The following is a 54,517-nucleotide window of genomic DNA, read 5'->3' on the forward strand; positions in this document are numbered from 1 at the left end:
GGCGACTCTCGCCCGTCTTGTCGGTGAGCACTTGGATCCTGAAGCCGTTGCCGTGATCGAGGGCGGAGCCGACGCGACGACGGAGCTGCTCGAACAGCGGTTCGACCACATCTTCTTCACCGGGGGCGAGCGCGTCGGGCGGATCGTCGCCAGGGCCGCGGCCGAGAAGCTGACACCGGTCACGCTCGAACTCGGGGGCAAGTCGCCGGTGTGGATCGACGACACGGTCGACCTGCACATCGCCGCGAAACGCATCGCCTGGGGCAAGTTCATGAACGCGGGGCAGACCTGCGTCGCGCCCGACTACATCCTGACGACTCCCGCGCTCGCGCCCCGGCTCATCGAGGCTGTCGCGCAGGCGATCCACGGTTTCTACGGCGACGATCCGGCCGTCAGCCACAGCTACGGTCGCATCGTCTCGGACGCCCAGTTCGACAGGCTCGTCGCGCTGCTCCCGGAGAGCGGCCCCGCCGGAGAGCCGACAGGCGGTGCGGTGCTCGGCGGCCGGCACCATCGCGCGACCCGGTACCTCGAGCCGACCATCCTCTCGGGCGTGAGTCTTGACGACGCGATCATGCAGAACGAGATCTTCGGGCCGATCCTGCCGATCGTCGAGGTGCGTGACCTCGACGAGGCGATCCGCGTCATCCGGTCGCGTCCGAAGCCGCTGGCCCTCTACGCGTTCACCGAGTCGGAGGAGGCGAGGCGCAGGATCCTGGAAGACACGTCGTCAGGAGCCGTCTCGTTCGGCGCTCCCTCGGCGCACCTGTCGGTTGCCGGTCTGCCGTTCGGCGGCGTCGGCACCAGCGGCATGGGCGCCTATCACGGCGAGCGCGGACTGCTGACGTTCAGCCACGAGAAAGCCGTGCTGTCGAAGCCGCTGCACCCCGACACTCTGCGCATCGCGTACCCGCCGTTCACGCGGGGCAAGGACGCGTTCGTGCGCGGCGTGCTGGGGCGGCTGCGCTGAGTCATCCTCAAACCCGAGAACGGAAAGATTTCAGAAGCGTGTGATCAGACACGTTGACAATCGCCGCTTGAACGGCTCCCTGAAACCCAAGACTTCCCGCCAAGACGATGACCGCTGAGTGAAGGAGGACTGGGACTGCGTCTTCCCACATCAGTTGTCTCGTTTGCCAGAGAGCCAGAGGGGCGATGGCTAGCGCCGCCGGCACGACAACAGCAAAAGATTCCATAAATGTGATTGCCGAGAGATCGGTGGCTCGGACACCGAGGTGTCTTGCAGATGCCAAAGACAAACGTCTGAGGCCGATTGCGACGGCACCAAGAATTGCACCGACGGTGAGGGCCATGACGGGCGCAAACCGCGACGGTCTGCTCCTATATTCTTCAAGCCCGATGAAGTCGGACCCCAGCGACGAATTTAGTTGGCCAAACACAGGTGCTTCCTTCTCCTGCTCACCGATGGACGACGTCAGGGCGAGATTCGTAAGACGAGCCACAGCAGGATCGAACGGCCATGTTGTCACCCAACATTGATCGAATTGCCGATTTGCCCGTTCGGGAACGACTATCGAGTACTCGAATCCAGTGCGGCGCCCATCGTTTGGATACGCATAAGTACCGGCGATGCGAACTCGACCCGCATTGGTATGAAGAGCAGCACCTACGGGCCGGGCCTGCTCAGCTAGAAGTTCGGCCGACGCCAAAATGCCCGAATCTAGGGCATTTTGACCGGTCAGCATCCGTGTGAATCCGGGTGAACCGTCATACGTTGGAACGCTGGTTGCCGGAAGGGAGCTGAGACGCACTGGACTCATCGCCTGACTGACAGCACCTGCGGCGACAATGCCTGGCGTTCGATCAAGACCGTCGCAAACGTCACCGCGGATCTGTCCCGTCGCCTCCAGCACAAACGTCGCCGCCCCACTATCCAAAAACGAGTGAGTGCGGATAACCACACCACGCTGGGACTCTCCATCGAAGAACACGAGGGCACCGAGCATCCCCGAGAGAAAGAACATGAACCACAGCTGACGGCTGGAACCCGAGTACACATTGCGGAAGGCCTCGCGCAAGATTTCGCGAAATCTCACGACGACGCACCCGCAAACGTGAACGACAATAGGTCAATTTCTTCCTGGCACGACTCGAGGACCTGGGGGTCATGAGTGGCCACGACAACAATTGCCCCCCGTCCGGCTAATTCGCTGAGAGCCTGCGTGACTCTCATCGCGGCAAGCGCGTCGAGCTGCGAAGTAGGTTCATCGACCAAGAGAAGTTCGGGCCGGCAGGCCAGAGCGCGAGCCAGCATGAGCCGATGTGCTTGACCCCCCGAAAGCTCGGAGTACAGATGAGTGGCGACGGCATCGAGTCCAAACGTCGCTAATAACTCACCGGCCTGCGTCTCGGCCTCGGATCTCGACAGGCCACGAGCGATGAAAGGAAGCGTCACATGGTCAAGGGCAACTCTGGATGGGTCCCCAAAGGGGTTCTGAAACACCCACTGGACCTCACTCGGACGCCCTGATAAGGAGCCCTCGGTCACCCTGAGATGTCCCGCCAGCAGTCCGAGGAGGCTGGACTTGCCAGACCCGGATGGACCGGTGAGCGCATAAGTGCGGTCTGCCTGCAACTGTGTCGAAAGACCACGAAAGAGCCACGGACCGTCGACGTGTCGGAATCCGACGTTCATCAATTTGAGGGGCATTTTGCATCGTCAGGGGGGATGAGGTCGACGGCTGTGAGTGTCGGACTGTTCAGTTCTTTGATGAAAGTCTTACCAAGCTCCGACCCGACGATGGTCACGGGATTAGCGACTCCGGCATTGAAAACGCACGACGAATCGCCCACAGTCACCAGCGAGCTGGGTGGCACGACAAGAACCTGAATCGATTTCTCCAACCGAAGTGTTCCCTGAAGGTTGACAGTCCCCCCGGACTCGACATTCTCGGCAGAATCATTCGAATCGGGTAACTCGACAACGGTGCGGCCCGGTTCTGGCAAAGAACCGTCCGACGACACTGCGAACGAGTCACCAGAGAGTTCCACGACGACGGCACCGAGGGCCGCTCGACCCTCCATTCCTTCCGCGATACTTGCTCGACTCACGCTCGGGGCGACACCGGCCAGGGCATCGTCGGCAAGGACAGAAGCACCCAAGGACATCGGACAGTGCGACACCCTCGAGGCTGACGATTTAAGCCAAACGAGCGAACTGCGATCAATCGAGCCAGGGACCTCTCTCTCCGCGGCTGCACGCAGCCGCTCATTAAAAGCATCAACCATCGAGGAGTCCACGGGACCTGATGCGGCTATGTTGTCGCCCGCCTCACGAAGCGACCGCCGGAGATCGTCAACGTCGCCGCCCACGTCTCCCAGATGAAGATCGCGCCACAACGGGCTCGCCGAAACGACAGTCATCAGAGGCACTCCATCGATGGCGAAGTGCGATTGGTAAGACGCCAACGGAGCACCGACGGAACATGAAACGGCCGTCAGAGTTCCGCTCCGAGGCGATGTGATCTGGCCGCCGGGTTCAAGGTCGACTTTCACATCGACAGCTTTGCGCCCATCGAAGGTTTGCCTGGAAACCGGAACACTCCGGCCAGTCTCTGATTTTTCCAGTACAGCCGGAGGGCGGTCAGTCGCGAGCAAGATCCCGATGCTGAAGGCTCCTGCAGCGACCGCAAGCAAGGCTGTGGGCCAAATTCTCCTGGTGACACCCAGGACACGAAACCTAGTTTTCAAGGTGGGACGCCGAACCCTTCGAACCCGCACCAGTGGGGTCTAGATTGCATTGACGAAAGCTCTCGTCAGTCTCATCGAAACGGAATGCATCGGCTTCGAACTCCCGCTTGTAGTCTGCGGCTGAGTAGCCGCGCTCGACTACACCCGCCCCCTCCAAACACTTCGCCATGAGCTCGAAGATGTCCTGGTTCTCAGGATTGCTACGGACCTCGTAGTAGAGCCAGCTGATGGGACCGGTGCTCTCTCGTTCGCACTTCGAAACCGGCTCATTTGCCTCTTCGGGATCCATCGAGGACCCCAGAGGAGCAAGAGAAAATCCCCCGCCCTCACTCCAAGACACCTTGACTTGGGATGCGGCCATGCATTCCACAAAGGAGTCCTGCACCTCGGAGTTTTCCCGCGCTGTGATTTCTCCATCGGCCAGTATCTTGCGTTGCAAGGTGGTTGTCGCCTCTGCCCACGCCGACTCGAACTGTGGCGCGAAGGGCCCCTCGAAGGTGGCATGACCCTCTCCGGAGAGCCGTTCATCAGGCACCCCCGTGCTGTCGACACAACCGGCCAGGGCTCCGAGGATCAATGTCGTTCCGAGAAGCACCGGAACCCAACCGACCCCGATGAGTGCCCTCACCGTTGCCTAGAACCGGTATCCGGTGGAGCCGTTTGACCCTGCGTGCTGAAAGGCCGTCTGATCGCAGTGGGCGTAGCAGACCGGTGCAGAGGAGGTCCTCCCCTTACCCACATAGGCGTGGTACTTCCAGCCGTCACCGTTTACGTAATTGATGTGACGGGTCGACTTCGAACAGGAGACGTTCTTTGCTGACCAATTGGAGAGTGTGATTTTGCCGCACGGGGGCGTGTAATTCGTGGCGGCTGACGCCGGCAGCGCCAGCAATGCGCTGCCGGCTACCAACATTCCAGTGGTGACGACTGCGGCTGAGAGAGCATGAATTCGCATCTGAAATCCTTTCTAGAAACACTGCCAATCAGATCAAAGCATTAACATTCTGAATGTGCAACTAATGGCCGGAATTCGCCAACGGTCCGGAGTCAACCAACTCCGTCGCCTACCGGGAGCCGAGCGACGTAACGTCCTGCCGACTCGTGGTAACTATTAGGGGTGACGACCCGACGCCTCCGAAGGAATCTGCCATGACCGTATTCGAAGGCGCCCGACGCGGCGACGGCCACAGCCGCGAAGACGTGCGGGGCGCGGTCGATGCGTCTCTGCGCGAAGACGTCAGCTACCTCGGCAACCTGCTCGGCCGTGTGCTGACCGAGTCCGGCGGCGCCGATCTGCTCGCCGACGTCGAGCGCGTCCGCCGCTCCGTGATCGCCGCCTACGAGGGCGACGCCGATGCTTCGGTCGAGGCCGCGCAGCAGCACATCGACAGCCTCGATCAGGAGCGCGCCGAAGAGGTCGCTCGCGCGTTCACCTGTTACTTCCACCTGTCGAACCTCGCCGAGGAGCACCACCGCGTGCGCGTTCTGCGCCGCCGCGGGTCGACCGCCGGGTCGGCCTCCGACTCGCTCACCGCGACCCTCGACCTGCTGACCGACGAGGTCGGAGCCGAGCAGGCCGCCGAGCGCCTGCAGAACCTCCGCTTCCAGCCCGTGCTGACCGCCCACCCGACCGAGGCCCGCCGCCGCGCCGTCGCCTCGGGCATCCGCCGCATCAGCGACCTGCTCGAGGCTCGCGACCGCAGCGAGAACGAGGTCGAGACCGCTGCTGTCGAGCGCCGACTGCTCGAAGAGATCGACACGCTGTGGCGCACCTCGCCGATCCGGACGACCCGGCCGACCCCGCTCGACGAGGTCCGCACGGCGATGAACATCTTCGACCAGACCCTGTTCGAGGTCGTGCCGCGCGTCTACCGTCTGCTCGACGATCGTCTGCAGGGGCCCGACGCCGGGGCCAAGCCGCCCGTCGCCCCCGCGTTCCTCCGCCTCTCGAGCTGGATCGGCGGTGACCGCGACGGCAACCCGCACGTGACCGCCGACGTGACGCGCCAGGCCGCCGAGATCGCTGCCGAGCACGTGCTCCTCGGCCTCTACCGCGCCGCGTCGCGCATCGGCGGCACTCTCACGCTCGACGAGGACGACACCCCGCCCAGCGCAGGGCTCACGGCTCTCTCCGACGCGCAGTACGCCCTCGACCCCGATCTCGCCGGACGCATCGGGCTCCGCTCTCCGCAAGAGACCCACCGCCGCGTGCTCCTCTTCATCTCGGCGCGCATCGAGGCCACCCGCCGCGGCGACGCCCTCGGCTACTCCTCCCCCGACGTGCTGCTCGACGAGCTGCGCACCATCCAGTTATCCCTCCGCGACGCCGGGGCCCACCGCGCTGCCTACGGCGAGCTGCAAGGGCTCATCTGGCAGGTCGAGACGTTCGGCTTCCACCTCGCCGAACTCGAGGTGCGCCAGCACTCGCAGGTGCACCGCAACGCCCTCGACGAGGTGCGGGCGGGCGGCGAGCTCAGCCCGATGACCGTCGAGGTGCTCGAGGTCTTCCGCACGATCGCCTCGCTGCAGAAGCGCTACGGCCATCGTGCGGCCGCCCGGTACATCGTGTCGTTCACGCAGTCGTCCGCCGACATCGAGAACGTGTTCGCGCTGGCGGAGATCGCCTCAGGATCCGGCGAAGCCGCACCCGTGCTCGACGTGATCCCGCTGTTCGAGACGTTCGCCGACCTGTCGGCGAGCACTCGGATCCTGAGCGAGGCTCTCGCGAGCGAGCCCTACCAGGCACGCCTCGAAGCCACGGGCCGCAAGGTCGAGGTCATGCTCGGCTACTCCGACTCGTCGAAAGACGTCGGGCCCGTGTCGGCGACCTTCGCCCTTTACGACGCGCAGGCGCGGATCGCCGACTGGGCCGAGTCGAACGACATCCAACTGACGCTGTTCCACGGACGCGGCGGTGCAATGGGCCGAGGCGGCGGGCCGGCGAACGAGGCCGTCATGGCTCAGCCCCCCGGATCGGTCGACGGTCGCTTCAAGATCACCGAGCAGGGCGAGGTCATCTTCGCCCAGTACGGCGACAAGACGATCGCCGCACGCCACATCGAGCAGATGGCCGCCGCGACGCTGATGGCGTCGAGCCCGTCGAACGAGAAGCTCAACGCCGACGCGGCCGCCCGCTACGGGTCGCTCGCGGAGCAAATGGACGCGGCATCGCGCGAGCGCTTCTTCGCCCTCATCAAGGCCGACGGATTCGCGAAGTGGTTCGCCGCCGTCACCCCGATGGAAGAGATCGGCCTGCTCGCGCTCGGCTCCCGCCCGGCCCGCCGCGGCCTGTCTGTCGAGTCGCTCGAAGACCTCCGGGCGATCCCGTGGGTGTTCTCGTGGTCGCAGGCCCGGATCAACCTGGCCGGCTGGTACGGCCTCGGGTCAGCGCTCGAGTCCATCGGCGACGTCGATGTGCTCCGCGACGCGTTCGCCAACTGGCCGCTGTTCGCCGCCATGATTAAGAACGTCGAGATGTCACTCGCGAAGACCGACGAGACGATCGCGCGGCAGTACCTGGCTCTCGCAGACCGCGCCGACCTCACGGACGCCGTGATGGACGAGATGACACTGACCCGCGACTGGGTCATCAAGATCAGTGGATCGACGGATGTGCTCGGCGGTCGACCTGTGCTCAGTCGCGCTGTCCGCCTCCGCAGCCCCTACGTCGATGCCCTGTCGCTGTTGCAGCTTCGTGCGTTGCGCGGCATCCGTCGATCGGTGGAGAAGGATCCGGCTGACGCCGACCACCGCCTGCTGCTGCTGACGGTCAATGGCATCGCGGCCGGCCTCCAGAACACCGGCTGAATTTCTTGGGTGCGACGCGGCCCTCGGGCCGCCCCGCGCTTAGATAAATCGGTGCGGTGCAGCCGCACCCCCGGACGACCGAGGCTTGCCCGAGGTCCGGGGCTGCGGCCGCCCCGCGCTTAAACAAACACAGCGCAGAATCCAGGCCGTCCGGCTTGGATCCTGCGCTGTGTGTCGTTCTAGCGGCGGCCGAGGCGACGCTCGCCGCCGGAACCCGTCTGGTACGGCACCTCGTAGTACGTGTAGATCGCGGGCTCGTCGGCTGCCTGCAGCTCGCCGTCGGTCGCGATGAACGGTGCGTCTTTGATCTTCTTCTTGCCGTATTCCACTTTGAGGTGCTTCGGCGCGACGGTGGCGCCCTGAAGCGGGACAAAGACGAGCTTCTTGCCGCCGAGCACACCAGTTTCGACCGTGGCGAATGCCGGCTGGTCGGTGGAGGTGTCGAAGTACAGGCTCTCGAGCGTGCCGACTTTGTCGCCGCTCTGGTCGACGACTGGCAGGCCGATCCAATCGCGCAGGTTCTCCGGTTCGAACACAGGTGCCTCCTTGTGGCGGGTCGGTGCCTCCGACCTCTGAGACAACGGTAGTCGGCTAGACCATGGCCTGTTCCCGCGCCGGAGTGGCGTGGCGCTGGGCCGCGCGCGGCGAGATGGCCCGAACTACGTTGAACAGGGCTCGCAGCCGGAGATTCGGCCATCTCGCGCCGCGCGAGAGCGAAAGCGAGCGCCGAGATCGCAATTGCGGTCGGTTCAGGACGACCACAAGTGCGATCTCGTCGCGACCATCAGGCGCAGGCCCCCAGATCAGTTACGAGTGACGCGGTAGATGCCGTAGATGACGCCGGGCACGTGACCGAGAAGCTGCAGCAGGAACGCCCAGAGCACCTTGATGCTGGGGCCGTCGACCAGGAGCACCGCGATGAACGGGAAGAAGAAGCAAAGGACGATGAGGAGAATCTTGCGCATGGAGTGCCTGCTTTCTGAAAAGGGATCGGCTAATTGTTGCCGGTGAACTGACCGATGAGCTGCTGGATGAACGGAATGACATCCTGCGCCTGGTCGACGCTGGCGAAGGCCGTAGCGACCAGGGGCCAGAGCGAACCGACGAGAGTCGCGATGATGGCTGCGACGGCGGTGATCCAGGCCAGCGCCCCGATGCGGGCGACGAAAGTCAGCACGAGGAACCCGAGCCCGACGAGGTAGCTGATCACGATCGCAGCGGTGATCCCCCCGACGGGAACGCGAAGGGCTCCGAACGTGGTGGCGTCAGCGGCGCCGATCAGACCGAGAACGGGAAGAAGGATCCCGGCCACGATCACCACAGACACGATCACGCCGGTGATCAGCGCTGCCCAGACCGCGCGGGGCCGGCGTCGCTGCCCCGCGCTGAACGAGCGGGTCTTCACGCCCGCGTCTCGTCACTGGCGGGAGTCGCCTTCGCGTCGAGCTGCACTCGGGGCGCGTCGGCCTGAGCATCGATCTCGGCGAGCTTCTCGTCAGCCTTGGCGTCGAGCTCGTCGAGCTTCTCGTCGGCTTTCTCGTCGAGTTCGTCGAGCTTCTCGTCCGCCTTGGCGTCGAGTTCGTCGAGGGTCGAAACGGCATCGGTACCCGAGCGGTCGTCCGCAGCCGCTGCCACCTCGTCGGCCGTGGCTTCCGCCTTGGCCTGGAAGTCGGCTACACGCTCGTCGGCCTTCGCCGAGAAGTCGGCGACCTTGTCGTCAGCCTGCGCCTTGAGCTCGCTAGCTTTCGCGCCGGCCTGCTCGACGAGGTCGGCGGCTCCGTTCCGCAGCTCGCCGATCTTCGTGTCGGCCTGCGCCCGGAGGTCGCCGACCTTGGCGTTGGCATCGGCCTTGAGGTCGCCGGCCTGCGCCTGCAGCTCGCCGGCCTTGTCTTTCAGCTCGCCCGCCTTGTCGCCAGCCTGCTCGGCGAGATCGCCGGCCTTGTCTTTCAACTCGCCCGCCTTCTCACCGGCACGGTCGATGGCGTCCAGAACCGCAGGATCCTTGTCGTACGGCCCGTGAATGTCGGTCACCGTGATGTTGATGACGACGCTGCCAGACACGAGCTGCGTCGCCGCCCGGCTCACCTGGTCGCGCGTGGTCTCGACGACCTTGTCGACGGGGTGGGGGTATTCGACGACGATGTCGAGGTCGACCGTGGTGACGCCGTCCTCTTCGGAGACGGTCACGCCCGGTGCGCTCGATGTGCCGCGGATCTGCCGGCTGGCTCGGTCGAGCGTTCGGGCTGCGAGGCCTCCGAGGTGGTGCACGCCGGTCACTCCGGAGGCGGTCTCGGCCACCGTCGTGCTGAGCAGCTGGGCCGGGCTCTCGTCGGCACCGTGGGTGGCGTCGATTCCAGTGAGGTCGACTGGGGAGGGCTGAGGACGGGTGGCGTCTCCCGTTACGGTGTCGGACATTCGGTTCTCCTTCGGTGAAGCGGAATAGCAGGATGGGACTCGGCGGGTGAGGGCCTAGTCGGTGAGGGCCAGGGCGCGGGTTCGCGACAGCTGGCGGTGGAGGATCCCGGCGATCGCGGCGCCGACGAGCGGAGCGACGAGGAAGGCCCAGAGCTGCGAGAGCGCGGTGGGCCCGCCGTACAGTGCGGCGGCGATGGAACGGGCCGGGTTCACGGACGTGTTGCTGATGGGAATGCTGATCAGGTGGATGAGGGTGAGCGTCAGGCCGATTCCGAGTGGGGCGACAGCCTTGTATTCGGGCTTGGCGGTGATCGAGAGGATCAGTGCCACGAAGACGCCCGTGAGGATGACCTCGGTGAGGAAGACCGCTCCGAGTCCGAAGCCTCCGGGTGAGGCGTCTCCGAACCCGTTCGACGCGAATCCACTGTCGCGGGCCGCGGCGAAGTAGTCTCCGGTCCCACCCGCGGCGATGAGGGCGAGCGCGCTGGAAGCCACCGCACCACCGATGATCTGGGCGACGACGTATCCGGGTACGTGACGCCATTCGGTACGACCGGCGATGGCCAGACCGACCGTGACCGCCGGGTTGAAGTGCCCGCCCGAGATGTGACCGACGGCGTAGATGCCGGCCATCACGGTCAGCCCGAATGCCAGGGCGACGCCGACGAAACCCACACCGAGCGTGTTGGCGCTGGTGGGGAACGCGGAGGCGTAGAGGGCCGTGCCGACGCCGCCGAAGACCAGCAGGAATGTGCCGAAGACCTCGGCGAGAAGCCGGGAGGTGGCGGGGTAAGTCTGTGCCCTCTGACCGCGCTGTTCGGCGGTAGACCGACTGACAGGACGCTTGCCTGTGCTCATAACAAACCTTTGGTGACGTGGTGAGTAGAGAAAGGGGCCCGGAGTACCCGAGCCCCTCTCGACAGAGACCCGAGATCAGACGACGCGAGCGGTTCCGCTCATCTGGGCACGGAGACCGCCGACGATCTGCACGACGATCGGCGTCTGGGTGCCGAGGAGGGCATCCCATTCGGCAACCGCTTTGTCGACCGTGGCTCGGATGTCGACGGGCGAGACGCCGCGGCGGGTCTGCACGGTGACGCGAAGCACACTCTGCTTCTTGACCTCGAACGCCGTGACGTCGACCGAGATGATTCCGGAATCGCGGGTGAGACTCTCTTCGAGAACCTGCTCGGCCACCTTGGCGTCGACGCTCAGGCTGCCGCCGGTCGTCTTATCGCGACCCTCGCCGCTTTCGACGGTGAGGAGCGTGTTCGTGCGGCCGTGCCCCTGACGGAAGATGAACCAGAGGAGCAGCACGATCAGCACGAGGGCTGCGGCCGCCACAACCCAGAGGATCCAGGGCTGGTCACCCGAGAGGGCATCGGACGTGGGCCCCATGGCGTCGTCGGCGCCCTGCGACACCGTCTTCTGCACGGCGGGCAGGAGGGCACCGACGGCGACTGCGCCGCCGGCGAGGAGGAGGACGAGCCCGGTCACGAAGACGAGGGCGCGGTTGAGGAAGCGATTCGTGTTGGTCATCAGCTCAGGGTTCCTTTCTCGGAGACGCGAACCCGAGAGCGGAGGCTCGGGCTGTAGTCGTACGACTTCAGCTCGTAGTTGACGGCCTCCTCGATGCTGTGGACGTCCGCAGTACGGCCCGACGTCGGTGTGACGTCGACGTCGACGGTGCGCTTGCCGACGGTGACCTTCACCTGGTCGGGATCGATGTCTCCGGCGTAGGCACCGGTCTGGGCCACGCTCTGCGCGATGACCCGATCGTCGACCACCGATGCAGTGCGCTCGGAGACCGAACCTCGACGCCCTTTTCGCCCGGGGGCGAGCGAGACGACGATGAGAACGAGACCGATCACGGCGACGACGGCGCCTCCGGCGGTGAGGAGGCCGACCGGGCCGCTCACAGCGCCGAGCACAGCGACCGCAGCATCTTTCGGCGAGACGAGGAGTGCCGGCTGGCCGATAGCGGCCAACACGGATTCCACGCCGAACCAGGCGAAAACTACGATTAGAAGGACGGCCAGTGTGATGGCGATGCCCGATCGGGAGGAATGGGTCTCACGGCGAACAACTCGCCGGTAGATCGCCGGGCTGGTCATGAGACCCTCTTTCGTTCTCGGAGTTCGACACCCGTGATTCGGAGGTCGACCCGCCCGACTGAGGAGCCGGTGAGCTCCAGGCATCGGTTGCGGATGGTGGTCTGGGCCGCGGTCAGACGCTCGAGCAGGGTTCCGTTCGAGCGACGCCCGACGACGCCGAGGTGGCTGATGTGGATGGGTGTCTTGGCGATCACGGTGAGCGAGCCGTTGTCGTCGGTGAGTTCCACCGAGACGTCGGACGCACTGACGCTGAGGGCGTCCGCGGTGACGGCCGACACGACCCGACGCACAGCGCGCGACGTGATCTTCGTACGACCGTGGAGGCCGGAGGTGGCCGGCACAGCGTCGGCCATCACCGCCGCGGTCACGAGGACCGCCGCCCGCGGAGCGTGTCGGAAAGAGACTTCACGTCGAGCTTGCCCTCGACGACCCGTCCGACACCCCAGCCGATCACGATGGCGACAGCCACCAGGATCATCGCCCAGAAGCCGAACGCGACTGCTGCCAGTGCCAGGACGGCACCGATCAGCATTCCTTTGGTGGTGGGGGTCACTTGACTCGGCTCTCGGTCTCGTCGTTGTTGTCGTCGTCGTCGGACGGGATGTAGACGTCGGAGACGGTCACGTTGACCTCGGTGACCTCCATGCCGACGACCGTCGAGATGGCCTCGGTCACGCTGGCGCGGACGCTGTCGGCGAGCTTCTGCAGCTCGACGGGGTACTCGGCGACGACGATGATGTCGGCGGCAACCTGCTTCTCGCCGACCTCGACCTTGATGCCCTGGCCGCGGTCCTGCTGGTTGATGGCGCTGCGGATGGCGCCGATGGCACGGGCTGCGCCGTTGCCGAGGTCGTGCACGCCGGGAACCTCGCGGGCAGCGATGCCGGCGACCTTCTCGACGACGCCCTCGGCGATGGTGTTCTTGCCGGTGGCGGCGTGGGCTCCGGCCGAGTTCTTGGCGACGGTCGAGCTGGAAGTGGGGGTGACGTTCGTCATTTTCTCTCCATTAGCTGGCGGTGGCGCTCCACGGGGTCCCGGTGAGCGAGGCCCGAAGTGATCAGGCACATCATTCAGACGCATGCACCCGGACTCGCGTCATGCTCGTCCAGAAAATCATCAGATTTCGTTCAATTGGTGGCGCTTTCCGGCTAGCGATCGGGGCTCGATGTACCCCTAACGCCGGAGCGTTTCGTTCGGTTTTTCCCCGAATCTCTGCTGGTACGCGGTGGCGAATCGACCGAGGTTTCCGAACCCCCACGCCCGTGCCAGGTCGTTGACGGTGGCAGTCTTCGGGGTGTGCTCAAGAAGGTCTCGCCGCACACGGTCGAGCCGGATCCTGCGCAGGTATTCGGTTGGCGACAGTTCGAGGTGCCGCTGGAAGGCGTTCTGCAGCGACCGGGTGTGGAGGCCCACATTCGCCGCGGCATCCGCGGGCGTGATGGGCAGATGGGCGTTGTTGTGCAGAAACTCCACGGCGGCCCGGACCCGCGTGAGGCGGGGCACGAGGAACGCGTCGGGGACGTGCTGCGTGTGCCACGGGAAGACGTCGAGCAGAGTGCGAGCCAGCTGCAGATTCGTCTCCATCCGCACCAGGCGCGTGGCTGCGGCGTCGGTCAACACGGGCGTGGCCGCGGTGACGGCCCGTCGCCACGTGGCGACGGCATCGTCGGGCAGAGGCGTGCCGTATCGGAAGACGAGCGATTGAACGTCTCCACCGTGGCGCTCCGAGGCGACGCCGTCGAGGAAGGGGCCGGATATCTGCACGACGTTCTGCCGACTGGGCTGGGCCTCGAAGACGAAGGGGACCGTCGTCGGCAGGAGCACGGGTTGCCCCTCCGTCAGCGCGAACGAGGTGTCGCCCACGGTAAGGGCGGCCGCGCCCTCGCGAAGCCAGGTGACGACGTAGTCGTCGAGCTTCGACACCTCGCTGATCATCGTGCCGGTGACGCTCGCCATGCGAAGGGTGATGTGGGCATCGCCCGACGAGGCGAATCGAAACTGGAACGGACGCGAAGAGGGCACGCTGCGAACCCGAGCACCGCCGTAGAAGCGCTCCATCAGACGGGCGGCCTCCTCGCGGCTCCGACCGGACATCTCCCGGCGGACGAACGGCGCACCCCCCCTCGGCGAGGACCGGATCGGGGTCGCCACCGACGGTCGCGGGATTCGCCGAGCCTGGCAGATGTGCTGCGGGATCCTCGATGCGCTGCGAAACGACGTCGTCATCGGCATCGGGCGCCGAGGGCAGGATGGTGCTCACTTCTCTCCTTCTGTCGATCGCATCGCGATCGGACTCGGACGGAGGCCACGAGGGTTCCGCCACTATGGAGACGTGTGCCGACGCGTGGATGTCACGAATTCGAATGGAAGTATTTCGGAGAGAGACGTTTCGAGGATGGCTCAGGTTCGCGCCCCACTACGCGGGTAGAACGATCGGTTTACAGAGTGACAGGTCCGGCACGTCGCGAATGGGCCACTGACTGGCGGGCCGAATGAACGAAGTGGTATTCAGGAGAAGCAGACCGTAGCCATACGGACAGACCGAGCAGGGGAGGGCGTCATCGACGATCACGCCCAGCTCTCCACCGCCGCCGATGCCACGCTCGCGGCACGAGCGATCGACGGCGACATCCAGTCGTTCGAGGTGCTCGCCCGGCGTCATGGGCCGCTGATGCGCGTGTACTCCGCAAAGCTCCTGGGCTCCGACATCGAATCCGATGATGTGGTCCAGGAGGCGTTCCTCACCGGGTGGAGACAGATCTCCGAGCTCGACAGCCCGGCGCACATCCGCAACTGGCTGATGCGCATCGTCACCCGCAAAGCCATCGACCGCATTCGAGTCAGGCGCGAGCACGACGACATCGACGATTGGGATCCCCCAGCGCCCGCGGCGACGAATCCCGAGCGGATCGTCGAGACTCGCCTGCAACTCGACGCGGTGTCGGAGGCACTCGACCGGTTGCCAGCCGACCAGCGACGGTGTTGGCTGTTACGTGAGACCGCCGGCTACAGCTACCAGGAGATCGCCGACGCTCTCGAACTCCCGATCCCTACCGTCCGCGGCCTCCTGGCCCGGGCACGCCGATACGTGCTCCACGAAATGGAGGCATGGCGATGACACCCGACGACCGTGCCGCTCCCGACGACGGTGCCGTTCCTGCCACCCCAGCCAACCCCGACGACCTGCCCGTCTCCGCCGACGACGACCTCGACGGCTACACGATGGAAGAGCTCGGCGACTACCTCGACCGAGGCCGGACCCCGTACGACCCCGGAATCGAGAACTCCGCCTCGTGCCGCCTGGCGCTCATCGGAATGACGCGCATGCGCGAGCTCTCTCAGACCGTGCTCGTCCGCGAATCCCGTGCCATGCCGGGTCGCGACGACACCTGGATCTCCGGGCTCCTCGACACGATCAAAGCCGAGATCACGTCGGGTCGGGACATCCCCGTGAGCCACTCGGATCCTGCGCTTCGGCTCGCTCTGACCGAGGCGGCCGTCCGCGGAATGATCCGGCGAGCCGGCGACACCATGGGCGGCCTCATCATGGGCCGGTGCACTCTCGACGGCGACGTGACCACCCCGGGCGAACCGATTCGCGTCGATGTCACTGCGAGCCTCGAGTTCGGCCTCTCGCTCGCCGACACGGCCGCGAAGCTCCGCGAGCGCATCGGCTACGCCCTCGCCCGCCATACCGAACTCGTGATCGGCACGATCGACGTGACAATCGACGACATCTACACGACCGGAGGGCAGCGATCATGAGCGACGAAATCGAGCTCGCACGCGGAGACGATGCGGCGCTCTCAAGGCACGACGACACCGCACTCTCCCGCGACCTCACCGCCGCGATTCGCGCCACCGAGGGAGTTACGGGCGTCTATCCCGCGCAACCGACAGTCGAGGCGGCCGTCGATGCCCTCGCCGTGCGGCTCGCCCTCCGGCAACCCGACGTCCTCGTCGACATCGATCGCGCTGACGGCTTCACGACCGTGAGCGCCCACATCGCGACCAGCGCGGCCGTGCCCGCCACCGAGACCCTGCGAGCGGTCGGCGAGCTCATCCGAAGCACACTGCGCGAAGCGGGACCCCTCGCTATCAACGTCAAGGTGCGACTGATCGACGACACCGGTCGGCCCGCCTCGGATTAGTCGCTGCGCTGCGCCGTTCGACCTCGAACTAGGCGGCCGCGATCAGGGACGAGATGTCGTCTTGCACCCGGGCAAAGAGTTCGCGTGCCTTGTCGGCCGTGATCACTCCGCGGTCGAGTGCGTCGACGACACCGAAGATGCGAAGCCGCAGCTCGGCGCGGTTCATGAACGAGACGCTGGCCGACGAATCGAGCTGGGCGAGGAGGCTCAGCCGCGTGGAGATGATCGATGCCTCGAGGACTGCACGCGTCATGAGAATCTCTCCGCGGGCTCCGTGCCCACTGGGTTCGGTTGTGGCGAGGGCGGTTGACTCCTCGCGGGATGCCGTCGACGTGCAGACCGCAAATGCGCTACTGCGAAAGGCCTCCCAGGGGAGCAGTCAGCAGCGTCTTCGATGTCCGAGCCGAACACGGCTGAGATTACGCTCGTGCGCGGGTCTGCGCCAGAGCGTCGAGGATTCGCACAGGTGCGCCGTCGAGGGCCTACTCGGTCGCTGACCTGACGCAGCGCTGATCCCGTTCGAGCACGCAGCCGCCACATCCGAGTCAGGCCGAGTGGGCCATCGCCCGGAGGTCAGCAGCGATCAGGGTCTCAGCCGCTCGGCGAGCCTGCCCCGCTGCCGTGTTTTCGCCGCTGATCGCCGCGGTCGTCTGAGCCCCCTCAGCGAGGATCGCCAGCTGGGCCGCGAGCTCGGGCCCTCCCCCGGCGTCGGACACGAGCCGCGCGACGTACTCCTGAAACAACCTCTTGTGCACGCGCGCCGCGTTCGCGACGCCCGGCGACACGGCTCCGAGCTCGCCGAACGCGTTGATGAACCCGCAGCCGCGAAACGAGTCGGTGTCGAACCAGTCGAGCAGGTAGTCGAACACGGCCAGCACGCGGCCTTCGGGCACTTTCTCTTCGTCGACCGCGGCCTCGAGCCCGGTGGTCCATCGCTCGTGCCGGCGCACCAGCACCGCGAGGACGATCGATTCCTTCGACGGAAAAAGGCTGTAGAGACGCTTCAACGACACCTCGGCCGCCTGGCGCAGATCGTCCATTCCTACCGCCTGAATGCTGCGTGCGTAATAGAGCTCGTCGGCCGTGGCGACGATCCGATCGCGAATTTCGTCTTCCGTCATGAGACCAGTCTACTTGCGCGAGAACGATCGTTCCCTTATCGTGTCTCCTACCGAGAGAACGATCGTTCTCCAGAGCGAAGGATCCGCCCCATGTCTTCCATCACCACCTCCCCCGAGGCCCTCACCGCGCTGATCACCGGCCACTACGTGACCACCCCCGCACCGCGCGACGGCGTCGTGGGCTCCTACATCAGCGGCCTCGCGTCGCGCCCCTCCGCCGGGACCTACACCGGACGCACCACGCACCTGGACGTCGTCGGCTCGTACGTCGCCGCTGAGAAGGTTCAGCCGCGCTCCGCCTCGGTCTCCGTCCGGTACACCTCGACCGGCTCGATCCGCCTGCCCCGCGCCGCGTAGCCGTTCTCGCCTCCTAACAGCGCCGCAGTGTCGGTGGTCTTCGATACCGTTCTGACACGATGAGCGAACCGACACCTTTCCGGCCGACCGGTACGAAGACCGAAGCCCCCGCGATGCGCTGGCAGGGTCAACGGGTCGATGCAGTCGACGGCGGTGCGCTCCCCGGCCTCGCTCAGATCACCGGCCTCGTACGGAGCGTGCAGACCCCCGAGTTCCAGGGCATCACGTTCCATGAGGTGCTCGCCAAATCCGCTCTCAACCACGTGGCGGCGACAGCCCGCGTGATGCCGGGCGAATACACGATCAACCCCTACCGCGGCTGCTCGCACGCCTGTGTCTACTGCTATGCCCGACCTACCCACGAGCACCTCGGCATGGGTCTCGGAGACGACTTCGAGACGCAGATAGTCGTCAAGACCAACATCGCCGAGGTCTTGCGACGGGAGCTGTCGCGCAAACGCGTTCTGCCCGATCGGGTCGCCCTCGGCACCAACACCGACCCGTACCAGCGGGCCGAAGGGCGCTACGCGCTCATGCCCGGCATCATCGACGCCCTGACCGACGCACGAATGCCGTTCTCGATCCTCACCAAGGGCACGCTGATTCGACGCGACATCGGCCGTCTGCGTCGAGCCGCCGATCACGTCGACGTGCAGCTCGGGCTGTCCATCGCCGTGCTCGACGACGACCTCCAGCGTTCCATCGAGCCCGGCACCCCGTCAGCGACGGCCCGACTCGAGACCCTCAAGGCGATCCGCGACGCCGGCCTCGACTGCACCGTCTTCGCCGCGCCGCTCTTGCCCGGGCTCACCGACAGCGCCGAGCAGATCGACTCGCTCGTGGGCGCCCTGGCCGATGCCGGTGCCACCAACGTGTTGCCGACGCTCCTCTACCTCCAGCCGGGCGTCAAAGAACTGTACTTCGCCTGGTTGCAGCGCGAGCGGCCCGACCTCGTCGCCGGCTACGGTCGCCTCTACGCCGGCGGCACCCAGGCGAGTGGCGACTACCAGAAGCTCGTCTACCGGCGCCTTCGCGATGCCCTCGTGCGGCACGGGCTGCCGATCCCGAATCGCGACACCCACGAGCTCTTCCAGCTTCGCGGCAAGCGCCCGTCCCCCGCGGCCTCCGACGCGCCCGCAGCGCCGACCCTGTTCTGACGTCGCTCACCGGGCTGTGCGTCGGGTGGGGCACCTGAGGCCACCTCGCGGGTGCCCCGCCCCGCCCCACCGCGCCGCTCGCCGAGATCGCACTCCCGGTCGCCCCCACCCGACCCCAACTGCGATCTCGGCCCGCGAGATGGCCGAACCTACCGCCACGCGCCCCCAACCTCCGTAGATCAGGCCACCTCGCACGCGCGGCGCAGCGCCGCTCACCGAGATCGCACTTCCAGTCGCCCCCACCCGACCCCAACTGCGATCTCGGCCCACCAGATGGCCGAAACTACCGCCACGCGCCCCCAACCTCCGTAGATCAGGCCACCTCGCACGCGCGGCGCGGCGTCGCTCGCCGAGATCGCACTTCCAGTCGCCCCCACCCGACCCCAAATGCGATCTCGGCGGAGGCCCCCTCCCCGCGCGCCGAAGGCGCCGCGGCCGCGGTGCGGGCCGAAGGCCTCGCGCCGCGCGCGCCGAAGGCGCCAGCAAGCACCAGTAGGGTCGCCGCCCCCGAACGCCTCTCGCCCAGCGAGAAGCGTTCGAGGGCGACGAACCTACCCGCGAGCGTCGGTCGTAGCCGGAATCTCTTCTGCCCGGTCGCCGTTCTTGCGCACGGGGCGCACGTCGCCGACGATCGGCACGGCCTTGCGGTAGGCGAACCAGGCGTAGCGCGAGATGAAGTGCGCCATGGTGGTGACCCGGTTGCTGTTGCCGAGCAGGCTGTAGATGTGGATGACGATCCAGGTGTACCAGGCGAGCACGCCGGTGAGGGTGATCCCGCCACGGAGTTGGGCGACGGCGGCGTGGCGGCCGATCGTGGCCATGGTGCCCCGGTCGTGGTACTTGAAGGCCCGGGTCGGCTTGCCGGTGAGCACGCGCGCGATCTGCTCGGCGACGTGCGCGCCTCCCTGCAGGGCCGGCTGCGCCAGCTGGTCGAGCGGCTTGGGCGTGAGCGCGATGTCTCCGACGGCGAAGATGCGGTCGTGGCCTTGGACGCGCAGGTCGGAACCGACCAGGATCCGGCCACCCGCACCCTGCTCGAGCCCCCAGCCGTCGACTTCTCCGTGTGCGGTCACTCCGGTGGCCCAGATCACGAGCTCTGCCGGGATCTCTTCGCCGGACGCGGTGACGACGCCATTCTTGCGCACTTCGGCGACGCCGGTGTTGAGGCGGAGCTCAACGCCGCGTTTGCGGAGGGCGCCCTCCGAGTAGCGGCGCAGTCGCGGTGCGAACGGCTTGAGGAGTTCGCCGCTCCGGTGCACCAGGGTGATCGTGATGCTCTTGCGGTCGATCTCGGGGTAGGCGGTCACGAGCGCCTGGTCGCGGAGCTCGGCGAGGGCGCCGGCCATCTCGACGCCGGTCGCTCCGCCGCCGACGATGACGACGCGGACCTCGGAGGTATCTTCGCGGACAGCGGCCTTTTCGAGTTGCGTGAAGAGCTCGTCGCGGATCCTGAGCGCTTGTGATCGTGAGTACATCGATTTCGCGTACTCCTTGGCGCCGGGGGTGCCGAAGTAGTTGGTGTTGACGCCGTTCGCCAGAACGAGTGCGTCGTACGAAATCTTCTCGCCGTCGGCAAGTTCGATGACCTGCGCCTCGGCATCGATGGTTTTGAGCAGCCCGTGCTGGAAGTTCGCGTTCGGCTGGGTGCTGCGGAGGCTGCGGAGGAAGTAGGTGACGTCTCCGGCGTTAAGACCGCCGGTCGCCACCTGGTACATGAGCGGCTGGAACATGTTGTAGATGTGGCGGTCGATCAGGGTCACCCGCACCGGCGCATCTTTAAGGGCCTTCAGCGTCGCGATGCCCGCGAAGCCACCTCCGATGATGACGATGTGCGGCAGCTCGGCCATTTTTCCTCTTTCTTGACGAACGAGGAGGCCGGCGAGGGCGCTGGTTCGTCGTCTTCGCTCGAAATCAACTGCAAGGGTATCCCCTGATTCGCTCGCCTTCCGAATTTGAAGGAGAAACCCGCGACGACGCCGCCCGATCCGCCTCACTTTTGGTTTTTCGGCGCGGATGTCCTTCAAATTCGGGGCCGGACTAGCCGCGACGGACGATGCGGGCCTCCCACGGGCGCAGAGTCGTCGCCTCTCCGGGGTCGGCGTAGTTGCCGAGAACCAAGGATCCGCGCCCCCACGAACCCGACCCGAGCACCGGGGCGTCGAGCTCCTCCGACGAGAAGTTGCCCACGACAAGGAGCGACTCGTCGGCGAGCGTGCGCGTGAACGCGAAGAGCGTCGGGTGGTCGGGCTCGAGGAGCGTGTACGAGCCGAGAGCGATGACGTCGGACGCGTGCCGCAGCGCGATGAGCCGACGGTAGTGCTCGAAGATCGAGCGATCGGACTGGCGGTCGGCGTGCACGTTGATCAGAGCGGCGTTCGGGTTCACCGCCAGCCAGGGTGAGCCCGAAGTGAAACCCGCCTCGGATCCTTCGGTCCACTGCACCGGGGTGCGCGCGTTGTCGCGCGAGCGGAACCGGAGCGACTCGAGAAGCTCTTCGGGGTCGCGGCCCTCCTCGCGCTGCTCGGCGAACCAGTTGAGCGATTCGATGTCGCGGTAGTCGTCGATCGAGGCGAATCCGGCGTTCGTCATGCCGATCTCGTCGCCCTGGTAAACGTAGGGCGTGCCCCGATGCAGGTGCAGGATCGTCGCGAGCAGAGTCGCCGACTCGAAGCGGAACTCGTCGTCGTCGCCGAAGCGCGAGACCGAGCGCGGCTGGTCGTGATTGGCGAGGTAGAGGCTGTTCCAGCCGGTGTCGGCGAGGCCTTCCTGCCAGCGGCTGAGCGAGCGCTTCAGGTCGCGGAGATCGAGCGGTACGTTGTCGAACTTCGAGGCCGGGCCGTGATCGAGGCCGACGTGCTCGAACTGGAACACCATGTCGAGCTCGAGCCGATCGGCGCCGGTGAAGAGCTTCGCGTCGTCGACCGTCACCCCGGGCATCTCGCCGACAGTGATCAGGTCGGCCTCGCGCCCGGCGAACACGCGCTCGTTCATCTCGCGCAGGTACTCGTGGATCTGCGGGCCCATCGAAAAGCCATCGCTGTCGCTCACGAGGTCGCTCTGGATCTTGGCGATGTGGTTGATGACGTCCATGCGGAAGCCGTCGACTCCCCGGTCGAGCCACCAGTTCATCATCGAGTAGATCGCGTCGCGCACCTCCGGGTTCTGCCAGTTGAGGTCGGGCTGTTTGGGCGCGAAGAGGTGGAGATAGTACTGGTCGTCAACCGATCGGTCGTCGGTCGATCGGCTGTCGGTCGATCGGTTGTCGGTCGATCGGTTGTCGGCGTGGTCGTCGGTCGATCGGTCGTCGGCGGCTGCGAGCTGCGTCCAGGCCGGGCCGCTGAACGCGCTGCGCCACAGGTTCGGTTCGGTGCGGCCGTCTCGGGGGCTCCGGTCGACGCCGTCACGCCAGACGTACCAGTCGCGCTTCGGGCTCGTGCGAGACGACTTCGACTCCTGGAACCAGGCGTGCTCGTCACTCGTGTGGTTGACGACGAGGTCCATCACGAGTTTGAGGCCGCGTTCGTGCATCTCGGCGAGTAGCAGGTCGAACTCGTCGAGGGTGCCGAATAGCGGATCGATGTTGCGGTAGTCGCTGATGTCGTAGCCGTTGTCGGCCTGCGGCGAGGTGTAGATGGGCGACAGCCAGACCACGTCGACGCCCAGGTCGACGAGGTGGTCGAGGTGCTGCCGAATTCCGCCGAGATCTCCGATGCCATCACCATTGGAGTCGGCGAAGCTGCGCGGGTAGATCTGGTAGACGACGGCCTTCGTCCACCAGGCGGGTGCGGGTGCGGCTGCTGCCGACGGTGCGGGTGTGGCGGGCGACTGGGCTGACTCGTCGGCGAGGCTCATTCGTCAAGCCTAGGCGCGGGCCCCCTGCAAATTTGAAGGAGAAACGCGCTGCCGACCCCCGCCGATCGGCATGAGTCCGTTCGCCTGGGCGCGGATCTCCTTCAAATTCGGGTCAGGCGGCGGCCGCGGGCGCGAACTGGGCAGCGCGGCGCGCAGGACGCAGGCTGACGCGGAACGACCGCGGCACGTCGGCCCCTGCGGCGATGAGCTCGCGGCCGTCGCGCGGGTCGCGGAGCGGCAGCTCCCCTGAGAACAACGGCACGGTGGTATACCCGGCGGCGGCTTCGCGGGCTGTGACGAGGGGCAGCGCGCGGCGGCTCAGGGGCAGCGCGATCGCACCGGCGAGCAGCAGCACGAGCGGCAGCCCGACTGGCGAGAGGTCGGCTCGGCCACTGGCGGCGACCGCCAGCACGGCCCCGACCAGGCTGAGCACGCCGAGGCCCACGAACGCGACGGCGACCACGGTGACGAGTGACCAGATGTAGGCGGAGGTGCCGCGGACGAGTCCGGTGACGGGGTTCATGCGCAGCTCACTTCTGCCGGGTGACGAGCCGCAGGATCCTGCGCTCCTCTGCCAGATTAGGCACCGCCCGCAACCCGGCGCGCCTCCACGTTGGGGTGGCACCCGCGCGGGGGATGCTCGCGAGGCCGGCACCGACCCGCATGATCGGCACAAACCCTCGCGATCGGCACAGACCCTCGTCGTCGGCAGTCGAGGTGCCCCTAGGTCCACCTCAGCAGCCGACTGCGAGGGTCTAGCCGGAGGATGCCTCGCTCAGGCGAGGCCGAGCTGCCGCAGGATGCCCTGCTCGTCGGTCGACCCCCACCGGTCGGAGGCCTTGCCGTCGGTGAAGCCGATCACCTGCACGTTGCGCACAGTGAAGCGCTTGCCGGTCGCTGCGTGCCCCTGGTACTCGCCGGTGTGGGTAGCCGAGAGGTCGGCGATGGTGATGTACTTCGTCGGCGTCACGATGGTCTCGAGCTCGGTGCGCTCGACGTCGCTGAACGAGGTGCCGAACTGCTCCCAGAACCAGGCGATTCCGCCTCCTCCGGCGGGCTGCCCGTCGGCCGGGTCGTGGTCGACGAAATCGACGTCGAACCGGTCGCCCATCTCGAGCGAGGTGTCGCGCATCCGCGCCAGCGCGTCGATTGTGGCCTGGCCGCCCTCGGTGATCTCGGTTGCCATGGTAGATCCCTTCTCGCCGTGCCCGCGTGGCGACGGCTGTCGTCTTCGCCGAGTCAACGCCCCGCGTCGCCTAAGGGATCAGGATCCGGGGGACGCCGCTCGGCTAGGCGACCTCGCCGTGTCACGTGTCGCGGTCACACCCTCGCGCCGCGGCAGGTGGGCCAGTCCGCGAGACGTAGTACGGCGAGCGGCGAGCGGCGAGCGGTCAGGCGCCCTGCACGTCGAACGCATCCGCCCGCGCGGGGCCGAGGTCGGCGAGGGCGGCGAACGCGGGGCGAGGCGCGTCGACCTCGGTCTCGAACAGCACGAGCTCGTTGACGCCCGAGCGAGTCGCCGGGCCGGGCACGTAGAGGGTGCGCTGCGGCCCGTCGCTCCAATACCGTCCGAGTGGGAACCCGTTCACGAACGCGACACCCTTGCCGAGGCCGCCGCTGTCGAGGAACAGGTCGGCGGGAGCCTCGAGCGAGAACTCGAAGCGCGCGATCCCGGGCCCGACGAGAGGCATTAACGACACCAAAGGATCCGCCCCGACCCCGCTCGCTGCCAGCAGATCGAGGTCGAGCGGAAGTGCGGTCCACTCGGCGGTGTGCCCGTCCACCGTGACCTCGCCGATCAGCCCCTTGGGCTCGCCGATCCGCTGGTCGTAATTGACCCGCCCCTGGTCTTCCAGCAGCACGATGAGCTCGGCGCCAACGGGCAGAGCCAGGCGTCGATCGCCGCGGGCCCGCTCGAGCACGCCGATGCGAACTCCGTCAACGAAGACGATGGCGCGGTCGCGCACCTCGCCGACCTCGAGCACGTGGCCGCCGGACTCGCCTGACGTCGGCGAGCCAGCGTCGGGCAGCGCCGCACGGAGCATGAGGTAGCCGCGGTAGACGCCGAGCTCGTCGAAGGTCGGCGCTGCGGACGCGGGGGCGAAGTGGCCAAGTCGACCGAGGACGCCGAGCAGGGGCGTCGACCCGGCCACTTCGACGGCCGGCACGGGTACCGGGGTGTGAGCCGGCGGATCCTCGATGCTCCTGGGGTCGTCGAAGTCGAGATCGGGCACGTCGGTGTACTTCGCGAAGACCTCGCGGAAGGCGAAGTACTTCTCAGTGAGCCGGCCCGCTTCGTCGATCGGGGCGTCGTAGTCGTAGCTCGTGATCGTCGGCTCGTAGACGCCCTTGTCGTTGGCCCCGTTCGTGAAGCCGAAGTTCGTGCCGCCGTGCACCATGTAGAGGTTGACCGAGGCCCCGAGGGCGAGCAGCTCGTCGAGATCACGCGCCTGCGCCTCGGCGGGCGTCGTGTGGTGCACGCCGCCCCAGTGGTCGAACCAGCCGTTCCAGTACTCGGAGCTCATCAGCGGCCCCGTCGGCTGCGCGGCACGCAGGGTGGCCAGGCGTTCGGGGCTACGGGAGCCGAACGAGCCGGTCTTCAGCAGGTCGGGCAGCGAGCCGTTGTGGAGCATGTCGGGCTCGGGCTGGTCGACCGTGGTGAGTGGAACGTCGATACCGGCGTCGCGGGTGAGGTCGACAAGGGCGCCGAGGTAGGCGGCGTCGGAGCCGTAGGCGCCGTACTCGTTCTCGATCTGGACGAGCACCACCGGCCCGCCGTGGTCGATCTGCCTCGGCACGACGATCTCGTAGACGCGCCGAAGATAGGTTTCGACGGCCGCTAGAAAGAGGGGCTCCGAGCGGCGGACGCCGACGCTCGGGTCGCGGAACAGCCAGCCGGGAAGGCCACCGTTGTCGTACTCGGCGCAGATGTAGGGGCCGGGCCGGACGATGGCGTGCATTCCGGCCTCGTGCACGAGATCGAGGAAGGCCCCGAGGTCGAGCCGGCCGTCGGTGATCCACTCGTCGGGCGTCGGTGCGTGGTCGTTCCACGGCACGTACGTCTCGATGGTGTTGAGGCCGAGGAGCCGGGCCTTGTGGATGCGATCGGCCCAGTGCTCGGGGTGGATGCGGAAGTAGTGGAGAGCCCCGGAGAGGATCCGATGCGGGCGCCCGTCGAGGAGGAAGGCGTCGTCGCCGATCGTGAAGCGGCTCGTGGTCATGGGGTCTCTCTCAGAGTCGGAGGACGGAGAACGGGTGCGACCGAAGTGGTCGCACCCGCTCCGTGACTGTGGTGCTGGTCGAACGCAGTGCTGGTGGGGCTACTTGGCCGTGACGGTGAATCCCTGCTCGTTGCCGTACTTCACGAGCGCCGTCTGCCACGCCTTCAGACCGGTGTTAATGTCGGAGAAGTCGGCGTACGACTGACCGACGGTGTCGGCGTAGATGCTGTTCGCGTAGACCTGGAAGGGCAGGTACTTCCAGCCGGAGGCGACCGAGTCGGACGAGCTCTTGAGCACCTCGTTGATGGCCTGTCCACCGAAGTAGTCGGGCTTCGTGGCGAGGAATTCACTCGAATCGAGCGTGGCGGTCGTCGACGGGAATCCGCCCGAGGCGAGGAACGTGTTGACGCTGTCGTCGCTGGAGTTCAGCCACTTGACGAATCCGGCCGCGAGGGCCTGGTTCTTCGACTGCTTCATGACGACCTGTGCGCCACCGCCGTTCTCGGCCGTGACAGCGGTCTTGCCGTCGTAGGTCGGGATCGGAGCGACAGCCCAGTCACCCGAGCCGGCCTTGGCGCCCGACTCGATGACGCCGGGGAACCAGGCTCCCGTGATCTGGGTTGCAATCTCGCCGCCGGCGAGCTGCTTGTACCAGTCGTCGGTGAAGCCGGGGGTCTGGGCGAGGAGCTTGTTCTCGACGAGCTCGTTCCAGGTGTCGGCCCACTTCTTGGTTCCTGCATCCTGCAGGTTGATCGACACCTTGCTGCCGTCGACCTCGAACGGACGGCCGCCGGCCTGCCAGATCATGCTCGTCGTGAACCCGGCGTCGCCGGTGTCGGAGTTGATGTAGGCCTTGGGGTCGGCCTTGTGCAGCTTCTTCGCGGCGGCGATGTATTCGTCCCACGTTTTTGGCACCTGGATCGAGTACTTCTCGAAGAGCGTCTTGTTGTAGAACATCGCCATGGGGCCGGAGTCTTGAGGCAGGCCGTAGAGCTTGCCGTCGAGCGACACCGAGCCCCAGGTGCCGCTGGTGTACTTGCTCTTCAGGTCGTTGAAGCCGTACTGGGTGAGGTCGGTCAGCGAGTCGGCGAGAGCGAACTGGGGCAGCGCGAAGTACTCGACCTGAGCGACGTCGGGCGCCCCGGATCCTGCCTTAACGGAGTTCTGGAGCTTCGTGTACTCGTCGGTGCCGGTACCCGCGTTGACGAGCTTGACGGTGACCTTCGGGTAGGCCTTCTCGAAGGCCTTGACCTGGGCTGCCGCGGACGGGGTCCACGACCAGTAGGTCAGGGTTCCGCCGGCTTTGAGGGCGGCGTCGACCTGCCCGGCGTTTCCGCCGTCGTTCGACGATCCGCCGCCGCTGTTAGAGCAGCCCGTGAGAGCTGCGGTTACTGCGATCGTGGTGACTGCGGCACCGACGATCGTCCTCAAGCGCTTGTGCATGAGGGGTCCTTTCACTTCGTTGTGTGGGTAGGGAGGGTGGGAATGACTTGTGTGGGTTGGTGGGGGGGGGGATTGCTGGGGGGAAAACTGCTGGTCTACTGCTTCACGCCGCCGGCGCCGAGACCCGACTGCCAGTAGCGCTGGAGGAGCAGGAAGATGATGACGATCGGCACGATGGTGATCAACGAGCCGGTGACGACCAGGTTGTAGATCGGGTCGGCGGCGACGCCGTTCGCCTGCTGCGACCACTGGTTGAGGCCGACGGTCAGCGGGTACCACTTCGGGTCGCTGAGCATGATCAGCGGGAGGAAGTAGTTGTTCCAGGTCGCGACGACCGAGAACAGCAGCACCGTGACGATGCCGGGCGTCAGCAGCCGGATCGCGATCGTGAAAAAGATGCGGATCTCGCCGGCGCCGTCGATGCGGGCCGCTTCGAGCAGTTCTTCGGGGATTGCATCGACCGCGTACGTCCAGACCAGGTAGAGGCCGAACGGGCTGATGAGCGACGGAAGGATGATCGCCCACGGGGTGTTCGTCAGGCCGATGTTCGAGAAGAGCAGGAACGTCGGCACGGCAAGGGCCGTACCCGGGATGGCGATCGAACCGAGCACGATGGCGAACACCGCACGTCGACCGGTGAAGCGGAACTTCGCGAGGCCGTAGCCGGCGAGGGTCGCGAGCAGCGTCGCTCCCCCGGCACCGACCACCACGTAGAGCAGCGTGTTGCGGAACCAGGTGACGAAGATGCCGTTGTTGTAGGTGAAGACCTGCTGGATGTTGTCGAACAGGTGGAACCCGTCGCCGAACCAGAGGCCGAACGACGCCAGCAGGGAGTCTTGCGATTTCGTCGAGTTGACGACGAGGTAGAACAGCGGCACGAGCGAGTAGACGAGGAAGATCACCATGATCGCGGTGAGGCCGCGCGACTTCTTCTCGCGGTAGCCACTGGGGCCGGGCCGGTCACGACGAGAGCGTTTCGACGGACCGCCGGATCCTCGGCCCTGTTCTTCGGGGATGACCTCGGGGCTGGTCAGGGTGCTCATCGGTTCTCCTGTCGCGTGCCGCGGACCTGGACGATGTAGGCGATGACGGCGGTGATGACGCCCATCACGATCGCGACGGTGGCGGAGTAGTTGAACTGCTGGCCAGCGAACGAGAGGTTGTAGGCGTACATGTTCGGGGTGAAGAAGGTGCCGATCACGTTCGGCGCCAGGGTCTTGAGCAAGTTGGGCTCGTTGAAGAGCTGGAAGCTGCCGATGATCGAGAAGATCGAGGCGATCACGATGGCGCCGCGGAGAGCCGGGAGCTTGATCGAGATGATCGTGCGGAGGCTGCCGGCACCGTCGAGCGACGCTGCCTCGTAGAGCTCCGCCGGGACGACGCGAAGGGCCGCGAAGAAGATGATCATGTTGTAGCCCAGGAACTCCCAGGTCACGATGTTGCCGATCGACGTCAGGATCCAGGTCGAGGTGAACGGCTTGAGCAGGTCGCTGCCGAGCAGATCGTTGAACGAGCCGGTGAGGCCGAACTGCGGGCCGTAGATGAAGCCCCAGATGAGGGCGGCGACGACGCCGGGCACCGCGTAGGGCAGGAAGATCGCGATGCGGAAGAAGCTCGCGGCGTGGAGTCGAGCGCTGTCGAGGGCGAGAGCCGCGACCAGTGCCAGAACGAGCATCACGGGCACCTGGATCACCAGGAAGATCAGCACCCGCCCGAAGCTCGACCAGAACTTCGAGTCTTGGAGCAGCTGGATGTAGTTGGCGAGGCCCACGAAGTGGTTGCCGCCGATCAGCTGGTCTCGGAACAGGCTCAGGTAGATCGCGTAGCCGATGGGCACGATCAACATGAGGATCAGCACCACCATGAACGGAGCGACGAACATCCAGCCCGTCTGCTTGCCGCGGCCCGTGCGCCGGCGCTTGCGAGGCGTCGGCTCGAGCCGTGCCGCCTTGGCGCCCGTCAGGGTTCCAGAACTCATCGAAACTTCCTCGTCTCCACGATGTTTACGTCAACATCACGGAGGCGACGCTAGCATGGCAACGTCAACATCGCCACCGACCCGGAGGAAATCGTGACCTCAGCGACACCTTCACCTGCCGCGGGCTCCGCTTCGGGAACAGCCGCGGGCACCGCTTCGGGCTCGGCCGCGGGCACCGCTTCGGGCCCGGCCGCGAAGAAGGCCTCCGCCGCAGACGTGGCGCGCCACGCGGGCGTGTCGATGCAGACCGTTTCGCGAGTCGCCCGCGATCTCGAGAACGTCCAGCCCGCTACCCGCGACCGCGTCCGCGCCTCGATGGTCGAGCTCGGCTACAGCCCGAACCGTGCGGCCCGCGCCCTTCGATCGGGCCGGTTCCACACGATCGGGGTGATCATGTTCACGCTCTCGTCTTTCGGCAACACGAAGTTCTTGGAGGCCATCGCCGAGGCCGCGGGTCTGGTCGGCTACACGATCACCCTCCTTCCCGTCTCGCAGCGCACCCGCGGAGAGGTCACCGGTGCCATCGCACGGCTCTCCGAGCAAGCAGTTGACGGGGTCGTCATCGTCATCGAGGCCGACCTGCTCTCCGAAGACGACGTCGACCTGCCCGCCGACGTGCCGGTCGTGATCATCGACTCCAGCCGCCTCAGCGAACGACCCTTCATCGACACCGACCAGGCCCTCGGCGCCCGGCTGGCCACCCAGCACCTGCTCGACCTGGGCCACGAGACCGTGTGGCACATCGCCGGGCCGCAGACTTTCTACGCGGCGAGGCGTCGCGAGGCCGCCTGGCGCGAGGTGCTCGAGTCGCACGGTCGCGAGGTGCCGCCCCCGTTCACCGGTGACTGGAGCACAGGATCCGGCTACCGCGCAGGCCTCGAAATCGCCCGCCGCCCCGACATCACCGCCGTCTTCGTCGCGAACGACGGAATGGCCCTCGGCCTCCTGCGCGCCTGCCACGAGCTCGGCAGGGAAGTGCCGTCAACCCTGAGCATCGTCGGCTTCGACGACATGACCGAGTCGGAGTCGTTCTGGCCGCCGCTCACGACCATCCACCAGCACTTCGACGAGGTCGGTCGGTCGTCGGTCGCGATGCTCGTGGCGCAGATCGAGCGGACGACGCCGACGCCGGTGACGATGGTGCCGGTCGACCTGGTCGTGCGGGCGAGCACGGCGCCACCGCCCGGCGTCTGAGCCGTTGCGCTGACCGATCTGGTGCCGAGTGCCGCCTCATGCTGTTGGCGGGGGCCCTCAGGCGGCATTTGGCGGCACTCGCTGCACGAGACCGCGGCACTGGTGCCCGGCCCGACCCGCGAGTGTCGCCTTATGCCAACGGCGGGCCGCCAGGCACCGCAGAAGGCGGCACTCGACGGCCCGCCGCGCGAGCAGAACCGGTCAATCGACCTTGGCAGCCGCCGTCTTGATCATGGCGACGTACTTGTCGAGCGCGTACGGCAGGCTCAGCGGCGTGATGACGGTGGAGGCCATTGCGAGCTGCTGGTTGACGTTCGGCACGTACGAGCCGCGCTTCACTGCCGGGATCGACGCATAGAGGGGCTGCTTCTCGATCTGCTTCTGGTTGGCCTCGTCGTTGAACCAGGTGAAGACGATGTCGGTCTTGTCGAGCAGGTTTGCCTTCTCGAGGCCGATCGTCGAGACGAAGGTGCCGGCGGTCTTCGGCAGAGCGGCCGCCGTCTTCTCCTGCGTCAGGCCGAGACCCGCGATGATGTCGACGCGCGGGTCGCCCTTCTGGTAGATCGACAGTGAGCCTGGCTCGGCTGCGTAGATGTAGGTGAAGTTGTACTTCGCGAAGTCGGGGTTCTCAGCGGCCGTCTTGGCGAGGGTCGTCTTGATGCCGGCGATCTGGTCGGCGGCCTTGTCGCTCTCGCCGAGGACCTTGCCGATGATCGTCATCTCGTCGCTCCACGAGGTACCCCAGGCCTCACCGGGGTAGGCGACGGTCGGCGCGAGGGCGCTGAGCGTCTTGTACTGCTTCGCCGTGATGCCCGACTGCGGGGCGATGATCACGTCGGGGTTTAGCTCGGCTAGGGCCGTCATGTCGATGTCGGGGTAGACCGCGAAGGTCTTGGGTAGAGCGTCGCCGCGCTTCTCGATGGCCGAGGTGACCCAGGGGTAGTTCTTCTCGGAGTCGCCACCCCAGGTGACCTCCTCGATGCCGACAGGCGTGGTGCCGAGCGAGACGACCGTGTCGGCCGCACCCCAGCCGATGGTGACGACGCGCTTCGGCTTCGACTCGATGGTCGCGCCGCCGAGGGCCGACTTGATCGTGACTGGGAAGGCGTCAGAGGCCGATGCGCCCGACGTGCTGCCGGATCCTGCGTCGGACGACGTGCTGCAGGCCGCGAGTGAGAACGCCAGGGCTGCTGCGGCCACGACGGCGATTCCTCGACGGAGAAGTTTCTGAGACAAGGGATGGTGCCTTTCGGATTGGGTGCCGTGCCACCGTATTAGGTAAGGCTTACTTAGGCAAGCCTGACCTAACGGTGTCGAGAGACCCGTGCGCGTCGAGATACCCGGCGCGAAAGGTCTAGCCCCGGCCCGCTACGACGGCCAACAGCGGCGCCATCCGTCGCGGCACGACCTCGGAGAGCGCGATCGTGGTGTTGGTGCGAACGATTCCGCGGATCCTGAGGATCGCCCCTGTCACGCGCCGCAGATCGTCGGTCGACGAGGCGACCACCCGCGCGAGCATGTCGCTGTCGCCCGTGATCGCGTGGACCTCGACGACCTCGGGCAGCGCGAGGAGGCCCGCGACGGCGTGCTCCTCGTCGGCCTGGCTGATCGCGATCGACACGAACGCCATCAGCGGGCGCCCGAGCGACGCCGGGTCGAGGCGTCGGCTCTGCGCGCCGAGCACGCCGTCGTCGACCAGCCGCCGTCGCCGGGAGTGCACGGTGGTGCGCGAGAGGCCGAGGGCTCGGGCGAGGGCCACGTCAGAGATGTCAGGATCCGAATCCAAGACCTGGATGAGTCGGGCGTCAACAGAATCGATGGTCACCTAGGCATTCTGCACGGCGTCGTGCGTTCTACAGCCCATTCTGCGTAATAGCCCGCTGGTGAGTTGCGCGAACAGGGCTCGCTACCCAGCATTGAGGCCGTGACCCGGATCCTCGATGCCTCGACCGCCGCCCTCGCCGCGACCCCGCCTGAATCGAGGCACTCCGTGCTCGAAGACGTGATGGGCATCGCGACCGGCACGCTCGCCGCATCGCTCGGCCTCTCTCTGCTCAAAACGGCCGGTGTCGTCACGGGCGGCACAGCCGGGCTCTCGCTGCTGATCAGCTACGCCGCGCCGATCCCGTTCGGGGTGCTGTTCTTCGTCGTCAACGCCCCGTTCTTCGTGCTGGCCCTCTGGAAGAAGGGGTGGCTGTTCACCCTCAAGACGGCGATCTCGGTCGCTCTCGTCTCCGTGCTGTCGTCGGTGCACGTCGCCGCGCTCGACGTGTCGAACCTGTCGCCGGTGTACGCGGTGATCGTCGGGAACGTGCTGGCGGGCCTCGGCATGATCGTGCTGTTCCGGCACGGGGCGAGCCTCGGCGGATTCAACATCGTCGCCCTGATCGCGCAGGAGCGTCTCGGCTGGCGGGCCGGCTATGTGCAGATGGCGTTCGACGTCGCCGTCGTGCTGGCCGCACTCACTGTCGTGCCGGCCTGGCTCGTGCTGCTGTCGGCCGTCGGGGCCGTCGTCATCAACCTGATGATCGCGCTCAATCACCGGCCCGGGCGCTACTCGGGCGTGCCGCGCTGGAAGTAGGGCGCGGCGCTGACCGCCGACGAGCGCTAGCGTGACAGCCATGGCCGACACGTTCGACATCCTGCACCTGAGCGACACCCACCTCGCGGCCGGCGACATACGCCACTACGGCCAGGTCGATACACGCGAGCAGCTCGACCTCGTTCTGGCCCGGGCGTCGACGATCGAGCGCCTCGACCTCGTCGCCTGCACCGGCGACCTCTCGGACGACGGATCACCCGAGTCGTACCGCCACCTCCGCGACACCGTCGAGCCCTGGGCTGCAGCCCGCGGCGCCCGCGTCGTCTATGCGATGGGCAACCACGACCTCCCGGACGGATTCCGCGAGGTCCTGGCCCCCGGCGCCGACCCGCTTCGAGGCGTCATCGACGTCGACGGTGTTCGGGTTATCACGCTCGACACGTCGATCCCGGGCAAGGGCTACGGCCGGGTCGGGGCCGGGCAGCTGGCCTGGCTCGCCGACGTCCTCGCCGCGCCCGCCGCACGCGGAACCGTGATCGCCATGCACCACCCGCCGGTCTCCGCCGAGACACCCCTGCTCGCGGCCCTCGAACTCCAGGATCCGACGGACTTCGCCGCCACCATCACCGGAACCGACGTCCGCCTGGTGCTCGCCGGCCATTACCACCTCGCGCTCCTGGACGAGCTCGCGGGGGCCCACGTCGTGGTCAGCGGCGGCGTCACCAACCAGGCCGACCTATTCGCCGCGCCCGACACCGAGGGGGCCTTTCGGGGTAGTGCGGCGAGCGTCGTGAAGCTTCGGGCTGACGGGACCACTCGGATCCTGCCGTTTACCGCCCCCGTCGGCGCCCCGATCTTCGACCTCGATGCGGCGACTGTGGCGAGTATCGCGGCGGAGGCCGGCCCAGCGTCGGCGTAGCGCTTGCAAATGTGAAGGAGAAACTGCCGCTCGACCCCGCCGGATCGTGATGTTTACGCTCGCGCCGACGCGTTTCTCCTTCGAATTTGCAGCCGCCGGGCCGCCGCAGTTGGTCCTCGCCGAGATCGTAATAGTGGTCGGGTGCAGGCGACGCCAACTGCGATCTCGGCGGGCCGCACGCGCACGCCAACCGCGCCTGGCCGATCAGCGGTCGGCGAAACGGGAGGCGTAAGCACGGCGACTCGTCTTGCCGGCGTCGGAGCGCACTGGGTCGTGCACCACGTGCACCCGCGAGGGGCGCCGCTCGGGGTCGAGACGTGACCGGGCCCACTCGAGCAGGGCCGAGGGATCCTCGTCCTGGCCCGCGACGTCGACGACGACCTCAATGCGCTGACCGAGGTCGTCGTCGGGCACCCCGAAGGCGACGGCTGACCGCACCGAGGGGTGGCCCTCGACGACGCGCTCGATGTCGGTCGGAAGCACGTTCACGCCGCCGCGGAGAATGACGTCGTCGGCTCGGTCGGCGATGAACAGGTAGCCGTCGGCGTCGACGTGACCGAGGTCTCCGAGGGTGTCCCAGCCATCCGGATCGCGCCGCGACGAGCCGCCGAGATAGCGGTAGGTCGGCGAGCCCTGGCGTCGCATCCAGATGAGGCCGGTCGAGCCGACGGGCAGCGAGCGAGGCGGGTCGTCGAGAGCGCGGATCGACACTTCTGTGCCACCGATCGGGAGACCGACGCTGCCGGGGCGACCCAGCCACTCGCCGCCCCGGATCATCACCAGCCCGTTCGATTCGCTGCCCGCGTAGAGCTCGACGAGGGTGTCTGCACCCCCGGGCACAGCCTCGACCAGCCAGGCGACGAACGCGCGTTTGAGCTCGGGAGCGCAGGGCGCCCCCAAGTGCAGCACGGTCTCGAGCGACGACAGGTCGGCCGCGGCACGAACGTCGGCGGGCAGACGCAGCAGCCGGTGCATCATCGTCGGCACGACGAGCATCCAGGTGACCCGGTGCTGAGCGATGGCCGCCACCACACGCCGCTCGTCGAACCGCGGCAGGATCACGAGCCGTGCCCCGGTGAGTAACGCCCGGAACGAATAGGTGAACGTCGCCGAGTGCACGAGCGGCCCGGCCACGAGGTGCACTCCCCCGAGCGGCAGGAAAGCGGCGACGGGCTGCGAGGCGTCGAGCAGGGCGGGTGCCGTCGCGAGCACGATCTTCGGCCGGCCGGTGCTGCCCGACGAGGTAGGCGCCTTCCACGACGCGGCCCAGGCGTCGTCGAGCAGCTCGTCCGACAGAGACGGGTCGGGCAGGTGCCCGGCAGCGACCCAGGCAAGAGAAGGATCCGCGGACTCGTACCCGACAATCAGCCGTGCCCCCGCCAGCCGACCGAGCTCGGCCCGCTCCCGCGCGTCGAGCCCCGTCGACACCGGCTGCGGCGTCGCCCCGAGCTTCCAGATCGCGGCGCACACCACGATCACCTCCACCGTGTTCGGAAGGGAGACGGTGACGAGGTCGTCCTGCCCGACACCGCGTAAGGCGTAGTCGCGCGCGAGACGATTCGACTCTCGGTCGAGGGCGACCGCTGTCAGCGATCGGTCGTCGTCGATGGCGACGACACGCTCCGGGTCAGCCTCGGCGAGCGCCGTGATGATCCGCGAGATCGACTGCCTGGCCACGGTCACCGCCCTCTCCGACGCGCGCGTAGAACACCTCGTGGAGCGCGGCGACGTCGTCCCAGTCGTGGCCGGCGGCGAGGGTTCGCCCGGCTTCGGGATCGGGGGCGGCGCCGTCGAGGGCAGCGGCGAGCTGTCCGGCGATCGCCTCGACATCCGAGGCGTAGAGCACGGTGTCGCCGAAGACCTCGCGGAGCACGGGCAGATCGCGGGCGACGACCGGCACCGAGGCGGCGAGCGCCTCCATCGCCGCGAGACCGAAGCCCTCCTTGGTCGACACAAAGGCGAGAGCGGCGGCCCCGGCGACGAGCGGGGCGACGTCGGCCTCGTCGAGCACGCCGAGGATGAGGGGGTCGAGGCCGAGTTCTTGCACGCGGGCGTCGAATGCGTCGCGGTAGGGCCGGTAGTCGAACAACGTCTCGCCGCCGCCGAATACGAGCCGCGTCGCCGGGTGCGTGACGCGGAGCCGAGCGTAGGCCTCGATCAGATCGAGGCTGCCCTTGCGCGGCTCGATGCCGCCGAGGGCGAGGACGTAGGTGCCGAGATCCGGTGGGAGTGAGTGCGGGCCGGCGGATCCTGCGCTCTGCCGACGAGCGGAAGCCGCCGCCGCGAACCGGGCCGCGTCGACGCCGTTCGGAATCACCGTCGGCACAAGGCCCCAACCGTCGTGCACTTCACTGGCGACCGCCGCCGAGACGCAGATCCGGGCGATCGGGTCGCGGACGGCACGCTCGTGGCAGGCGATCAGCTCGGGCGTCGTGAACTCGTCGAGGTGGTGGATGGTGCGAATGCAGCGGCCGACCGCATTGGCCGAGATGCAGTCCTGCGCGTGAACGATGTCGTAGTCGACCGCCGCCGGCTCGAAGGCCCGGCGCATCTCGACGATGGATCGCTTGATCCGCTCCCCCACGCTCTCGTCGTCGCGCGCCTCGAACGGCACCACGCGAAGCGTCACCGAGGGGTCGACGTCGCGGAAGAACACCGTGTCGCCGCCGCGGCCGAGCGTCCAGACCGTGACGTCGTGCCCGCGTCGGGCGAGCGCCTCGGCGAGGGCCAGCGTGTGCACGACGCCGCCGCGGGGCTTCGTCGAGTAGGTGACCTGAGCGATGCGCATCAGGATCCCGCGGCTCGGTAGGTGCTCTCGCGGCGCTGGTCGAGGTGGTTCATCGTGCGGCGGGCTCTCGCCACGTCGGTCGCGACGTCGGCGGTCGCCACCGCGAGCCCACCCTTGGCCCAGGTCTTCGCGATGATCTCGCCAGCTGGGTCGACGACCTTCGCCTGCCCGAGAAATCGAAGGCCCCCGAGCACTCCGGTCTGGTTCGACGACACCAGGTAGACCTGGTTCTCGGCGGCGCGGGCGCAGTCATAGAGGTCGAAGAGGTGCGCCTGGCGGTCGTTGCGGATCCGATCCGAGCGGTCGGTGACGCTCGCCGGCCAGGCGCTCAGGCAGGCGAGGATCTCGGCGCCGTCGAGCGCGAGCGACCGTGCCGCCTCGGGAAAGGTCTTGTCGAAGTCGATCATCATGCCCACCCGGCCGACGGGCGTGTCGAACGAGCCGAACGAGCCGCCCGCGTCGTACGCCTCCGACTCGCCGAGCGGCAGGTGCACCTTGCGATGAGAGCCGAGGATCCGGCCGCCCTGCACGCAGACCGCCGAGTTGTAGCGGCGCTCGACCCCGCTCTCCACTGCCCGCTCGGCCACCCCGAAACAGACGGTCAGGTCTCCTGCCAGCTCGGCCACCGCCTGCACTTCCGGTCCGGCGATTTCGACCGCGGGCGGCAGCGAGTCGGGGCCGGGATGCTGCAGATCGAGGAGGTACCCGCCGAGGGTCGCGTCGGGCAGCACGAGAAGGTCGACGCCGCGGTCGCGCGCCTGGTCGAGGATGCCCGGCAGCTTCTGCAGGGTTCGCCCGACGTCTCGACCGAAGTGCGCGGCCACCGCCCCCATCGTGATGCTGCCCATGCCCCGAGGCTAGCCGGAGACGGAGGCCGGTTCGCGAGCGCTTTCTGCCGTTCGGGGCGTTCGCGAAGCAACGACCGACGACGCCACGTGCTCGGCGTCGCGCGCGATCGCCTCGAAGCGGCCGGAGCCCCACGTGTGCAGCCACGGCAGGCCGAGAAAGTGGAGGCCCGGAGTACCCGTCGCGCCGTGCTGGTGCGTGGGGTGCCCGGCTCCGTCGAAGACGCCGACCTGCACCCACGAGTAGTCGGAGCGGAAGCCGACCGCCCAGACGACGCTGGTGATGCCGGCCTCGGTCAGGTCGAGCGACGTGGTCTCCGTCTCGGGTCGCCACACCGGCGAGTAGCGCTCCTCGGCGGGGGCGTCGATCCCCTCCCGGGCAATGAAGCGGTCGATATCGGTCTTGATCGACTCCATCACCGAGTCGGCGTGGTCGAGCGAGGCCTCGGCCGTCGGCGCGAACGTCAGCGCGTGGTCGACGAGACCCTCCAACCGGCCGTAGAGGTGCATGCCGGCGCGGGCGAACTCCCGGAAGTCGATGTCGCGGCCCCCGTCACGGCCGGTCATGTAGTGGTTGGTCGACTCGCGCTTGGTGAGGCCGCCGACCTGAGCGTGCACGGGGATGTCGTAGACACCCATATCGCTCAGCCAGGCGATGCAGTCGCGCCCCCGGTAGAAGCGGGCGCAGCGGGGCGCGGTGCCGAGAGCGACGTGGACGTCGCGTCCGGCGAGGAAGAGGTCTTCGGCGATCTGGGCACCCGACTGGCCCGACCCGACGACGAGCACCGAGCCCTCCGGCAGCGCATCCGGCGACCGGTAGTCGGCCGAGTGGATCTGCACGACGTCAGAGGGCATGCGCCCCGCCATCGCCGGAAGCACCGGCTGGTGGTAGCCACCGGTCGCGACGATCACCTGGTCGGCCGTGACGGTGCCGCGGTCGGTGACGATCTCGAAGCCCCCGCCGTCGGTCTCGCGGAGCCTCGTCACGAGGACGTTCTCGACGACCGGCGCATCGAAGGTCGACGCGTAGCGCCGCACCCAGGCGTGCACCTCGTCGCGCTTCATAAAACCGTCGGGGTCGTCGCCATCGTAGGGATAGCCGGGGAGCACGCACTGCCAGTTCGGCGTGACGAGGGTGAAGGCGTCCCAGCGGCGATCTTTCCAGTCGTGGCCGATCGTGTCGCGCTCGAGCACGAGGTGATCGACGCCCGCCCGGGTGAGGTGCCAGCTCGCCGAGAGTCCGGCTTGCCCGGCGCCGACCACGACGACCTCGAGGTGAGCGCCGTCGACCAGCTCGCGGCTCACGCCGAGGCCCCGGTCGATCGGGCGGGGAATGCGGCCTGGTCGACCGGTAGCGGACGGGCCATTCGCAGGATCCTGACCTCTCCGCCGTCGAAGTCGGCCGCCTTCTTGTGGATCTCGCTCTTCTGCTGCAGCGCCGAGGTGCAGACGAAGCCGAACTTGGCGCGGACGCGATCGCTCGCCAGGTCGAGGGCCGCCGAGGACCTCTCGACGAACTCCTGCAGCGGATAGTCGGCGCCCTCATCGAGGAAGTCGTGCATCACGAGGCTCGGCGAGTAGCAGGCGACCTCGGTGCCGTCAGGCCAGCGCACCCGAAAAGTCATCTCAGGCATGCGCGAGCACCTCCGTCTCGGCCAGCTGCGTCGACGAGTCGGCGAGCTGCGCGGCTGCAGCACGCGCGGCTTCGTCGCGAGCCTCGGCCTCGCCCGTCCGGTAGGCGTCGGGCCGCCGGTCGCGCAGATGGAACATGCCGCCGCGCATCGCCCGGAAGCTCTCGTCGACGTCGATGGTGGCGACCGCCATGCCCGAGCCGAGCAGCGTCGTCGCCAGGATGTTGCCGCCCGGATCGACGACCTTGGCGTTGCCGACGTAGCGCAGCGAGCCGAACGTGCCCGACTGGTTCGACGCCATCCAGAACACCTGGTTGTCGAGCGCCCGCGCCATGTCGAACAGGTTGAAGCGGTACGTCCAGCGATCCTCCTGGAGGTTCTCGGCGGTGGCCGTCCGGGCAGCGGGCCAGGCCGACATGCTGATGATGATCTCGGCGCCGTCCATCGCCAGCGAACGTGCCGCCTCGGGGAATGCCTTGTCGTAGCAGATCTGCAGACCGATGCGACCGACGGGGGTGTCGAACGCCTCGTAGGTGTCGCCCGCCGAGTACGACATGTGCTCGCCGAGGGGCTGGTGCACCTTACGGTACGAGCCGTAGATGGTGGTGCCGTCGAGGCAGACGGCCGCGTTGTAGCGCGTCTCGCCGTCGTCGCCGAGCTCGCAGAATCCGACGGCTACGACCAGGTCGCCGACGATCTCTTGCACCCGCCTGATCTCGGGTCCGTCGAGGCGGATCGCCGGCGGGAGCGAGCGCGACGTCGTCTTGACGGTGTCGCCGTGGTTGCCGAGCGACGAGAGGTACCCACCGATGGCGGCCTCGGGGAGGGCCAGTAGCTGGACGCCCTGCTCGCGGGCCTCGGCGACCAGGCTCTCGATGAGCGCGTAGTTCTGTTCGAGGTCTCGGGTGAAGTTCGCCGAGACGCTGGCGACGGTGGTGGCCATCGAAGACTCCTTGCGGCTGATCGGTGGAGCGGACACGCAGGATCCTGCGGTGCAGCTAGTCAACGTCAGGTCGTGTTTCGAATTGGTTTCGCCCGGAATAAGAGTGCGTTTCGGCGGGAACATGCAATCTGCCCGAAACCAGTCGGCAACACGGGCGGCAAAGACTCGTTCTCGTACGGCTCCCCGAATCAGATCATCACGACTCTCGACCCGCTAGGAGACACCCATGAGCGACATCGACATCGACCAACAGATCCTCGACAACATCGAGACGTCCCGTAACGAGATCCCGCACCCCTCGCAGCCCAAGGGCACGAACATGTACGGATCGACCAAGATCTTCCCCGACTACAAGGCCGAGAAGAGCGAGTACTACTTCCAGCTCGTCCACGGCATCGCGCACGAGTCGTCGGTGTCGTTCGTCGCCACGCTCCAGGCCATCCGCGCCCTCCGCAAGGGCTTCACGAGCGTGCTGTACTTCTACGGCCCCGGCTCGATGAACTGCATCGCCAACCGCGGATTCCCGACGACGGGCGCCGACGGATTCCCCGGCGAGACCAACATCAACAACGCGCTCGAGACCTTCATCAAAGAGGGCGGCACGGTCTTCTGCTGTCGCTTCGGCCTCGCCCTGCACGGCAACCGCGAGGAAGACCTCATCGAGGGCGTCATCCCCTGCCACCCCCTCGACGTGCAGGATGCCGTCATCCACTACGCCCGCAAGGGCGCGATCATCAACAGCACCTACATGGTCTGAGCGGGCGACCCCGTGACCATCACCAACAACGCGTCGCAGCTGTCGACGCGGGTCGACATCGCGATCAGGGGTATTCGGGTCGCGGCGCCGGTGCACCGCGAGGGCGGCGCCGGCCCCTCCGACGACGGCCACGTGCTCTTCCAGGGAATGCAGTCGGCGATCCCCGTCAACCAAGAGAGCCCGTACCTCGTCGACGACGGCAAGCTGCTGCTCGACGGCGAAGACACGGGCATCGAGGTGTCGCCGGTGGCACGGCCGAAGTTCTACGACCTGGCCACGGCCGACGGCGTCTCGTACGAGCAGATCGCTCGGCTGCACGGCGCGAAGGTGCTGGCGACCACCGTCGTGCAGACCTGCGTCCGCTACGACCCGGCGGAGCGCTGCCGCTTCTGCTCGATCGAGGAGTCGCTGAAATCGGGCTCGACGGTTGCCGTCAAGACCCCGGCGATGATCGCCGAGGTCGCCGAGGCCGCCTGGCGTCTCGACGGCGTCGAGCAGATGGTGATGACGACCGGAACCTCGAACGGTCGTGACCGCGGAGCCACCCACCTCGCCCGGTGCGTGCGCGCCATCAAGAAGGCCGTGCCCGACCTGATGATCCAGGTGCAGTGCGAGCCACCCGCCGACCTCCAGACCATCACCGACCTGTACGAGGCCGGAGCGCGCTCCATCGGCATCCACGTCGAGTCGATGGACGACGACGTGCGCCGGCGCTGGATGCCCGGCAAATCGCGTGTCTCGCTCGACGAGTACCGCGCCGCCTGGCGCGAGGCCGTGCGGGTGTTCGGCCGCAACCAGGTGTCGACCTATCTGCTCGTCGGCATGGGCGAGGATCCCGACGAGATGGTCGCCGGAGCCCAGGAGCTCATCGACATGGGCGTCTACCCCTTCGTCGTTCCGTTCCGCCCACTCCGCGGCACGCTCGCGACCGACGTCGACAAGGTGCCGGCTCCGCACCGCTCCGTGCTCCACGACATCACGTCGCGGGTGTCGGAAGCGCTGATCAGAGCGGGCATGCGCGGGTCTGACCAGAAGGCGGGCTGCGCCGCCTGCGGCGCCTGCTCAGCCCTGCAGACCGCGGGAGGGTGACGTGAGCCTGATCGACGTGCCGGCGCTGATGGGGCCGAGTGAAGTGCTCGGCGCGACGGAGTCGGATCCTGCGCTCTCCCCCTTGGTGGTACGGGCCGAAGGATCCGACGTGGCCGCGTACCGCAGAATCCGTCACGACGCGTTCGTGGCCGAGCAGGCAATCTTCTCCGGCACCGATCGCGACGACCTCGACGACGATCCGCGAACGATCGTGCTCGTGGCACGGGTGGGCGCGGAGGTTATCGGGGGTGTCCGGATCGCTCCCGCCACCGCGATCGACATCGGCTGGTGGACGGGAAGCCGACTGGTCGTGGCACCCGGCGCCCGGGGTGCCGCCGGCATCGGGTCGGCGCTCGTTCGCGCGGCGTGCGCTCTGGCCGAACAGCTCGGCGTGATCCGATTCGACGCGACCGTGCAAGAGCGCAGTTCGATCCTGTTTCGGCGGATCGGGTGGGAGACGACCGGAACCACCGTGATCGGCGGGGTCGACCACCGGCGTATGCGCTGGCCGATCGGACGATATCAGTGGCTCGTCGACGCGACGAAGTCGCACCTGGCGGCGCTGCTAGAGCCCGGGTCGCTGTCGTCGGCCGATCCTGGGGCGTCGCTCGGGTCGCTGTCGTCGGCCGGGTCGCCGTCGTCGTCCGGGTCGCCGTCGTCGATCGGGTCGCTGTCGTCGCTCGGCGGCGCGGGCTGGCTGGGCGACGACGGGGCGCCCGTACCTGGCACCGATGTGATCGCGGCGTGCGACGCGATCCTGCCGTCGATGGTCGAGCGCGATCCCGAGTGGGCTGGCTGGTGCGGTGTGCTCGTCAACGTCAACGATCTGAGTGCGATGGGTGCCGCGCCCGTCGGGCTCCTCGACGCGGTCGCCGGTCGTGACGCCGCGTTCGTGCGTCGCGTGTTGGCCGGAGTCCGTCGCGGTGCCGAGGCCTGGGGCGTTCCGCTGCTCGGCGGACACACGCAGGTCGGTGCGCCCGCGTCCCTCTCGATCACCGCTCTAGGCCGCACCTCGACGCCGGTACCGGGCGGCGGCGGCCGACTCGGCGACGCACTGAGCCTCACGGTCGACGTCGGCGGCTCGTGGCGGCCCGGCTACTCGGGGTCGCAATGGAACTCCACCGAGGCACGACGCTCAGGCGAACTGCGAGACCTCGCCGGCACGGTCGCCCGGGCCCAGCCCGCCGCGGCGAAAGACGTCAGCATGGCCGGAATCGTCGGCACCGTCGGCATGCTCGCCGAAGCCAGCGGGTACGGGGCGGTGATCGAGGTGGGGGCTGTGCCCGTGCCTGGTTCTAGTGCCGCTGGTGGTTCTGGTGCTGCTGGCTCGGTCTCGATGGGGTCGGTCTCGATGGGCTCGGTCTCGATGGGCGACTGGCTCGGCTGCTTCCCCGGCTTCGGCATGGTCACGGCTGACCGGGCCGGGCGCTCACGCATGTCGTCGCCCTACGCCGTCACCGCCGAGATGGGCGAACTGACCACGTCGCCCGGCGTGCGGCTGCGATGGCCCGACGGTGAGACGACGCTTGCCGTGAGCGGTGGCGTGACCGGTTTGGGGCCGGCCTAGCCGATGCAAATTCGAAGGAGATTCTGCCGCTCGACCCCGTCGGATCCTGATGTTTCTGTCCGCGCCGGCGCCTTTCTCCTTCGAATTCGGGAGCGCGCCCGGGGCTAAAACCCCAGCAGCTACTCGAGCAGGATCCGCGACACCCCGCTCGGAGCCGACGTCACCACCCGCACCTCGCCTCTGCCGTCCCCGAGATCGCAGTAGGCGTCGGGTACGGGCGACCACAACTGCGATCTCGGCGTACGACTCCGGCGACGCGGCCAAAGCCGGCGAGCCACCAGTCCTCATGAGCAGCCGGGAAAGGCGGGAGACCACAACCCGAATTGTGGCCCCCGCCGGCCCGCAACCCGAATGCGGACCCTCACCCCTGATGTGGTGATGACACCAGCCAACCCCACGGCGACCGGAATGCGCCCGACATTGTGTCGGAGTCGAGAAAAACGTGAGTGGGGCCACCATCGAGGATTCGGGCCCTGACAGTGGCCCCGGCCTGCTCCTTAGGGAAGAAGCAGGTTGTTGTGCGGTGGGGACGCACTCGAGTGACCGTAATCCTCTGATGAAATCGGCCCTGTCAGTTTCGGTGCCGCCCGTACCCCTGCTCAATCCAGCGCCGCCGGACCCGGCGATCACGATGTATAGAAACCGGCCTCGAGGTCGTCGAGCAGAGTGGCGCCGGAGGGCTCCCACCCGACGAGCCTTCGCGTGAGCGACGACGACGCCGGCTGGTCGCCGCCGAGCAGCGCACCGAACACACCGAGCTGCTCGGGATCGACGGCGGTAGCGGGCAGACCGGTCTTCGCCGAGATCACCTCAGCGACCTGACGCATGGCCACGCCTTCCTCGCCCACTGCGTGCAGAACAGAACCGGCTGGCGCTTTCTCGACCGCCAACAGAAACAGTCGCGCCGCGTCGCTGATGTGCACGGCCGGCCACCGGTTCTGGCCGTCGCCCACGTAGGCGGCAGTTCCCAGCTGACGGTCGAGCCCGACGAGTGACGCGATGAGGCCGTTGCGATCTCGTTCGCCGTGGACGCTTCGCGGGAGACGCACGAGCACCGACCGAATACCCCGATCGGCCAGCGCGATGACAGCTTTCGCGGTCCGCGCTCGGGCCCCGGCCGGCCCGGCAGGATCCAGATGATCGGCCTCGGTCGACACCCTGCCTTCGAGAATCGGTGTGCCGGATGCCGCGACGAAGGCTTTGCCGCTCCCGGCGAGCGCATCCCCGATTTTCTGCAGCAACGCCACCTCGTTGTCGATCGTCTCGTCGAAGGCGTCGAAGTCGAGGGTGAAGGCGAGATGCACGGTCGCGTCGGCGTGCGACGCCTCCGACACGATCAGGTCGTGGTCTTGCATGTCGCCGAGCACAGCGCTGGCGCCGAGGTGCCGGATCCTTGTCGCCGACGCGTCCGAGCGCGCGAGTCCGACCACCTCGTGCCCGGCTGCGATCAGGTCTTTGGTGAGCGCGGTGCCGATCCATCCGGACGCCCCGGTGATGAAAACGCGCATGATGTGCTCCCTCTCGTTGCGGCGCGGACGGGAGGTTTCTCGTCATCGCCTTCTGATGTGACTTAGTAACATCACTGTACACCTGATGTGACTGAGTAACATCACTAGAATCAGAGCATGGGTCGATGGGAGCCGGACGCGCAGGGGCGCCTCTTGAGCGCTGCCCTCGAGCTCTTCGCCGAGCACGGGTATGAGGCGACCACGACCGCGCAGATCGCGGAACGCGCCGGGCTGACAAAAACGACGCTGTTCCGTCTCTTCTCCGACAAGCGCGAGATCGTGTTCCAGGGCCAGAGCGCACTCGTCGAGCTGGTGAGACGCGGTGTCAGCGAGGCACCGATGGGCGCGAAGCCGTCCGAGCTGATGGCCGGCGCAATCGGACTCCTGTCGCGCGCGCACACGGAGGATCATCGGAGGACGGGCAGGATCCTCGATCCCGTGCTCGCCGAAAGTCCCGAACTGAACGAGCGGGCCGTCTTCAAGCGCTTCGCCATCGCCTCCACCCTCGAAAAGGCCCTGGCCGACCGCGGCGTCGAGCAGCGAGAGGCAGGCATCCTCGCCGACCTCGGGGTCCGGGCGTACTACTCGGGCTATGAGCTCTGGGTCGCGTCCGACAGCCCCTCGCCCCTCGCGGACTACGTCGCCGACGAGCTCTCGCATCTCGAGCTCGCGGCGTCGACCCTGGTTCACAGCTCAGTAGAAACCACCACGGCAGCCGGGTCGCCGAGGAGCGCGACGTGACCGACTCCGTCCCCACGATCTACGACGTCGCCGCCGGTGCGGGTGTGTCGAAATCTGTCGTCTCCCGCGCCCTCTCCGGTGCCCCCGGAGTAGCACCGGCCACCCTGGCCCGGGTCAAGCAGATCGCCGCCTACAACACTGCTGCCGGATAACGCGCCGGGCCGCTCACCCGGGCAGGTCAGCGAAATCGCGCTTGACGCCGTTGCACCAATCCATGGCCTTCTTGGGTCTCATCCACCGGCCCTTCATAGCGTCGCGAGCCTCCTGATGCGCGGTGTCGCCGCTCTTGACCGCGTCTCGCAGATGGCGATGCTGAGTCTTGATGATCAGGTCGGCGGTGTCTGCCCGGTGGGCGAGGTCGCAGGGGCCTCAGAGTTCGCGGCACGTCATGCTTTTCACGGTTCCTTCTCTCTGCCGTCGCTAGGCGCAACGGCTCTTGCCCTCCTCGACAGATGCCGGGCCGGAAGTGTGACCGATCGATGTGCCCGATAACCGAAGTTCAGCTGATCGATGGTGCCGGCCAGGCAGAATCCCGACGCCGCACACTCTCCAGCGTCTGAGGTTCGGCCCGGAAGCGGACCGACTCCACGACACCCTCGACGATCGTGAAGTCGAAGGCGACCAGGGGCTTTCCTCGGTGGAACCAGGCGGCCCCTGGCCGTCCATCGAACAGCGCCGGCAGTGCCGCACGGGCACTCCCGTTGAAGAACCCGGCGACGGCTTCGCGCCCGTCGATGCGGCGCGGCGTGCCGGAGGCGATTGCCTCCGCGTCGGCACTCACACTCGCGTCCGGGGCGAGCAGCTCGAGAAGCCGACCCAGGTCACTGCCTCGTGCTGCCGCCATGAACGCATCCACGATGTGCCGATCGCTGACGGGCCCGCCCTCTTCCGCCCCGGCCACCTTGGTCCGAGCCCGAGAGGCCAACTTCCGGGCGGCCGCCGCAGATCGGTTGAGGATCTCGCCGACCGTCTCGAAATCGAAGCCGAACGACTCGTGCAGCACCAGCGCGACCCGCTCGTTCGGGCTGAGCCGATCGACGACCACATGTAACGCCTGCCCGACGGCTTCCCGCCGCTCGAGCGATGCCAGCGGGTCGTCTGGGGGCGATGACGAGCTGGAGTCGACGCCTGCGCCGAGAGAATCAGGCTCTCGAGCGACGGGGACGCGTTCCCTGAGTCGGTCGATGCAGAGTTGGGTGGTCACCGTGGTCAGCCACGCCGGCAGGTTGTCGATGGTCGCCGTGGTCGCCTGCAGTCGCAGCTACGCTCGCTGGACGACGTCTTCGGCCTCGTGCCGGTCGTCGAGGATGCGCGCGGCGATCATCACCAGACGTCCGCGCTCTCGCTCGAACGCCGATGCCTGCTCCATGCGGTCACACGACGACGGCAGTCGGTCGCACGCGAGGGCCTGCCGACCGACCGAGCCGGGGCCGACCCATGAAAAAACGAGCCGAAGGATCCTGCCGCCCGAAACAAGGGTGCACGCCGTAGTCTTGGCAGACCAGCTCGAGAGGAACGTCTGTGGGAGAACGACTCGACGCGGCCGCGCGGATCTCCGCCCGGACCGTGCGCGTGGCCTCGAAGACGCCGCTCGGCAAGCAGCTCAGAGAGAACATCGCCTTTGTCCGTCGCGTTGCTCGAGCCGCTGTCACCGAGGCCGTTAGCACTCCCCCGACCGCCACTTCGTCGCGAGACACGACTGCGCATGAAGGGCTCGAGCCGCAGCCCCGCGACGAGTTCGTCGCGGGCGACGACGAGCGATGCACCTGCCGCGAGCCGGCCTGGTGCGGGGCCACGAAGGGTGACGTCGTGCACGACCTCATGAGCCGCGGAATGCGCCTCGACCGCCCGCAGGCCGAAGCGATCTGGCGTGAGGCGCAAGACCGTCGCGTCGCTTGACGCGGCGCCCCCGCCTGACCGCCTGCTGCGTCCCGCGGCTGACGTCGTAGGCCGACCGCAACGAGACCAAGCCTCGGGGCGTCCCCCACCCCACGAGCGAAAGGCGGCACCGCATGACAAACCCCGGCAGACCGAGGCGGCCGGATGTCACGGGCCTCGAACTCATCGGCGGCCCAGAGCCGCTCACGGTCGAGCTCCAGAGCTACGACGACCACTGGGCCGACGCATACAGCGAGCATCGGAGTCGGATCCTCGTCGCCCTTGCCGGTTCCGACGTCGACGTCGAACACATCGAATCGACCTCCGTGCCGGGCCTCGCCGCGAAGCCCCTCGTCGACATCGTCGTCGCGGTGGCCGACATCACGGCCGAGGAGGACTACCTCGACGGGCTCCTCGCCGCCGGTTACGAGCTGCGCACTCGCGAGCCGGGGCATCGCCTGGTGCGGACTCCCGAGCGTGACGTGCACGTGCACATCTACGAGCGCGGAAACACCGCGATCGACGACTACCTGCTGCTGCGCGACCACCTGCGCCGCGACACCGCCGACCGCGAGCTGTACGGACGCGTCAAGCACGACCTGATGGGCCGAAGCTGGTCTGACACGAACGACTACGCCGACGCCAAGGGCGACGTGATCGCTGCGATCAAGGGTCGGGCTCGGGCTGCGCGAGATGTTGGCGATTGACGGTTTCCTTCTTCTATGAAACTCACCGACGACCTGACCCGCGGCGACTGGACGCGGGAGCGCTTCGGGCCCGGGTGGTCGGTGGCGGGCACCGTGGGGTCGGGCTTTGAGGCGTACGCCCGGATCCTTCACCCGGTTCCTGCCAGCCGTGTTGACCTCGACGTGCCGCGCCAGCTGCCTTACGGCATGCCGACCATTGTCGAAGAGACGGTCTGGCCCTGGGCCGAGCTCGCCCGGCGCAATGGGCGGAGCATGCACCCCCTCGTGCAATCCACGCGGCTGAACGACGATGAATCGCGCATGCATTTCGACGACCGCTGGTATTGCGGGCAGATCCGGTCCGGCTTCCTCGAACCCGAGTACCTCGCCGATATCGTGACTCGACTCACACCCGAGACGACGACTCCTGGCGATCTCACGGTAGGCGTCTGGGAGGAATGGGGAGAGCTGCAGGGCACCGGCGTCGTCTACACCGCCTCGGGAGACGACGGCTCTGCACAGGCTGCCTACGACGAGGCCTTCCGGGAAAGCGTCGCTCCGGAGGTTCGTGAGGCCCTGGAAAAAACGCGATACCAGCCGCCGCGACTGTTCCGTCGTCGCCCGGTCGCGCCACCGCTTCTGCTCGAGCTGCCGGATCGCCGGTACTTGATGTTCGCGACCGACGCCGCCGAACTCAGCAACCCCGACTGGCCCTTGACCGCCGGGATCGGTTGGGACGACGAGTCTGAGGGCGTGATGCCGCAGCTCGTGTGGCCAGCAGACTCCGCCTGGTGCATCGCCTCCGAGATCGACTTCGACTTCACCCTCGTCGGCGGAACACGGGCGGCGATCGCTGCCGTTCTCGACTCGCCGCTTCTCGAGACCTACGAGGTGCAGCCGGACGACGACGTGTCGTGGGATGGCGACGTCGTCAACGATTTCCGCGAGCCGGCTCCGCAGCTGCGCAATCCGTTTGCGTGACTTCCGCTGTCGGTCCTCGCCGAGCTGCGCGGCGTCGCCGACGTCACCTACTCGCAGCAGTGACCGTCGCCACCACCCGCACCGCCGGGTGAGTGTCCACGATCTGCTGATCGCAGGCGCCTGGCATTAGCCGATCGTGGACAGTCACCCGGCCGAGCGCGGCGCAGAGACGGCTGCTCGGCTGGCCTCCAGCAGCACCGTCAGCTCATCGCGCACTCGTTCGAGCGCGGCGGGGGCGACCCCCAAAAGCTCGAGGATCCGGCCCGGCACCGCGAGCGCCCGCTCCCGCAGGGCCACCCCGGCCTCGGTCAGCGCGATGTCGAGCGACCGCTCGTCGGCAGAGTTGCGCGTGCGGGTCAGATACCCCTGAGCCTCGAGCCGCTTGAGGAGAGGCGACAGCGTCGCCGGATCGAGCGACAGCTGCTCGCCGAGATCGCGCACGCGGAGCGGACTCGTCTGCCAGAGCGCCAGCATCACGAGGTACTGCGGGTGGGTCAGGCCGAGAGGTTCGAGCACCGGCCGGTAGAGCGCGATGACGCTTCGACTCGTCGCCGCGAGTGCGAAGCAGACCTGCCGGTCGAGGGCGAGGGGATCTTCCATGGCCCCACTTTAACGCGTACACTAACTGTTTGTGGGCAAACCAGTACGTAACCGCAAACCAGCGCGACCGCGAGCCGCAACGCCGTTCGACAAGGCACCCGGCTTCATCGGGCGCCTCAACCGCTTCATGTACCCGATCGCCGGCCCTGCCTCGCTGGGCGCCGGCCATCCCGAAGAGCCCTACGAGCCTCCAGCCGACCCCCAGTGCCCGGTGTGCCACACGTCACTCTCGACGCACGCGATCGACCGCGATCCGGTGACGAACCGCACGTTCCTGAACTGCCCGCGCTAGCCCCCGCTGGCGAGCTCCCGCGAGATGGCCTGACCTACGCCAGCTCGTGCTCTTCCCAGGAGATTCGGCCATCTCGCGGCAGTCGGGTCGCCGAGATCGCAGTCGACGTCGGGTCGAGGCGACAGAAAGTGCGATCTCGGCGGAAGCTCGCCGCCCCGTGCACGCACGGGCCCACGCGTCAGACCAGCGTCATACCCATCACGGTGCGAACGGGCAGCGCTCCCCCGGTGTCGTCGGGCCACTGCACCATGCCGATCTTCTCGGCCACGCGGCGGGATGCGACGTTCAGAGGGTGGATGATCGCAACCAGCACGTCAGACGCCAACTCCCCGGCGAGCACCGCAGCGCGAGCGGCATCCCGGCAGGCTGCGGCCGCCTCGCTGGCATACCCGCGACCCTGCAACTCCGACCTGACGTGATAGCCGACTTCGAGCATCGGCACCCCGTTGACCTTCTGCCAGGTGAGTCCGCAGTCGCCGACGAACAGGCCGTCGACGGTCTCGAGGATCCACAGCCCGAACCCGTAGTCCGCGTAGTTCCGCTCGTTCCACGCAATCCAGGCCGCAGCCTCGTCGCGGGTCTTCGGCGCCGGGTAGAACTCCATCACGCTCGGATCGCCGAGCAGCCCCGCCATCGCATCGAGATCGGCCGCGCTCATCGGTCGGAACCGGAGTCGCGGAGTCGGTGACGGCAGCATGCCTCCACGGTATCGCGGGGTGTTCTCCGCGCACGCGGTCGCCGAGATCGCAGTTGACGTCGGATGCGGGCGACCACAAGTGCGATCTCGGCGGGGCACTCAGCCCTGGCGTGCAGCACGCGACAGGGAGCAGAATCACTGCACCGGAACAGCGCTTCAACGACGAAGCAGGAGAGGGAGCCATGCCCGTCATCCAGTCCACACACGACACCGACGCTCTGACGATTACCGTCATCACGGAGTTCGACGCGGCACCCGAGCGCGTCTGGGAGGTCTGGGCGGATCCTCGTCAGCTCGAACGCTGGTGGGGCCCGCCCACCTGGCCGGCCACTTTCGTCGAGCACGAGCTGACGATCGGTAGCCGCACGAGCTACTACATGACCGGCCCCGACGGCGATCGTGCCGCTGGCCTCTGGCTCATCACCGCGGTCGATGCCCCCCACCGGGTCGAACTCGACGACAGCTTCGCCGATGCCGACGGCAACCCCGACGAATCGATGCCGGTGTCGCACATGCGGATGACGCTCGAACCCGTGGCCAGCGGCACCCGCATGACGCTCGTCACCGAGTTCGCGAGCCGGGAGCAGCTCGATCAGCTGCTCGAAATGGGCATGGAGGAGGGCATGACGCTCGCGCTGGGGCAGATCGACGGGATTCTCGCCGAGTAGCGCGGGGTCAACGTCGGGCCATCGCGGTCTCGATCAGCGCGTCGATCAGGTCGGCGTAGGGCATCCCCATGGCGCCGAACATGCGCGGCACCTGCGACTCGGCGGTGAAGCCGGGCATCGTGTTGACCTCGTTGAGCACGAGACGGGTGTCGGTGACGAAGAAGTCGAAGCGCGCGATACCGCGGCACCCCAGCGCACGGAACAGGCGACGCGCACACGACTCCAATTCGGCGCGAGTCGCGGGAGACACATTGGCAGGAACGACGAAGCGGGCTGTGCCGCCGTACTTCCGTTCGGTGCCGAACACGTCATCACCGCCGAGGTCGATCTCGAGGGTCGGGCTGACCGTGAGGCTGCCATCGGATCGCTCCAGTACCGCTATGTCGACCTCGCGACCCATGACGGCCTCTTCGATGAGCACGCGGTCGTCGTGCTCGAAGGCGGCGATGACGGCGGCGTCGACCTCTGCGGCGGAGTCGACGAACGATACCCCGTGGCTCGAGCCGGCCGCGACGGGCTTGACGACGACGGGCAGCTCGGGCAACGTCGCGGTCGGCCGCTCCCCCGCTCGCACGAGCGTTCCCGGGGCGGTGGCTATGCCCAGCTCGGAGGCGATGAGCTTGGTGACCCACTTGTCCATGCCGATGGCGCCAGCCCCGATGTCGGAGCCGATGTAGGGCACGCCGATTGCCGTGAGTAACGCCGCCGCCATACCGTCTTCGCCATTGACCCCGTGCAGTGCCGGGAACACGACGTCGCACGTACGAAGGATCCGAACGGCCGCGTCGACGGCGAGGGCATCACCCCGGTCGGTGGTCCAGTGACCCGCTCGACCGATAGTGAGGTGGATGATGTCGTGGTTCGCTGCCGCCGTCGACGCGATCGAATCGGCCGACGCCAGCGACACCTCGTGCTCGGAGTTCGCGCCCCCGCCGATGATGCCGAGCCTCATGCCGACACCTCCGCGGCGACGGTCCCGGCGACCGAGGGGGTCAAACGACGCTGCACCCGCGCCCCGATGCCAACGACGATGTCGTGGTCGATCGTCCCCGCCCACTCGGCCCAGTCTCGCACCGTGGGTTCTCCGCCACCGCCCGCGCCGAACACCGTGGCGACGTCGCCCGGTGCCATCTGGTCGTCGCCGGTATCGACGACGACCTGGTCCATCGAGAAGAGGCCGACGATCGGTCGGCGACGGCCGCGGACCTGCACCCACGCCCGCCCCGAGGCCGTTCGAGGCAACCCGTCACCGTAGCCGAGGGGGAGGAGAGCGAGATTCGTGTCGCGGGTCGTCGACCAGGTGTGTGAATAGCCCACCCCGGATCCTCGGGGCACCCGCTTTACCGACACGACGGGGGCAGTGAGCGTCAACGCCGGACGGAGCGTCGTACTTCGCGCGGGGTCGATGCCGTAGAGCCCGGCGCCGATGCGGCTGAGGTCGTAGAGGGCGTCCGGCTGGGTGAGCGTGGCTGCGGTCGCTGCCAGGTGCCTCACGACGGGCCGCAGCCCGTGGGTGCGCGCGACCCGCACCGCGTTGTCGAAGAGCATACGTTCACGGCGATTCGCCGGATCCTGCGGGTCGTCGGCTGACGAGAGATGCCCCATGATCCCGTCAACGCGGATGCGCCCGAGCTTCGTCAGCAGCCACGCGAGCTGGCACAGCGCCGACCATTCACCGCGGGCTGCGCCGTCGCGGTTGATTCCGAGGTCGACGTGCAGGTGGATGCGCGCCACCCGTCCGGTCGCGGCAGCCGCGACGGAGATCGCATGCAGATGCTGCTCGCTCGGCACAGCCAGGTCGAGGTCGGCGAGGAGGGCCTCCTCGAAGGGGGCATCGACCGGATTGAGCCAGCTCAGGATCCGGGTCTCCGCGGCTCGTGACCTCAGTACCAGCGCGTCGGAGATCGATGTCGTGCCGAGCCAGGTAGCTCCCCCCGCCAGCACGATCGGTGCCAGGTCTCCGTGCCCGAAGGCGTCCGCCTTGAGCACGGCCAACAGGTGGCCGTTAGTCCTGCCCGCAAAGAGGCGGGTGTTCCAGGCGACTGCCGACGTATCGACCGTGAGCTGCGCCGAAGGCATCATGCTGAATCCTCTCGTGAGGGCTCCCTGAGGCGCCCGGTGTGATCTCCTTTGACGGTACGGAGGCGCTTCCCGCTTCAGCATCCGCCGCAAGGACCGATAGGAATTCGATATATCCCTCCAGCGGACTAAGCCCCGAGGTAGTGGATCAGCCAGGATGGACTGGAGCGACGACTGACCACGATCACCCGGGGGCGATGCATGCCGAGACGACTCAGCGAGCGGTTCACCACGCTCGAGTTCCGGGTCGACGCGATGGCCGCGGTCGTCATCATCGCTTTGAGCCTGGTGCCGTTCGGCCTTTTGCTGAACAGCCCGAGTGTCGCCTCGGTGCTCCTCGCCGCCGTCGCGGTCACCCTGCGCCGCGTTTCTCCCCGCGTCGCCCTCGTCCTCGTCTGGCTGATGGCCGCCGTCCAGGTCTTCGGCAACGAACGCCCGACCGTGACGACCCTCGCGCTCGTGCTCGTCATCTACGCGTCGGCCAGCGTCGGCTCCCGCAACGAGCTGATCGCGGGTCTCGTTTCAAGTGTGATCGGCGGCGGGATCGCGTCCGTCTATCTCGCGAACACCGGCACGCGCTTCGCTCTCCTCCTCTACGGCTCCCCCGGTCAGGCCGCGGCGACCCTCCTGGCCCCAATCGGCGTGCTCGGATTCGCGTGGCTCGCCGGCCTGACCGTTCGCGCCTTCCGCTCTCGGCAAGACGAGTCGATTCTTCGCGTCCAGGCGCAGACCGAGACCGTGCAGGCCCTCGACCTCGCCGAGGGCGAGCGGCTACGGGCGGCGAT

The 54,517-nt window shown here is 67.4% G+C and carries 61 protein-coding genes (2 of these 61 only partly in view); 21 read left to right on the plus strand and 40 right to left on the minus strand.

Annotated elements, in window-relative coordinates; genetic code table 11:
- Positions 1–970, plus strand: the 3' portion of a protein-coding gene (locus tag ITJ49_RS04040) for an aldehyde dehydrogenase family protein (protein ID WP_194601731.1). It extends 440 nt beyond the left edge of the window; only the last 970 of its 1,410 coding nucleotides appear in the window; the start codon falls outside the window, past its left edge; its stop codon occupies positions 968–970.
- Positions 971–977: 7 nt separating this feature from the next.
- Here ITJ49_RS04040 and ITJ49_RS04045 read toward each other — a convergent pair whose 3' ends face one another.
- From ITJ49_RS04045 to ITJ49_RS04060, 4 genes are all read right to left on the minus strand, one after another.
- Positions 978–2,057, minus strand: a complete 1,080-nt coding sequence (locus tag ITJ49_RS04045) for a hypothetical protein (protein ID WP_194601734.1) — start codon at positions 2,055–2,057, stop codon at positions 978–980.
- Positions 2,054–2,671, minus strand: coding sequence for an ATP-binding cassette domain-containing protein (locus tag ITJ49_RS18070; protein WP_194601737.1), 618 nt, complete (start codon positions 2,669–2,671; stop codon positions 2,054–2,056). The genes ITJ49_RS04045 and ITJ49_RS18070 overlap by 4 nt, the downstream gene beginning before the upstream one ends.
- Positions 2,656–3,384 (minus strand): hypothetical protein, encoded by a 729-nt coding sequence (locus tag ITJ49_RS04055; RefSeq protein ID WP_194601740.1) that lies wholly within the window; start codon positions 3,382–3,384, stop codon positions 2,656–2,658. Before ITJ49_RS04055 ends, ITJ49_RS18070 begins: the two co-directional genes overlap by 16 nt.
- Positions 3,385–3,700: 316 nt before the next feature.
- The gene (locus ITJ49_RS04060) at positions 3,701–4,339 is read right to left on the minus strand and encodes a hypothetical protein (RefSeq protein ID WP_194601743.1); all 639 of its coding nucleotides are present in this window, start codon (positions 4,337–4,339) and stop codon (positions 3,701–3,703) included.
- Between the two features lie 521 nt (positions 4,340–4,860).
- Between ITJ49_RS04060 and ITJ49_RS04065 the strand changes: the two genes are divergently transcribed.
- Complete coding sequence (locus tag ITJ49_RS04065; protein WP_194601744.1) at positions 4,861–7,518, plus strand: phosphoenolpyruvate carboxylase; 2,658 nt, start codon at positions 4,861–4,863, stop codon at positions 7,516–7,518.
- A 179-nt stretch (positions 7,519–7,697) separates the two neighbouring features.
- Here the strand turns inward: ITJ49_RS04065 and ITJ49_RS04070 are convergent, their stop codons facing one another.
- The 12 genes from ITJ49_RS04070 to ITJ49_RS04125 all read right to left on the minus strand — a co-directional run bounded on the left by ITJ49_RS04070 (position 7,698) and on the right by ITJ49_RS04125 (position 14,709).
- Entirely contained in the window at positions 7,698–8,054 is a 357-nt protein-coding gene (locus tag ITJ49_RS04070) for a PRC-barrel domain-containing protein (RefSeq protein WP_123941358.1), read from the minus strand.
- Positions 8,055–8,321: 267 nt separating this feature from the next.
- Positions 8,322–8,483, minus strand: coding sequence for a YqaE/Pmp3 family membrane protein (locus ITJ49_RS04075; protein WP_194601749.1), 162 nt, complete (start codon positions 8,481–8,483; stop codon positions 8,322–8,324).
- Between the two features lie 29 nt (positions 8,484–8,512).
- On the minus strand, positions 8,513–8,923 hold the full coding sequence (locus ITJ49_RS04080) for a hypothetical protein (RefSeq protein WP_194601752.1): 411 nt from the start codon (positions 8,921–8,923) through the stop codon (positions 8,513–8,515).
- Entirely contained in the window at positions 8,920–9,933 is a 1,014-nt protein-coding gene (locus ITJ49_RS04085) for an Asp23/Gls24 family envelope stress response protein (protein ID WP_194601755.1), read from the minus strand. Before ITJ49_RS04085 ends, ITJ49_RS04080 begins: the two co-directional genes overlap by 4 nt.
- Positions 9,934–9,987: 54 nt before the next feature.
- Positions 9,988–10,791, minus strand: a complete 804-nt coding sequence (gene aqpZ, locus ITJ49_RS04090; protein ID WP_194601758.1) for an aquaporin Z — start codon at positions 10,789–10,791, stop codon at positions 9,988–9,990.
- A gap of 75 nt (positions 10,792–10,866) precedes the next feature.
- Positions 10,867–11,472 carry a hypothetical protein gene (locus ITJ49_RS04095; RefSeq protein ID WP_194601761.1) on the minus strand — a complete coding sequence of 202 codons (606 nt, stop codon included), beginning with the start codon at positions 11,470–11,472 and terminating at the stop codon, positions 10,867–10,869.
- A complete protein-coding gene (locus ITJ49_RS04100) occupies positions 11,472–12,047 on the minus strand; it encodes a DUF6286 domain-containing protein (RefSeq protein ID WP_194601764.1) in 576 nt (191 codons plus the stop codon). Before ITJ49_RS04100 ends, ITJ49_RS04095 begins: the two co-directional genes overlap by 1 nt.
- Positions 12,044–12,415 carry a hypothetical protein gene (locus ITJ49_RS04105; protein ID WP_370544361.1) on the minus strand — a complete coding sequence of 124 codons (372 nt, stop codon included), beginning with the start codon at positions 12,413–12,415 and terminating at the stop codon, positions 12,044–12,046. The genes ITJ49_RS04100 and ITJ49_RS04105 overlap by 4 nt, the downstream gene beginning before the upstream one ends.
- On the minus strand, positions 12,412–12,600 hold the full coding sequence (locus ITJ49_RS04110) for a DUF2273 domain-containing protein (RefSeq protein WP_055960357.1): 189 nt from the start codon (positions 12,598–12,600) through the stop codon (positions 12,412–12,414). Before ITJ49_RS04110 ends, ITJ49_RS04105 begins: the two co-directional genes overlap by 4 nt.
- Positions 12,597–13,043 carry an Asp23/Gls24 family envelope stress response protein gene (locus ITJ49_RS04115; protein ID WP_055960360.1) on the minus strand — a complete coding sequence of 149 codons (447 nt, stop codon included), beginning with the start codon at positions 13,041–13,043 and terminating at the stop codon, positions 12,597–12,599. The genes ITJ49_RS04110 and ITJ49_RS04115 overlap by 4 nt, the downstream gene beginning before the upstream one ends.
- Positions 13,044–13,220: 177 nt before the next feature.
- The gene (locus ITJ49_RS04120) at positions 13,221–14,105 is read right to left on the minus strand and encodes a helix-turn-helix domain-containing protein (RefSeq protein ID WP_194601768.1); all 885 of its coding nucleotides are present in this window, start codon (positions 14,103–14,105) and stop codon (positions 13,221–13,223) included.
- A gap of 358 nt (positions 14,106–14,463) precedes the next feature.
- Entirely contained in the window at positions 14,464–14,709 is a 246-nt protein-coding gene (locus ITJ49_RS04125; protein ID WP_194601771.1) for a hypothetical protein, read from the minus strand.
- 9 nt (positions 14,710–14,718) lie between these two features.
- Between ITJ49_RS04125 and ITJ49_RS04130 the strand changes: the two genes are divergently transcribed.
- Genes ITJ49_RS04130 through ITJ49_RS04140 form a run of 3 tightly spaced genes read left to right on the plus strand, consistent with a single transcriptional unit; the run spans position 14,719 to position 16,198 of the window.
- On the plus strand, positions 14,719–15,165 hold the full coding sequence (locus ITJ49_RS04130; RefSeq protein WP_255521656.1) for an RNA polymerase sigma factor: 447 nt from the start codon (positions 14,719–14,721) through the stop codon (positions 15,163–15,165).
- Entirely contained in the window at positions 15,156–15,812 is a 657-nt protein-coding gene (locus ITJ49_RS04135) for an Asp23/Gls24 family envelope stress response protein (RefSeq protein ID WP_228514048.1), read from the plus strand. Before ITJ49_RS04130 ends, ITJ49_RS04135 begins: the two co-directional genes overlap by 10 nt.
- Positions 15,809–16,198: a hypothetical protein gene (locus ITJ49_RS04140; RefSeq protein ID WP_194601778.1), complete on the plus strand. Its 390-nt coding sequence runs from the start codon at positions 15,809–15,811 to the stop codon at positions 16,196–16,198. The genes ITJ49_RS04135 and ITJ49_RS04140 overlap by 4 nt, the downstream gene beginning before the upstream one ends.
- A gap of 28 nt (positions 16,199–16,226) precedes the next feature.
- Here ITJ49_RS04140 and ITJ49_RS04145 read toward each other — a convergent pair whose 3' ends face one another.
- Together ITJ49_RS04145 and ITJ49_RS04150 are read right to left on the minus strand one after the other, a co-directional pair.
- Positions 16,227–16,451, minus strand: coding sequence for a hypothetical protein (locus tag ITJ49_RS04145; protein ID WP_194601782.1), 225 nt, complete (start codon positions 16,449–16,451; stop codon positions 16,227–16,229).
- Between the two features lie 292 nt (positions 16,452–16,743).
- On the minus strand, positions 16,744–17,319 hold the full coding sequence (locus ITJ49_RS04150; protein ID WP_194601785.1) for a TetR/AcrR family transcriptional regulator: 576 nt from the start codon (positions 17,317–17,319) through the stop codon (positions 16,744–16,746).
- A 90-nt stretch (positions 17,320–17,409) separates the two neighbouring features.
- Here ITJ49_RS04150 and ITJ49_RS04155 point away from each other — a divergent pair, with 90 nt between their 5' ends.
- A complete protein-coding gene (locus ITJ49_RS04155; RefSeq protein ID WP_194601788.1) occupies positions 17,410–17,676 on the plus strand; it encodes a hypothetical protein in 267 nt (88 codons plus the stop codon).
- Between the two features lie 113 nt (positions 17,677–17,789).
- The gene (locus tag ITJ49_RS04160) at positions 17,790–18,833 is read left to right on the plus strand and encodes an Rv2578c family radical SAM protein (protein WP_194602852.1); all 1,044 of its coding nucleotides are present in this window, start codon (positions 17,790–17,792) and stop codon (positions 18,831–18,833) included.
- 551 nt (positions 18,834–19,384) lie between these two features.
- Here ITJ49_RS04160 and ITJ49_RS04165 read toward each other — a convergent pair.
- From ITJ49_RS04165 to ITJ49_RS04200, 8 genes are all read right to left on the minus strand, one after another.
- A complete protein-coding gene (locus tag ITJ49_RS04165) occupies positions 19,385–20,680 on the minus strand; it encodes an NAD(P)/FAD-dependent oxidoreductase (RefSeq protein ID WP_194601791.1) in 1,296 nt (431 codons plus the stop codon).
- Between the two features lie 190 nt (positions 20,681–20,870).
- Positions 20,871–22,685, minus strand: a complete 1,815-nt coding sequence (locus ITJ49_RS04170) for an alpha-glucosidase (RefSeq protein WP_194601794.1) — start codon at positions 22,683–22,685, stop codon at positions 20,871–20,873.
- 112 nt (positions 22,686–22,797) lie between these two features.
- Positions 22,798–23,208 carry a hypothetical protein gene (locus ITJ49_RS04175; RefSeq protein ID WP_055960386.1) on the minus strand — a complete coding sequence of 137 codons (411 nt, stop codon included), beginning with the start codon at positions 23,206–23,208 and terminating at the stop codon, positions 22,798–22,800.
- A 252-nt stretch (positions 23,209–23,460) separates the two neighbouring features.
- A complete protein-coding gene (locus tag ITJ49_RS04180; RefSeq protein ID WP_055960389.1) occupies positions 23,461–23,871 on the minus strand; it encodes an ester cyclase in 411 nt (136 codons plus the stop codon).
- 205 nt (positions 23,872–24,076) lie between these two features.
- A complete protein-coding gene (locus ITJ49_RS04185) occupies positions 24,077–25,906 on the minus strand; it encodes a beta-galactosidase family protein (RefSeq protein WP_194601797.1) in 1,830 nt (609 codons plus the stop codon).
- 99 nt (positions 25,907–26,005) lie between these two features.
- Entirely contained in the window at positions 26,006–27,349 is a 1,344-nt protein-coding gene (locus tag ITJ49_RS04190; protein ID WP_194601800.1) for a sugar ABC transporter substrate-binding protein, read from the minus strand.
- 95 nt (positions 27,350–27,444) lie between these two features.
- Positions 27,445–28,392 (minus strand): carbohydrate ABC transporter permease, encoded by a 948-nt coding sequence (locus ITJ49_RS04195; RefSeq protein ID WP_055960399.1) that lies wholly within the window; start codon positions 28,390–28,392, stop codon positions 27,445–27,447.
- Positions 28,389–29,327 carry a carbohydrate ABC transporter permease gene (locus ITJ49_RS04200; RefSeq protein WP_055960402.1) on the minus strand — a complete coding sequence of 313 codons (939 nt, stop codon included), beginning with the start codon at positions 29,325–29,327 and terminating at the stop codon, positions 28,389–28,391. The genes ITJ49_RS04195 and ITJ49_RS04200 overlap by 4 nt, the downstream gene beginning before the upstream one ends.
- Before the next feature lie 93 nt (positions 29,328–29,420).
- On the opposite strand from ITJ49_RS04200, the gene ITJ49_RS04205 reads away from it, so the two are divergent.
- Positions 29,421–30,521, plus strand: coding sequence for a LacI family DNA-binding transcriptional regulator (locus ITJ49_RS04205; protein ID WP_194601803.1), 1,101 nt, complete (start codon positions 29,421–29,423; stop codon positions 30,519–30,521).
- Positions 30,522–30,722: 201 nt separating this feature from the next.
- Here the strand turns inward: ITJ49_RS04205 and ITJ49_RS04210 are convergent, their stop codons facing one another.
- On the minus strand, positions 30,723–31,757 hold the full coding sequence (locus ITJ49_RS04210; protein WP_194601807.1) for an iron-siderophore ABC transporter substrate-binding protein: 1,035 nt from the start codon (positions 31,755–31,757) through the stop codon (positions 30,723–30,725).
- Between the two features lie 118 nt (positions 31,758–31,875).
- Positions 31,876–32,346, minus strand: coding sequence for an Lrp/AsnC family transcriptional regulator (locus ITJ49_RS04215; protein ID WP_370544362.1), 471 nt, complete (start codon positions 32,344–32,346; stop codon positions 31,876–31,878).
- A gap of 180 nt (positions 32,347–32,526) precedes the next feature.
- Here ITJ49_RS04215 and ITJ49_RS04220 point away from each other — a divergent pair, with 180 nt between their 5' ends.
- Positions 32,527–33,102 (plus strand): YitT family protein, encoded by a 576-nt coding sequence (locus tag ITJ49_RS04220; RefSeq protein WP_084816162.1) that lies wholly within the window; start codon positions 32,527–32,529, stop codon positions 33,100–33,102.
- A 40-nt stretch (positions 33,103–33,142) separates the two neighbouring features.
- Positions 33,143–33,982 carry a metallophosphoesterase gene (locus tag ITJ49_RS04225; protein ID WP_194601810.1) on the plus strand — a complete coding sequence of 280 codons (840 nt, stop codon included), beginning with the start codon at positions 33,143–33,145 and terminating at the stop codon, positions 33,980–33,982.
- Between the two features lie 204 nt (positions 33,983–34,186).
- Here ITJ49_RS04225 and ITJ49_RS04230 read toward each other — a convergent pair whose 3' ends face one another.
- The 6 genes from ITJ49_RS04230 to ITJ49_RS04255 are packed head-to-tail and all read right to left on the minus strand — an operon-like array spanning position 34,187 to position 40,189.
- Positions 34,187–35,665, minus strand: coding sequence for an AMP-binding protein (locus tag ITJ49_RS04230; RefSeq protein ID WP_194601813.1), 1,479 nt, complete (start codon positions 35,663–35,665; stop codon positions 34,187–34,189).
- Positions 35,610–36,770 carry an MSMEG_0565 family glycosyltransferase gene (locus tag ITJ49_RS04235; RefSeq protein ID WP_194601816.1) on the minus strand — a complete coding sequence of 387 codons (1,161 nt, stop codon included), beginning with the start codon at positions 36,768–36,770 and terminating at the stop codon, positions 35,610–35,612. The genes ITJ49_RS04230 and ITJ49_RS04235 overlap by 56 nt, the downstream gene beginning before the upstream one ends.
- The gene (locus tag ITJ49_RS04240) at positions 36,770–37,618 is read right to left on the minus strand and encodes a carbon-nitrogen hydrolase family protein (protein WP_194601820.1); all 849 of its coding nucleotides are present in this window, start codon (positions 37,616–37,618) and stop codon (positions 36,770–36,772) included. Before ITJ49_RS04240 ends, ITJ49_RS04235 begins: the two co-directional genes overlap by 1 nt.
- 9 nt (positions 37,619–37,627) lie before the next feature.
- On the minus strand, positions 37,628–38,920 hold the full coding sequence (locus tag ITJ49_RS04245; protein ID WP_370544363.1) for an MSMEG_0569 family flavin-dependent oxidoreductase: 1,293 nt from the start codon (positions 38,918–38,920) through the stop codon (positions 37,628–37,630).
- Positions 38,917–39,249 carry an MSMEG_0570 family nitrogen starvation response protein gene (locus ITJ49_RS04250; protein ID WP_194601823.1) on the minus strand — a complete coding sequence of 111 codons (333 nt, stop codon included), beginning with the start codon at positions 39,247–39,249 and terminating at the stop codon, positions 38,917–38,919. The genes ITJ49_RS04245 and ITJ49_RS04250 overlap by 4 nt, the downstream gene beginning before the upstream one ends.
- Positions 39,242–40,189: a carbon-nitrogen hydrolase family protein gene (locus ITJ49_RS04255; protein ID WP_194601826.1), complete on the minus strand. Its 948-nt coding sequence runs from the start codon at positions 40,187–40,189 to the stop codon at positions 39,242–39,244. The genes ITJ49_RS04250 and ITJ49_RS04255 overlap by 8 nt, the downstream gene beginning before the upstream one ends.
- 226 nt (positions 40,190–40,415) lie before the next feature.
- Between ITJ49_RS04255 and ITJ49_RS04260 the strand changes: the two genes are divergently transcribed.
- Genes ITJ49_RS04260 through ITJ49_RS04270 form a run of 3 tightly spaced genes read left to right on the plus strand, consistent with a single transcriptional unit; the run spans position 40,416 to position 43,602 of the window.
- Positions 40,416–40,946: an MSMEG_0572/Sll0783 family nitrogen starvation response protein gene (locus tag ITJ49_RS04260; RefSeq protein ID WP_055960425.1), complete on the plus strand. Its 531-nt coding sequence runs from the start codon at positions 40,416–40,418 to the stop codon at positions 40,944–40,946.
- A gap of 12 nt (positions 40,947–40,958) precedes the next feature.
- A complete protein-coding gene (locus ITJ49_RS04265; protein ID WP_370544364.1) occupies positions 40,959–42,035 on the plus strand; it encodes an MSMEG_0568 family radical SAM protein in 1,077 nt (358 codons plus the stop codon).
- 1 nt (position 42,036) lies between these two features.
- On the plus strand, positions 42,037–43,602 hold the full coding sequence (locus ITJ49_RS04270) for an MSMEG_0567/sll0787 family protein (RefSeq protein WP_370544365.1): 1,566 nt from the start codon (positions 42,037–42,039) through the stop codon (positions 43,600–43,602).
- A 626-nt stretch (positions 43,603–44,228) separates the two neighbouring features.
- Here ITJ49_RS04270 and ITJ49_RS04275 read toward each other — a convergent pair.
- Positions 44,229–45,110, minus strand: a complete 882-nt coding sequence (locus ITJ49_RS04275; RefSeq protein WP_194601830.1) for an SDR family oxidoreductase — start codon at positions 45,108–45,110, stop codon at positions 44,229–44,231.
- 117 nt (positions 45,111–45,227) lie between these two features.
- Here ITJ49_RS04275 and ITJ49_RS04280 point away from each other — a divergent pair, with 117 nt between their 5' ends.
- Positions 45,228–45,851 carry a TetR/AcrR family transcriptional regulator gene (locus ITJ49_RS04280; RefSeq protein ID WP_194601833.1) on the plus strand — a complete coding sequence of 208 codons (624 nt, stop codon included), beginning with the start codon at positions 45,228–45,230 and terminating at the stop codon, positions 45,849–45,851.
- A complete protein-coding gene (locus ITJ49_RS18075) occupies positions 45,848–46,003 on the plus strand; it encodes a LacI family DNA-binding transcriptional regulator (RefSeq protein ID WP_370275160.1) in 156 nt (51 codons plus the stop codon). The genes ITJ49_RS04280 and ITJ49_RS18075 overlap by 4 nt, the downstream gene beginning before the upstream one ends.
- 347 nt (positions 46,004–46,350) lie before the next feature.
- Here the strand turns inward: ITJ49_RS18075 and ITJ49_RS04290 are convergent, their stop codons facing one another.
- The gene (locus ITJ49_RS04290; protein ID WP_370544366.1) at positions 46,351–47,055 is read right to left on the minus strand and encodes a sigma factor-like helix-turn-helix DNA-binding protein; all 705 of its coding nucleotides are present in this window, start codon (positions 47,053–47,055) and stop codon (positions 46,351–46,353) included.
- A 317-nt stretch (positions 47,056–47,372) separates the two neighbouring features.
- On the opposite strand from ITJ49_RS04290, the gene ITJ49_RS04295 reads away from it, so the two are divergent.
- The 3 genes from ITJ49_RS04295 (at position 47,373) to ITJ49_RS04305 (ending at position 49,396) form a co-directional block, all read left to right on the plus strand.
- Positions 47,373–47,750: a hypothetical protein gene (locus ITJ49_RS04295; RefSeq protein ID WP_194601836.1), complete on the plus strand. Its 378-nt coding sequence runs from the start codon at positions 47,373–47,375 to the stop codon at positions 47,748–47,750.
- A gap of 113 nt (positions 47,751–47,863) precedes the next feature.
- A complete protein-coding gene (locus ITJ49_RS04300) occupies positions 47,864–48,436 on the plus strand; it encodes a GrpB family protein (protein ID WP_194601839.1) in 573 nt (190 codons plus the stop codon).
- A gap of 15 nt (positions 48,437–48,451) precedes the next feature.
- A complete protein-coding gene (locus ITJ49_RS04305; RefSeq protein WP_194601841.1) occupies positions 48,452–49,396 on the plus strand; it encodes a hypothetical protein in 945 nt (314 codons plus the stop codon).
- A gap of 144 nt (positions 49,397–49,540) precedes the next feature.
- Here ITJ49_RS04305 and ITJ49_RS04310 read toward each other — a convergent pair whose 3' ends face one another.
- Positions 49,541–49,996: a MarR family winged helix-turn-helix transcriptional regulator gene (locus ITJ49_RS04310; protein WP_194601845.1), complete on the minus strand. Its 456-nt coding sequence runs from the start codon at positions 49,994–49,996 to the stop codon at positions 49,541–49,543.
- A 31-nt stretch (positions 49,997–50,027) separates the two neighbouring features.
- Here ITJ49_RS04310 and ITJ49_RS04315 point away from each other — a divergent pair, with 31 nt between their 5' ends.
- A complete protein-coding gene (locus tag ITJ49_RS04315) occupies positions 50,028–50,288 on the plus strand; it encodes a hypothetical protein (RefSeq protein WP_084816016.1) in 261 nt (86 codons plus the stop codon).
- 178 nt (positions 50,289–50,466) lie between these two features.
- On the opposite strand, the gene ITJ49_RS04320 is transcribed toward ITJ49_RS04315, so the two are convergent.
- Complete coding sequence (locus ITJ49_RS04320) at positions 50,467–50,985, minus strand: GNAT family N-acetyltransferase (RefSeq protein ID WP_194601848.1); 519 nt, start codon at positions 50,983–50,985, stop codon at positions 50,467–50,469.
- 182 nt (positions 50,986–51,167) lie between these two features.
- Between ITJ49_RS04320 and ITJ49_RS04325 the strand changes: the two genes are divergently transcribed.
- Positions 51,168–51,653: an SRPBCC domain-containing protein gene (locus ITJ49_RS04325; RefSeq protein ID WP_194601852.1), complete on the plus strand. Its 486-nt coding sequence runs from the start codon at positions 51,168–51,170 to the stop codon at positions 51,651–51,653.
- A gap of 7 nt (positions 51,654–51,660) precedes the next feature.
- Here ITJ49_RS04325 and ITJ49_RS04330 read toward each other — a convergent pair whose 3' ends face one another.
- Together ITJ49_RS04330 and alr are read right to left on the minus strand one after the other, a co-directional pair.
- Complete coding sequence (locus ITJ49_RS04330; protein ID WP_194601854.1) at positions 51,661–52,605, minus strand: D-alanine--D-alanine ligase; 945 nt, start codon at positions 52,603–52,605, stop codon at positions 51,661–51,663.
- On the minus strand, positions 52,602–53,735 hold the full coding sequence (alr, locus tag ITJ49_RS04335; RefSeq protein WP_194601857.1) for an alanine racemase: 1,134 nt from the start codon (positions 53,733–53,735) through the stop codon (positions 52,602–52,604). The genes ITJ49_RS04330 and alr overlap by 4 nt, the downstream gene beginning before the upstream one ends.
- Before the next feature lie 198 nt (positions 53,736–53,933).
- Between alr and ITJ49_RS04340 the strand changes: the two genes are divergently transcribed.
- Positions 53,934–54,517, plus strand: the start of a protein-coding gene (locus ITJ49_RS04340) for a sensor histidine kinase (RefSeq protein ID WP_194601860.1). The gene runs 625 nt beyond the window's last position; the window shows 584 of its 1,209 coding nt (coding positions 1–584); it begins with the start codon at positions 53,934–53,936; the stop codon falls past the right edge of the window.

Origin of the sequence: Frondihabitans sp. VKM Ac-2883, assembly GCF_015350875.1 — a bacterium.
Classification (GTDB): domain Bacteria; phylum Actinomycetota; class Actinomycetes; order Actinomycetales; family Microbacteriaceae; genus Frondihabitans.

What these genes read in the sequence shown, in the direction of transcription:
- ITJ49_RS18070 (WP_194601737.1), bottom strand. Translation starts at nt 2,671, where the DNA reads ATGCCCCTCAAATTGATGAACGTCGGATTCCGACACGTCGACGGTCCG.
- ITJ49_RS04055 (WP_194601740.1), bottom strand. Translation starts at nt 3,384, where the DNA reads ATGACTGTCGTTTCGGCGAGCCCGTTGTGGCGCGATCTTCATCTGGGA.
- ITJ49_RS04065 (WP_194601744.1), top strand. Translation starts at nt 4,861, where the DNA reads ATGACCGTATTCGAAGGCGCCCGACGCGGCGACGGCCACAGCCGCGAA.
- ITJ49_RS04075 (WP_194601749.1), bottom strand. Translation starts at nt 8,483, where the DNA reads ATGCGCAAGATTCTCCTCATCGTCCTTTGCTTCTTCTTCCCGTTCATC.
- ITJ49_RS04085 (WP_194601755.1), bottom strand. Translation starts at nt 9,933, where the DNA reads ATGTCCGACACCGTAACGGGAGACGCCACCCGTCCTCAGCCCTCCCCA.
- aqpZ (WP_194601758.1), bottom strand. Translation starts at nt 10,791, where the DNA reads ATGAGCACAGGCAAGCGTCCTGTCAGTCGGTCTACCGCCGAACAGCGC.
- ITJ49_RS04095 (WP_194601761.1), bottom strand. Translation starts at nt 11,472, where the DNA reads ATGACCAACACGAATCGCTTCCTCAACCGCGCCCTCGTCTTCGTGACC.
- ITJ49_RS04100 (WP_194601764.1), bottom strand. Translation starts at nt 12,047, where the DNA reads ATGACCAGCCCGGCGATCTACCGGCGAGTTGTTCGCCGTGAGACCCAT.
- ITJ49_RS04115 (WP_055960360.1), bottom strand. Translation starts at nt 13,043, where the DNA reads ATGACGAACGTCACCCCCACTTCCAGCTCGACCGTCGCCAAGAACTCG.
- ITJ49_RS04120 (WP_194601768.1), bottom strand. Translation starts at nt 14,105, where the DNA reads ATGGAGCGCTTCTACGGCGGTGCTCGGGTTCGCAGCGTGCCCTCTTCG.
- ITJ49_RS04125 (WP_194601771.1), bottom strand. Translation starts at nt 14,709, where the DNA reads ATGACGCCGGGCGAGCACCTCGAACGACTGGATGTCGCCGTCGATCGC.
- ITJ49_RS04130 (WP_255521656.1), top strand. Translation starts at nt 14,719, where the DNA reads ATGCGCGTGTACTCCGCAAAGCTCCTGGGCTCCGACATCGAATCCGAT.
- ITJ49_RS04135 (WP_228514048.1), top strand. Translation starts at nt 15,156, where the DNA reads ATGGCGATGACACCCGACGACCGTGCCGCTCCCGACGACGGTGCCGTT.
- ITJ49_RS04140 (WP_194601778.1), top strand. Translation starts at nt 15,809, where the DNA reads ATGAGCGACGAAATCGAGCTCGCACGCGGAGACGATGCGGCGCTCTCA.
- ITJ49_RS04145 (WP_194601782.1), bottom strand. Translation starts at nt 16,451, where the DNA reads ATGACGCGTGCAGTCCTCGAGGCATCGATCATCTCCACGCGGCTGAGC.
- ITJ49_RS04150 (WP_194601785.1), bottom strand. Translation starts at nt 17,319, where the DNA reads ATGACGGAAGACGAAATTCGCGATCGGATCGTCGCCACGGCCGACGAG.
- ITJ49_RS04155 (WP_194601788.1), top strand. Translation starts at nt 17,410, where the DNA reads ATGTCTTCCATCACCACCTCCCCCGAGGCCCTCACCGCGCTGATCACC.
- ITJ49_RS04160 (WP_194602852.1), top strand. Translation starts at nt 17,790, where the DNA reads ATGCGCTGGCAGGGTCAACGGGTCGATGCAGTCGACGGCGGTGCGCTC.
- ITJ49_RS04165 (WP_194601791.1), bottom strand. Translation starts at nt 20,680, where the DNA reads ATGGCCGAGCTGCCGCACATCGTCATCATCGGAGGTGGCTTCGCGGGC.
- ITJ49_RS04170 (WP_194601794.1), bottom strand. Translation starts at nt 22,685, where the DNA reads ATGAGCCTCGCCGACGAGTCAGCCCAGTCGCCCGCCACACCCGCACCG.
- ITJ49_RS04175 (WP_055960386.1), bottom strand. Translation starts at nt 23,208, where the DNA reads ATGAACCCCGTCACCGGACTCGTCCGCGGCACCTCCGCCTACATCTGG.
- ITJ49_RS04180 (WP_055960389.1), bottom strand. Translation starts at nt 23,871, where the DNA reads ATGGCAACCGAGATCACCGAGGGCGGCCAGGCCACAATCGACGCGCTG.
- ITJ49_RS04185 (WP_194601797.1), bottom strand. Translation starts at nt 25,906, where the DNA reads ATGACCACGAGCCGCTTCACGATCGGCGACGACGCCTTCCTCCTCGAC.
- ITJ49_RS04190 (WP_194601800.1), bottom strand. Translation starts at nt 27,349, where the DNA reads ATGCACAAGCGCTTGAGGACGATCGTCGGTGCCGCAGTCACCACGATC.
- ITJ49_RS04195 (WP_055960399.1), bottom strand. Translation starts at nt 28,392, where the DNA reads ATGAGCACCCTGACCAGCCCCGAGGTCATCCCCGAAGAACAGGGCCGA.
- ITJ49_RS04200 (WP_055960402.1), bottom strand. Translation starts at nt 29,327, where the DNA reads ATGAGTTCTGGAACCCTGACGGGCGCCAAGGCGGCACGGCTCGAGCCG.
- ITJ49_RS04220 (WP_084816162.1), top strand. Translation starts at nt 32,527, where the DNA reads ATGGGCATCGCGACCGGCACGCTCGCCGCATCGCTCGGCCTCTCTCTG.
- ITJ49_RS04225 (WP_194601810.1), top strand. Translation starts at nt 33,143, where the DNA reads ATGGCCGACACGTTCGACATCCTGCACCTGAGCGACACCCACCTCGCG.
- ITJ49_RS04235 (WP_194601816.1), bottom strand. Translation starts at nt 36,770, where the DNA reads ATGCGCATCGCTCAGGTCACCTACTCGACGAAGCCCCGCGGCGGCGTC.
- ITJ49_RS04240 (WP_194601820.1), bottom strand. Translation starts at nt 37,618, where the DNA reads ATGGGCAGCATCACGATGGGGGCGGTGGCCGCGCACTTCGGTCGAGAC.
- ITJ49_RS04250 (WP_194601823.1), bottom strand. Translation starts at nt 39,249, where the DNA reads ATGCCTGAGATGACTTTTCGGGTGCGCTGGCCTGACGGCACCGAGGTC.
- ITJ49_RS04255 (WP_194601826.1), bottom strand. Translation starts at nt 40,189, where the DNA reads ATGGCCACCACCGTCGCCAGCGTCTCGGCGAACTTCACCCGAGACCTC.
- ITJ49_RS04260 (WP_055960425.1), top strand. Translation starts at nt 40,416, where the DNA reads ATGAGCGACATCGACATCGACCAACAGATCCTCGACAACATCGAGACG.
- ITJ49_RS04275 (WP_194601830.1), bottom strand. Translation starts at nt 45,110, where the DNA reads ATGCGCGTTTTCATCACCGGGGCGTCCGGATGGATCGGCACCGCGCTC.
- ITJ49_RS04280 (WP_194601833.1), top strand. Translation starts at nt 45,228, where the DNA reads ATGGGTCGATGGGAGCCGGACGCGCAGGGGCGCCTCTTGAGCGCTGCC.
- ITJ49_RS04300 (WP_194601839.1), top strand. Translation starts at nt 47,864, where the DNA reads ATGACAAACCCCGGCAGACCGAGGCGGCCGGATGTCACGGGCCTCGAA.
- ITJ49_RS04305 (WP_194601841.1), top strand. Translation starts at nt 48,452, where the DNA reads ATGAAACTCACCGACGACCTGACCCGCGGCGACTGGACGCGGGAGCGC.
- ITJ49_RS04310 (WP_194601845.1), bottom strand. Translation starts at nt 49,996, where the DNA reads ATGGAAGATCCCCTCGCCCTCGACCGGCAGGTCTGCTTCGCACTCGCG.
- ITJ49_RS04320 (WP_194601848.1), bottom strand. Translation starts at nt 50,985, where the DNA reads ATGCTGCCGTCACCGACTCCGCGACTCCGGTTCCGACCGATGAGCGCG.
- ITJ49_RS04325 (WP_194601852.1), top strand. Translation starts at nt 51,168, where the DNA reads ATGCCCGTCATCCAGTCCACACACGACACCGACGCTCTGACGATTACC.
- ITJ49_RS04330 (WP_194601854.1), bottom strand. Translation starts at nt 52,605, where the DNA reads ATGAGGCTCGGCATCATCGGCGGGGGCGCGAACTCCGAGCACGAGGTG.
- alr (WP_194601857.1), bottom strand. Translation starts at nt 53,735, where the DNA reads ATGATGCCTTCGGCGCAGCTCACGGTCGATACGTCGGCAGTCGCCTGG.